Annotated in this window: 36 protein-coding genes and 1 pseudogene; 15 read left to right on the top strand and 22 right to left on the bottom strand. The window is 64.0% G+C overall.

The features are described from left to right. Positions 1-20 precede the first annotated feature (20 nt). The 5 genes from AC0L3A_RS17980 to AC0L3A_RS17960 all read right to left on the bottom strand — a co-directional run bounded on the left by AC0L3A_RS17980 (position 21) and on the right by AC0L3A_RS17960 (position 6,732). A complete protein-coding gene (locus AC0L3A_RS17980) occupies positions 21-2,942 on the bottom strand; it encodes a bifunctional cytochrome P450/NADPH--P450 reductase (RefSeq protein ID WP_473254862.1) in 2,922 nt (973 codons plus the stop codon). A gap of 129 nt (positions 2,943-3,071) precedes the next feature. Next, positions 3,072-4,067: an alpha/beta fold hydrolase gene (locus tag AC0L3A_RS17975; RefSeq protein ID WP_473254861.1), complete on the bottom strand. Its 996-nt coding sequence runs from the start codon at positions 4,065-4,067 to the stop codon at positions 3,072-3,074. A 10-nt stretch (positions 4,068-4,077) separates the two neighbouring features. Then, positions 4,078-5,628, bottom strand: a complete 1,551-nt coding sequence (locus tag AC0L3A_RS17970) for a WS/DGAT/MGAT family O-acyltransferase (protein WP_007593834.1) — start codon at positions 5,626-5,628, stop codon at positions 4,078-4,080. A gap of 46 nt (positions 5,629-5,674) precedes the next feature. Beyond that, positions 5,675-6,475 (bottom strand): esterase/lipase family protein, encoded by an 801-nt coding sequence (locus AC0L3A_RS17965; protein ID WP_007593835.1) that lies wholly within the window; start codon positions 6,473-6,475, stop codon positions 5,675-5,677. Next, on the bottom strand, positions 6,475-6,732 hold the full coding sequence (locus tag AC0L3A_RS17960; protein ID WP_007593837.1) for a DUF6489 family protein: 258 nt from the start codon (positions 6,730-6,732) through the stop codon (positions 6,475-6,477). Before AC0L3A_RS17960 ends, AC0L3A_RS17965 begins: the two co-directional genes overlap by 1 nt. Before the next feature lie 304 nt (positions 6,733-7,036). Here AC0L3A_RS17960 and AC0L3A_RS17955 point away from each other — a divergent pair, with 304 nt between their 5' ends. The 12 genes from AC0L3A_RS17955 (at position 7,037) to AC0L3A_RS17900 (ending at position 20,780) form a co-directional block, all read left to right on the top strand. Continuing rightward, the gene (locus tag AC0L3A_RS17955) at positions 7,037-8,638 is read left to right on the top strand and encodes an ABC transporter substrate-binding protein (RefSeq protein ID WP_219682695.1); all 1,602 of its coding nucleotides are present in this window, start codon (positions 7,037-7,039) and stop codon (positions 8,636-8,638) included. A gap of 101 nt (positions 8,639-8,739) precedes the next feature. After that, positions 8,740-9,720, top strand: coding sequence for an ABC transporter permease (locus tag AC0L3A_RS17950; RefSeq protein ID WP_007593842.1), 981 nt, complete (start codon positions 8,740-8,742; stop codon positions 9,718-9,720). Further along, positions 9,721-10,689, top strand: coding sequence for an ABC transporter permease (locus tag AC0L3A_RS17945; RefSeq protein WP_473254858.1), 969 nt, complete (start codon positions 9,721-9,723; stop codon positions 10,687-10,689). A 13-nt stretch (positions 10,690-10,702) separates the two neighbouring features. Then, the gene (locus AC0L3A_RS17940; protein ID WP_007593847.1) at positions 10,703-11,689 is read left to right on the top strand and encodes an ABC transporter ATP-binding protein; all 987 of its coding nucleotides are present in this window, start codon (positions 10,703-10,705) and stop codon (positions 11,687-11,689) included. Next, complete coding sequence (locus AC0L3A_RS17935; RefSeq protein WP_007593849.1) at positions 11,686-12,675, top strand: ABC transporter ATP-binding protein; 990 nt, start codon at positions 11,686-11,688, stop codon at positions 12,673-12,675. The genes AC0L3A_RS17940 and AC0L3A_RS17935 overlap by 4 nt, the downstream gene beginning before the upstream one ends. An 81-nt stretch (positions 12,676-12,756) precedes the next feature. Continuing rightward, positions 12,757-14,559 (top strand): gamma-glutamyltransferase family protein, encoded by a 1,803-nt coding sequence (locus AC0L3A_RS17930; RefSeq protein WP_007593857.1) that lies wholly within the window; start codon positions 12,757-12,759, stop codon positions 14,557-14,559. Positions 14,560-14,568: 9 nt separating this feature from the next. Further along, positions 14,569-15,279, top strand: coding sequence for a DUF1028 domain-containing protein (locus tag AC0L3A_RS17925; protein WP_007593858.1), 711 nt, complete (start codon positions 14,569-14,571; stop codon positions 15,277-15,279). After that, positions 15,276-16,265, top strand: a complete 990-nt coding sequence (locus tag AC0L3A_RS17920) for an ABC transporter ATP-binding protein (protein ID WP_007593859.1) — start codon at positions 15,276-15,278, stop codon at positions 16,263-16,265. Before AC0L3A_RS17925 ends, AC0L3A_RS17920 begins: the two co-directional genes overlap by 4 nt. After that, on the top strand, positions 16,265-17,365 hold the full coding sequence (locus AC0L3A_RS17915; RefSeq protein WP_007593860.1) for an ABC transporter ATP-binding protein: 1,101 nt from the start codon (positions 16,265-16,267) through the stop codon (positions 17,363-17,365). Before AC0L3A_RS17920 ends, AC0L3A_RS17915 begins: the two co-directional genes overlap by 1 nt. A 23-nt stretch (positions 17,366-17,388) precedes the next feature. Continuing rightward, positions 17,389-18,912, top strand: coding sequence for an ABC transporter substrate-binding protein (locus tag AC0L3A_RS17910; RefSeq protein WP_007593861.1), 1,524 nt, complete (start codon positions 17,389-17,391; stop codon positions 18,910-18,912). Positions 18,913-18,943: 31 nt separating this feature from the next. Then, on the top strand, positions 18,944-19,885 hold the full coding sequence (locus AC0L3A_RS17905; RefSeq protein WP_007593862.1) for an ABC transporter permease: 942 nt from the start codon (positions 18,944-18,946) through the stop codon (positions 19,883-19,885). A 4-nt stretch (positions 19,886-19,889) separates the two neighbouring features. Continuing rightward, on the top strand, positions 19,890-20,780 hold the full coding sequence (locus AC0L3A_RS17900; RefSeq protein WP_007593864.1) for an ABC transporter permease: 891 nt from the start codon (positions 19,890-19,892) through the stop codon (positions 20,778-20,780). A gap of 221 nt (positions 20,781-21,001) precedes the next feature. Here AC0L3A_RS17900 and cnbZ read toward each other — a convergent pair whose 3' ends face one another. The 9 genes and pseudogenes from cnbZ to AC0L3A_RS17855 all read right to left on the bottom strand — a co-directional run bounded on the left by cnbZ (position 21,002) and on the right by AC0L3A_RS17855 (position 32,445). After that, positions 21,002-21,748: a 2-amino-5-chloromuconate deaminase CnbZ gene (gene cnbZ, locus AC0L3A_RS17895; RefSeq protein WP_007593874.1), complete on the bottom strand. Its 747-nt coding sequence runs from the start codon at positions 21,746-21,748 to the stop codon at positions 21,002-21,004. A 9-nt stretch (positions 21,749-21,757) separates the two neighbouring features. After that, a complete protein-coding gene (locus AC0L3A_RS17890; protein WP_007593875.1) occupies positions 21,758-23,008 on the bottom strand; it encodes an adenylate/guanylate cyclase domain-containing protein in 1,251 nt (416 codons plus the stop codon). After that, positions 23,005-23,394 (bottom strand): response regulator, encoded by a 390-nt coding sequence (locus tag AC0L3A_RS17885; protein ID WP_007593876.1) that lies wholly within the window; start codon positions 23,392-23,394, stop codon positions 23,005-23,007. The genes AC0L3A_RS17890 and AC0L3A_RS17885 overlap by 4 nt, the downstream gene beginning before the upstream one ends. Next, positions 23,391-25,988, bottom strand: a complete 2,598-nt coding sequence (locus tag AC0L3A_RS17880) for an ATP-binding protein (RefSeq protein ID WP_007593877.1) — start codon at positions 25,986-25,988, stop codon at positions 23,391-23,393. Before AC0L3A_RS17880 ends, AC0L3A_RS17885 begins: the two co-directional genes overlap by 4 nt. A 129-nt stretch (positions 25,989-26,117) precedes the next feature. After that, the gene (locus AC0L3A_RS17875) at positions 26,118-29,213 is read right to left on the bottom strand and encodes a MexW/MexI family multidrug efflux RND transporter permease subunit (RefSeq protein ID WP_007593878.1); all 3,096 of its coding nucleotides are present in this window, start codon (positions 29,211-29,213) and stop codon (positions 26,118-26,120) included. 76 nt (positions 29,214-29,289) lie between these two features. Continuing rightward, positions 29,290-30,483: an efflux RND transporter periplasmic adaptor subunit gene (locus tag AC0L3A_RS17870; protein WP_007593881.1), complete on the bottom strand. Its 1,194-nt coding sequence runs from the start codon at positions 30,481-30,483 to the stop codon at positions 29,290-29,292. A gap of 1 nt (position 30,484) precedes the next feature. Further along, positions 30,485-31,186, bottom strand: a complete 702-nt coding sequence (locus AC0L3A_RS17865) for a TetR/AcrR family transcriptional regulator (protein WP_007593882.1) — start codon at positions 31,184-31,186, stop codon at positions 30,485-30,487. A gap of 122 nt (positions 31,187-31,308) precedes the next feature. Further along, entirely contained in the window at positions 31,309-31,899 is a 591-nt protein-coding gene (locus AC0L3A_RS17860; RefSeq protein ID WP_007593884.1) for a thiamine pyrophosphate-dependent enzyme, read from the bottom strand. After that, positions 31,896-32,445 (bottom strand): annotated as a pseudogene (locus tag AC0L3A_RS17855) (phosphonopyruvate decarboxylase). Before AC0L3A_RS17855 ends, AC0L3A_RS17860 begins: the two are co-directional and overlap by 4 nt. A 107-nt stretch (positions 32,446-32,552) precedes the next feature. On the opposite strand from AC0L3A_RS17855, the gene AC0L3A_RS17850 reads away from it, so the two are divergent. The 3 genes from AC0L3A_RS17850 (at position 32,553) to AC0L3A_RS17840 (ending at position 37,103) form a co-directional block, all read left to right on the top strand. Continuing rightward, positions 32,553-33,773, top strand: a complete 1,221-nt coding sequence (locus AC0L3A_RS17850) for a cytochrome P450 (RefSeq protein WP_007593886.1) — start codon at positions 32,553-32,555, stop codon at positions 33,771-33,773. Positions 33,774-33,935: 162 nt separating this feature from the next. Further along, a complete protein-coding gene (gene rocD, locus AC0L3A_RS17845; RefSeq protein WP_007593888.1) occupies positions 33,936-35,150 on the top strand; it encodes an ornithine--oxo-acid transaminase in 1,215 nt (404 codons plus the stop codon). A 486-nt stretch (positions 35,151-35,636) separates the two neighbouring features. Then, positions 35,637-37,103, top strand: coding sequence for a Spy/CpxP family protein refolding chaperone (locus AC0L3A_RS17840; RefSeq protein ID WP_007593890.1), 1,467 nt, complete (start codon positions 35,637-35,639; stop codon positions 37,101-37,103). Positions 37,104-38,300: 1,197 nt separating this feature from the next. Here the strand turns inward: AC0L3A_RS17840 and AC0L3A_RS17835 are convergent. From AC0L3A_RS17835 to AC0L3A_RS17800, 8 genes are all read right to left on the bottom strand, one after another. Next, positions 38,301-39,164, bottom strand: a complete 864-nt coding sequence (locus AC0L3A_RS17835) for a sugar phosphate isomerase/epimerase family protein (RefSeq protein ID WP_007593895.1) — start codon at positions 39,162-39,164, stop codon at positions 38,301-38,303. Continuing rightward, complete coding sequence (locus AC0L3A_RS17830; RefSeq protein WP_473254856.1) at positions 39,164-40,354, bottom strand: dihydrodipicolinate synthase family protein; 1,191 nt, start codon at positions 40,352-40,354, stop codon at positions 39,164-39,166. Before AC0L3A_RS17830 ends, AC0L3A_RS17835 begins: the two co-directional genes overlap by 1 nt. A 135-nt stretch (positions 40,355-40,489) precedes the next feature. Then, positions 40,490-41,641, bottom strand: coding sequence for a Gfo/Idh/MocA family protein (locus AC0L3A_RS17825; protein ID WP_354127733.1), 1,152 nt, complete (start codon positions 41,639-41,641; stop codon positions 40,490-40,492). Then, complete coding sequence (locus tag AC0L3A_RS17820; protein ID WP_007593898.1) at positions 41,638-43,035, bottom strand: enolase-like domain-containing protein; 1,398 nt, start codon at positions 43,033-43,035, stop codon at positions 41,638-41,640. The genes AC0L3A_RS17825 and AC0L3A_RS17820 overlap by 4 nt, the downstream gene beginning before the upstream one ends. Before the next feature lie 220 nt (positions 43,036-43,255). Further along, positions 43,256-44,086, bottom strand: coding sequence for an ABC transporter ATP-binding protein (locus AC0L3A_RS17815; RefSeq protein ID WP_371261368.1), 831 nt, complete (start codon positions 44,084-44,086; stop codon positions 43,256-43,258). 14 nt (positions 44,087-44,100) lie between these two features. Next, positions 44,101-45,093: an ABC transporter substrate-binding protein gene (locus AC0L3A_RS17810; protein ID WP_007593900.1), complete on the bottom strand. Its 993-nt coding sequence runs from the start codon at positions 45,091-45,093 to the stop codon at positions 44,101-44,103. 63 nt (positions 45,094-45,156) lie between these two features. Beyond that, on the bottom strand, positions 45,157-45,966 hold the full coding sequence (locus tag AC0L3A_RS17805) for an ABC transporter permease (protein ID WP_007593901.1): 810 nt from the start codon (positions 45,964-45,966) through the stop codon (positions 45,157-45,159). A 342-nt stretch (positions 45,967-46,308) separates the two neighbouring features. Continuing rightward, positions 46,309-46,968, bottom strand: coding sequence for a TetR/AcrR family transcriptional regulator (locus AC0L3A_RS17800; RefSeq protein ID WP_007593902.1), 660 nt, complete (start codon positions 46,966-46,968; stop codon positions 46,309-46,311). Between the last annotated feature and the right edge of the window lie 304 nt (positions 46,969-47,272).

Below are 47,272 nucleotides of genomic sequence, written 5' to 3'. Positions count from 1 at the left end.
ACCCCCTACACCGCGTCCGCCTACATAAACCCGTGGGCGGGAGGCCGCCCGCCAAAAACCCGCCGGGCGGGCCCGCGGGGGGCCCCCTGGCCGTGGCGCGCGCCGCGCTCCTGGAGGAAGCCGCGGAACGGCGCCAATCCCGTGCCCGGGCCGATCATGACAATCGGCACGGACGGATCGTCCGGGAGCCGGAAGCCGGCCTTGGTCTCACGCACGGTTGCATGGATCACGTCGCCCGCGCGTCGATTGGCGAGGTAGTTCGAGCAGATACCCTTGTAGGTGCCGCGGCCGGAGGCGGCCGGTCCTTCAACCACGCCGACCGTGACGCTGCAACGAACTGGGTCGACCGACGGCGAGGACGAGATCGAATAATAACGCGGCGCCAGTAGTGAGAGCATTTCCAGATAGACGTGGAACGGCAATTCGCAGGCCGGATATTCGAGCAGCAGATCGAACACCGATTTTCGCCTGGCCAGAATCTCGCCGCGATAGTGCTCGAGTGGCTCAGCCTCATCGCCGACAAAGCCCAGCAGCTTCGGCTTGGTCACCGGGCAGCGGGTGTGTTCGGCCATGATCTTGATCTGGTTCCGCGTCGCCACTTGCTGGAGCTCGACGAACTCGCTGAGCAGACGGCCGACCGACACGGCATCGCCGACCGGCAATTGCGCGCGGCGGCCTTCGGCGACCTGAAGCCTGATCTGGTCGGCCGGCAGGAAGCCGAAGCGACGGGCAACCGAATCCACCAGCGTCGGGTCGTTGCGCGGAACCACGCTCAGATGATCGCCGACACGGTAGTTGATGTTGGATGGCAGCTGCACCTCGATGTGGCGCGTCGAACGCTCTGACGGATTGGAACCGGCCTTGTTCTGAAGCTCGTCATTGCCCAGCACCTTCATGGCCACCGCGCCGCCCTGGGCGACGATGGTGTTGACGGCGGTCACCGCGACCGGCTCGATCGCGTAGAGCGGATCGTCCTCCGCGGTCCGGGTGAAATTCCAGTCGATGCCGAATTCCTTGGTCGCGACCTGGGCGGCCGCCGGGAACCATTTCTGGAACTGGCCGTCGAGATCGCTGCGCGCATCGCCCTCGCCGCGCGGATAGACCGCGCGCGCACCATGCGCCGACAATTGCTCGTCGATGAAGCGCGGCACCGACTGATAGGTCGCGGCCCAGTCGCTGTTGCCGCAGCCGAACACGGCGTATCGCACATTGGCAAACGCATCCTTCGGCAGCTCGTCGCCGAGCCATTTGACGAATTGCGTCGCATTGTCTGGCGGCGCGCCGTTATAGGAGGCGCAGATGATCAGCACGCCACCTTCCCGCGGCAGCTTGCCCACGTAATCGTCGAGCGGCCCCAGATGCACGGCAAAGCCGTTGATCTCGGCCAGGTCGGCCATCCGCGTCGCCAGCTCCTCGGCGGTCCCAAGATTGGAGCCGTAGAGTACCAGCATCGGCGTGTTGTGGCCGGGCCGCGCGGTGGGCTGGCGCGGTGCCTTCGGTGCCGACGACACCGCCACAGGTCCGCCATAGGCACCGCGCTCGCGATCGGCGCGCGGACGGACCTTGATCTTGAAGCCTTCCGGCTTCATCGTCAGCGTTTCCTTCAGATGCATCTGGTAGCGCTGGTGGTCGATCAGCTTGAAACGCTGGAGGATCATGCCGAGCGCGAGCGCGGCCTCGTGCATGGCGAAGCCGCGGCCGATGCAGGCGCGCTGGCCATTGCCGAACGGCTTCCAGGCATTGATCGGCCGCTTGGCTTCCGCCTCCCGGCTGAAATTCTCCGGATCGAACGCGTCGGGGTTCGGACCCCAGACCGAGGGATCGCGATGCAGAGCGGTCACCAGGATGGTGGTGAACGTGCCTTTCCGGAGCTTGTACTTCCCGCCGCCGATGGTCTCGTCGTTCAGCGGCGAGATGCCATAGGCCGGCGCCGGCGGCCACAGCCGCAGCGCCTCCTTCAATATCTGGGTGATGTAGGTCAGCTGCGTCACCTGCTGATAAGTCGGCTTCGCGTTGGCGTCGGGACCGAAGACGCGATCGACCTCGTCATAGGCTTTCTTGAGAATGTCGGGGTGCTTGAGCAGCGCATACAGCGTGCAGGACAACAGGCCGCTGGTGGTCTCGTGGCCCGCGATCAGGAACGTGTTGATCTGATAGCGGATGTTGACGTCGTCGAGCTGCTCGCCGGTCGAGCGATCGACCCCGGTCATCATCGCCGCAAGCATATCCTTCTTATCGTCGGTCGCCTCGCCTCCCTTGCGGCGCTCCGCAATGATCTCGTCGACCATCTTGTTCATGAAGTCGACGTCTTCGGCCATGGTCTTGCGCCGCTTCTGCATCCAGAGCTGCTCGAACGGCAGGCCGCGCGTCATCATGATGGTTTCGAGCGAGCGCACCAGCGACTCGACGAAGGGATGGTAGTCGCGCCGGTAGAACGAATTGAAGCGGTAGTCGAAGCCGCACAGGCCGATCGTATCCAGCGTCAGCGCCGTCATGTCATGGACGACGTCGATCTCGTCGTCGGCATTGAGCCGTTCCCACTTGCCCACGAGCTGCTCGGCGATGTCGACCATGCTCGGGTGATAGGATTGCATGGCGCGGTTGCCGAAGGGCTGGAGCAGGATGTTGTGCGCCTTGCTCCAGTTCGGCTCCTTGGTGTCGGCGGTGAACAGGCCGTCGCCGCCGACCGCGCGCACCCGCCGCAATGCACCGCGCACTGTCTTGTCGAAGCGCTTCTCGTCCGAGAGCTCGTCGACGAGATCGTGGCCGGAGACGACCACGATCGGCGAGCCCATCATGTCGAGCCAGAAGATCGGCCCCAGCTCCTTGGCAAGCCGGGTCAGATGCTGCACCGGCGCGGCCGAATCCAGTGACAGCATGTTGCCGACCACCGGCTTGGTCGGCGGCTGCGGGATCGGGTCCAGACGGTTCTTGGATGACATCGAAATGTAGTCCCCCTGCTTCAATGTCGTCATTGCGGGCGAAGCGAAGCAATCCAGAAATATTCCGCGGAGGCAGCCTGGATTGCTTCGTCGTTTCGCTTCTCGCAATGACGAGTTCGCGATGACCAGCTAGCCGAACCGCCTTCTACGCCATTGGATCAGCTTGGCGCTGACTTCCTCCGGCTTCTCCTGCTGCGTCCAATGGCCGCTGTCCTTCACCAGATATTTTTCCAGATCGGGGATCAGCTTGTCCATGCCATCGGCAGAAGACGGCGGCAACACCGCGTCGTTCTCGGCCATGATCATCAGCGACGGCACGCGCACCGTATGATCGAGCCCTTCGGCGCGCGTCCAGTTGCGGGACATATTGCGGTACCAGTTGATGCCGCCGGTGAAGCCTGTCCTGGTGAAATTGTCGACGAACACCTTTTTCTCTTCCGGCGACAGGATCGGCGTGCGCGGATCGTGCTTCGCATCGTAGCCTGCGATCATCTGCGGGAATGCCAGGTTCAGTCGCGGCGAAGCACCGACACCCGCGACGACTTCCTCCGCCGGAGCATCTGCCGGGCGCGGTACGGGCTTGCGCATGAAGGCATCGAAGGTCTGCTCGACGCGGCTGCCAAAGATCCTGTCAGGCTCACGCGCCGGGTCCTGGAACTGCACGATATACATCCTTTCGCCGAAGCGCGCGCGCAGGAGCTCGATCGGATCAGCCCAGGCGCGGTTGGTATGAGGCGTATTGATGCCGACCACGCCGGCGACCCGGTCGATGTGCCGGAGCGGCATCTGCCAGACGATGAAGCCACCCCAGTCATGGCCGACGAAGATCGCCTTGTCGATCTGAAGATGGTCGAGCAACCCGATCAGATCGCCGGTCAGGTGCTCGATGTCGTAGTCCTCGACCGGCTCTGGCCGGTCGGTCGCGCCGTAGCCGCGCTGGTCCGGCGCGATCACGCGGATGCCGGCCTCGCTCAGCGCCTTGATCTGGTGGCGCCAGGAAAATGCGAGTTCGGGCCAGCCATGGCACAGCACGATCGGCGGCTTGTCTGTGACCGGGCCCGCCTCGTAATAGCCCATGCGGATTCCGTTCGTCTGCACGAACTTGAGCGGTGGCATTTCAATCATCGGAACATTCCTACTCGGCGGCGCCCTTGATGTCCGCCGCGGGCAAGGCATAGGCAGCCTCCAGCGCGGCAAACTCCTCCGGCAGCATGTCGCACATCACCTGCACGTGCGGAATGATGTTGGCGCCGACGATGAAGCCGAAATCGAGCTGGTCGCGATAGCTCTGCACGGTGATGTTGAGCGCCTGCCCGTGCGTCGAGATCGACACCGGAAAGATGTGCAACAGCTCCGCGCCCGCGGCGTAGAGCGTCTGCCGCGGCCCCGGCACGTTGGACACCGTGATGTTCGCAGCCGGCGGCAGCACATTCGACAAATCGGAGCGGCTGTAGAGCAGCGCCATGATCTGAACGATGATCGGCGCACCCAGCATCGAGATGTTGGAGACCTGTGGCATCAGTGCCCGCAGCGGATGCGACATCTCCTTGGACTTGGTCGATTGCGCGATGATAGCTTCCAGGCGTGCCTTGGGATCGTCGATGTTGGTCGCGATCGAGCAGATCATGCCGAACACCTGGTTGTTGGCCTCGGTGTTGCCCTCCTCGCGCAGCGAGATCGGCACGGCAGCGGTCAAGGACTTCGCCGGCAGCGTTCCGTGTTGCTGCAGGTAGCGCCGGACCACGCCGGAGGCGAGGGCCAGCACGACATCGTTGAGCTTGCCGCCGGCCTGCTTGGCCAGCGCCTTGGATCGCGACAGCGAGATCGAGACGCCGGCGAAGCTGCGCTCGGACGAGATCGATTTGTTGAGCATGGTCGGTGGCGACACCATGCTGGCGAGGCTCTCGCGCGATTTTGGATCGGATATCTTGCCGAGCACGTCCGAGACGCTCTTGACCATGGTCGGGATGTTGCCGGCGAAGCGTACCGCACTCTCGATCTGGTACATCGCATTGTCGAACAGGATTGAACCGATGTCACTCTTGCCGGTGCGCGGCAGTTGCAGGTTCTTCGCGGCCGCAGATGCATCGAGCGGCTGGGTGAAGAGCTGCTGGTAGGAATCGACCAGGTTCGCCGCGATGTCGCGCGGCTCTTGCCCGGGCTTCGCTCCCGCGGTCGGCGGATCGACCTTCCGCGGGATCGGCGAGATATCGTAGATCATGTTGGTCAGCGCCGCACCGGCGCCGCCGTCGATGGCAGCATGATGCATCTTCGAATAAAGTCCGACCTCGTTGTCCTTCATGCCCTCGAACACGTAGAACTCCCAGAGCGGGCGGGCGCGGTTCAAGAGCTTGGCGTGCATCCAGCCCACGATGCGCTCAAGCGTGGCGCGGTCGCGCGGCTGCGGCAGGCTGGCGCGAAAGATGTGACGATCGATGTCGAACTGTTCGTCCTCGACCCAGGAGGGATGATCGATGTCGAGCGGCGCCTTCTCCAGGCGCGCCTTGAGGATCGGCGCGACGTGCAGGCGCGAGACGATCATCGCCTTGAAATCTTCGAAGAAGTCGCCCTTGTAGTCGTCCGGCAGGCGAAAGATCGCCATGCTCCCGACATGCATCGGCATTTCCGGCGTTTCCAGATAGAGAAACGACGCGTCCAGCGACGACAGTTTCTTACCGTCAGCCATGGTTCCCTCCCGAGTATTTGACGGGCGCCTTAGGCGGCGCTTCTCGTCAGGCCGATACTGCCTGTTCCGGCGGGGCATATGCAACGGCAAACGGCCCTGCCCTGTCAAATGGCCAGAACTCTCCCTCCGGTTGCGCAAGGCGGTCTGCCACTGCCCACAGCGCCGCGGGGTTCACCCCAAGCCCGATATGGCTCGCCAGATGCACCTCGATGTTCTCGGCGCGGTCGGAGGGACGCAGCAGGCAGGTCCGCCAGTTCACGATGCCGTCGGCGCGCGAATAGATCGACGTCGCCGGCACCGGAAGATCGCCCGCGATCGCCTCCCGCAGCTCGGCGAAATCCTCGACACGCTCGCCGGACATCATCTCGTAGAGCCGCGTCGCATTGGTCGCTCGTATGTCATTGGCAAAAGGGCTGCCGAGCGTGATGACATTGCGGACCATGTCGGGCGCCTGCAGCGCGAGATCGCGCGCATGGACGCCGCCCAGACTCCATCCGACCAGGCTGACCTTGCGTCCGCTCGCAGCATGGATTTCGGCGAGACGGGCGCGCAACGAATCCCGCATCCGTCCGAACCCGCCGAAATTACGGCCCATCTGCCAGGCACGTGCCTCATAGCCGAGCTCGCTGAGATAGCGCCGCATCGGCGCCATCGAGAGGTCGCTGGCGAGGAAGCCCGGCAGCGCTAGCACCGGATGGCCATCGCCTTTGGGCGCCCGCATCAGGACCGGCGACAGCAGCAGGCTGGCGTTGAGTTCGAGCAACCCACGGGCTTCGGCGAGCAGCAAAGCAAGGCCGGGCGGACGAAGCCGGCCCAAGGTCTGCGGCCCGTCCGGACCGGGCGGCATTATTTCTTCTTGTCGCCGCTGCGGGTGCCGCCGAGGCCGGCCATGGTGACGAACATGTCCTGAAACCGCTCGGCGAGCTTTGGATCGAAGGTGAACCAGCTCTGGATCAGCGACTCCGGCGAGACCTTGTCGATGTTGCTCAGAACCTGCTGCTGCAGCTTGTCCATCACCGCCGTCTGCATCGGTGCCAGATCCGGCAATCCGATGAACTGGCGGGCCTCGAGGGGGGTGCAATCGATTTCGATGTTAACTTTCATGTCCCCTCCAGATGAGATTCGAGCGGCCGTCCGCAGTATCGCCGCGAGACGGTGTGCAACGCAAGCGACCTGAGGGCGGTGGCAGCCACCGGCTTCCCCGATCGGCGGATATGGTCAATCAAAATCAGCCGCGTCCGCGCCCATCCACCCGTCAATGCCGGTCAGCATTGCTGCACAGCGGTGCAACTTGGCGCGTTCCTTGCTGGAATGGCGCTTGCACGGGTCGAGAACTCTGGGCAACATGGTTCGATCAGCCCCGCCGAACAATCAAAAATGACGGTGCGGGCGAGTGGAGAGGTCAAGAATGTCAGTCGGACGAAGTCTGTTTGCGGCGACGCTCGCCAGTATGCTTGCGTGGGCGGTCTCGCCGGCGTCGAGCCAGACGCTGCGCTACGCCAACCAGGGTGAGCTCAAGTCGCTCGACCCGTACACGCTGAACGAGTCGACCACCAGTGCGCATCTCGGTCATGTCTATGAGGGCCTGGTTGCCCGCGGCAAGGACCTGAAGATCGTCCCGGCACTCGCCGAAAGCTGGGAGACGCCGGAGCCGACACGCTGGCGCTTTCACCTCCGCAAGGACGTCAAATTCCACAACGGCGACCCGTTCACCGCGGACGACGTGGTGTTCTCGGCCGAGCGCGTGCGGGCGAAAGGTTCGAATTTCCAGAGCCGCGTTCCCGCCGATGCCAAGGTGGTCAAGATCGACGATTACACCGTCGATTTCGTCCTGACCTCGCCCAATCCCATCCTGACGGCGCTGTGGGCGACCTGGTACATCATGGACAAGAAATGGGCAGAGGCGAACGATGCGACGGCACCGACGCCTGCCGCCGCGACGACCCCGAGCTACGCCTCGCTCCATGAGAACGGCACCGGCGCCTTCACGATCGAAAGCCATCAGCCGGGCGTGAAGACCGTCTTCAAGGCCAATCCGAACTGGTGGCGCAAGCCGGAACATAATCTGAAGGAGATCGTCTTCACGCCGATCGCCAACCCGGCCACGCGTGTCGCAGCGCTGTTGTCCGGCGAGGTCGACGTGATCGAGCCGGTTCCGGTCCAGGATATCGAGCGCGTGAAAGCGAGTCCGAACGCCACCGTGCTGACGGGGCCCGAGCTCCGCACCATCTTCGTTGGCATGGATCAGGCGCGCGACGAGCTGTTGTACTCCAACGTCAAGGGCAAGAACCCGTTCAAGGACGTTCGCGTCCGCGAAGCTGTCTACCGGGCAATCGATATCGATTTGATCAAGAATCGCGTCATGCGCGGGCTCTCCACACCGTCCGCGCTGATGGTTGCGCCGGAGATCTTTTCGCTGTCGAAGGACTTCACCCGGCCGAAGCTCGATCCTGACGCCGCCAAGAAGCTCCTGGCGGATGCCGGCTATCCTGATGGTTTCGAGGTGACGATGGACTGCCCGAACGATCGCTACGTCAATGACGCCGCGATATGTCAGGCGGTCGTCGGCATGCTCGCCCGCATCAACATCAAGGTAGACCTGCTGGCGCAGCCGAAGGCCCAGTATTTCGCCAAGGTGCTGAAGCCCGGCGGCTACAAGACTTCGCTGTTCATGCTGGGCTGGACCCCGGATACGCTCGACTCCCATAACGTACTGCACGACATCATGGGCTGCCGGGACGATCCCAAGGATCCGAACCGCGGCGAAGCCAATCTCGCCGGCTATTGCAACAAGCAGTTCGACGAGCTCGCCGACAAGGTTCTCGTGGAACCCGATACGGGCAAGCGCGATCTCCTGATCAAGCAGGCCTTCGAGGTCTCGATGAAGGACTGGGCCTATGTCCCGCTGCACCAGCAGGCGCTCGCCTGGGGCGTCTCGAAGAAGGTGAAGTTGACCCAGCGTGCGGACAACATGGTCATGCTCTACTGGGCGACCAAGCAGGACGAGTAGGTGTCGACAAGTTGTGAAGTCCCGGAAGCCCTGGCTTCCGGGACTTGCTATTTCGGGCTAACGCAATGATGCGTGCCACTGAAGAAATGTGAAAGGAACAGATGCTCGCTTTCACACTGCGCCGGGCCATTCAGGCCATTGGTGTCATGATCGCCGTCGGGATCATCTCCTTCTCGATGTTTCGTTTCGCCGGCGATCCCGTGAACCAGATGGTCGGGATGGACACGTCGGGCGCCGAACGTGCCGCGATCCGCAAATCGCTCGGCCTCGACGATCCCGTGATCGTGCAGTTCGGCCGCTATATCGGCAACGCTGCGCAGTTCAAGTTCGGCGTCTCCTACCAATTCCGCCTGCCTGTCAGCAATCTTCTGATGGAGCGGATGCCCGCGACCCTGGAGCTCGCGATCTGCGCCACCATCTTCGCGATGCTCTGTGGCATCCTGATGGGCGTCTATTCGGCGCTTCGCCGCGACAGCTGGCTCACACACGCGTTCCAGGCGATCTCGCTGATCGGCATCTCGCTGCCGACCTTCCTGATCGGCATTCTCATGATTTACCTGTTCTCGGTGACGCTCGGCTGGCTGCCCTCGTTCGGGCGCGGCGACGTCGTGCATATCGGCTGGTGGACGACGGGTCTGCTGACGCTGTCCGGACTGAAGGCGCTGATCATGCCCTCGATCACGCTGGGCTTGTTCCAGATGACGCTGATCATGCGCCTGGTCCGCACCGAGATGCTCGAAGTCATGCGCACCGACTACATCCGCTTCGCCCGTGCCCGCGGCCTCACCACCCGCGCCATCCATTACGGACATGCGCTGCGCAACACGCTGATCCCCGTCATCACGGTGGCCGGCCTGCAATTTGGCTCGGTAATTGCATTTGCGATCATCACCGAGACCGTGTTCCAGTGGCCCGGCATGGGGTTGCTGTTCGTGCAGGCCGTGCAGAATGTCGATATCCCGATCATGGCCGCCTATCTGATGATGGTGTCCCTGATCTTCGTCACCATCAATCTCGTGGTTGATATCCTCTACACCATCGTCGATCCGCGGCTGCGCTCGACGATCAGCCGGGCACATTGAATGAGCGAAGCCGTCGTCCCGCACAAGGTCGAAGAAAGCGGCCCGCGCGCCGACGCGCCGGGTTGGTTCAAACGCGCGCTCGACAGCGACCTGTTCTATTCATTTCGCCGCTCCAAGATCACCATGGTCGCAGCGGCGGTGACGCTGCTGTTCTTCCTGGTCGCGATCCTCGCCTCGGTGCTGTCGGTCCAGAATCCCTTCGACCCGGCGCAGCTCCAGCTGATGAACTCGCGCATTTCGCCATTATGGACCTCCGACGGCCAGAGCCCGTTCCTGCTCGGCACCGACGAACAAGGCCGGGACGTATTGTCCGCGATCCTTTACGGCATGCGCATCTCGCTTCTCGTCGGCGTGCTCGGCGTCGTCTTCTCCGGCGCGATCGGCATCCTGCTCGGGCTGACGGCCGGCTATTTCGGCGGTGCCGTCGACGGGCTGATCATGCGCATCGCCGACGTGCAGCTTTCATTTCCGGCGATCCTGATCGCGCTGCTGATCAACGGCATCGCCAAATCGGTCTTCGGCAACAAGCTCGACGAGATGAGCATGCTGGCTGTCCTGGTCTTCGCGATCGGGTTGAGCTTTTGGGTGCAATATGCCCGCACCGTGCGCGGCTCCGTCATGGTCGAGAAGAACAAGGACTATGTCGCCGCCGCCCAGCTCATTGGCCTGCCCGCCCCGGTGATCATGTTGCGCCACGTGCTGCCGAACACGATGGGGCCGATTCTCGTCATCGCCACCATCAATCTCGCGCTCGCTATCATCACCGAGGCGACGCTGTCGTTCCTCGGCTCGGGGATGCCCGAGACCATGCCATCGCTGGGCACGCTGATCCGCATCGGCAACAACTATCTGTTCGCGGGCGAATGGTGGATCGTCGCCTTCCCTGGAATCGCACTCGCGGCGCTGATCCTGTCGATCAACCTGCTCGGCGACTGGCTGCGTGACGCGCTTAACCCGAAACTCCGATGAGTATGCAGCGTTCATGACCGAGCCCGTTCTCTCCGTTCGTAATCTTCAGGTCGAGTTCGCCTCCCGCCGGGGCACGCTGCGCGCGATCGACAGTGTCTCCTTCGATATCGCCAAAGGCGAGGTGCTCGGTGTTGTCGGCGAGTCCGGCGCCGGCAAATCGGTCACCGGACTCGCGGTCATTGGCCTGATCGATTCCCCGGGCCGCATCTCGGGCGGCGAGATCCGCCTCTCCGGCCTGCGCATCGACAATCTGCCGCCGGAAGAGATGCGCCGCGTGCGCGGAAAACGTATCGGCATGATCTTCCAGGACCCCCTCACCTCGCTCAATCCGCTGTACAAGATCGGCGACCAGCTCATCGAGACGATCAGAACCCATCTGAACCTGTCCGAGACCGCCGCCCGCCGGCGAGCCATCGACCTGCTCGCCGAAGTCGGCATTCCGGCTCCGGAAAAGCGCATCGACGGCTATCCGCACGAATTCTCCGGCGGCATGCGCCAGCGCGTTGTGATTGCGCTCGCGATCTGCGCCGAACCGGAGCTGATCATCGCCGACGAGCCGACCACCGCGCTCGACGTCTCCGTACAGGCGCAGATCATTTCTCTGATCAAGCGGCTCGGCCGCGACCACGGCACCGCGGTGATGCTGGTGACCCACGACATGGGCGTGATCGCCGAGACCTCCGACCGGGTCGCGGTGATGTATGCCGGCCGCGTCGCCGAGATCGGTCCGGTGCAGGACGTGGTCAGGGACCCGCTGCACCCCTACGCCAAGGGCCTGATGGGCGCGATCCCGACCCTTGCCGGCGACGACAAGCGTCTGGTGCAGATCCCCGGCTCCATGCCGCGCCTGTCGGCGATCCCGCGCGGCTGTTCGTTCAATCCGCGCTGCGCATTCGCATTCGACCGATGTCGCGTGGAGAGGCCGGAGCCGCTGCCGCGCGGCGCGCAATCGGTCGCCTGCCACCTCTATGACAGCGTGCCGGCGGAGAGCGCGGCATGAGCACTCCCTTCGTCCAGGCCTCGAATCTGCGCCGCGTCTTCGACGTCTCGAAGCCCTGGCTCAACCGCATGCTCGAAGGCGGGCAGCTCGAATATCTCAAGGCCGTCGACGGCGTCACCTTCGACATCAGGAAGGGCGAGACCTTTGCACTGGTCGGCGAATCCGGCTCGGGCAAGACTACGGTAGCGCGGATGGTCGTCGGCTTGCTGCCGCCAAGCTCCGGCAACGTCTTGATCGACGGCATCTCGATGACCGATCCGCGGCAGGCCCAGGCGCGGCGGAAATTGCGCCGCCGCATCCAGATGATCTTTCAGGATCCCTATGCGAGCCTGAACCCACGCTTCCGGGTCGACGCCATCATCTCCGAGCCGATACGCGCTTTCGACCTGATCGAGGGCGAGCGCGACATCCAGGCACGTGTCGGAGAGCTCCTCACCCTCGTCGGCCTGCATCCCGACGACAGGTTGAAATTTCCGCACGAATTCTCGGGCGGCCAGCGTCAGCGCATCGCGATCGCTCGCGCGCTCGCCTCCGACGCGGAGTTCATCGTCTGCGACGAGCCGACCTCCGCGCTCGACGTCTCCGTGCAGGCGCAGATCCTGAACCTGATGCGCGACCTCCAGGACAAGTTCGGCCTGACCTACATGTTCATCAGCCACAACCTCGCCGTGGTCCGCCACATGGCGAGCCGCGTCGGCGTGATGTATCTCGGCCGCATCGTCGAGATCGCGGAAGGGCGCGAGCTGTTTGCCCGTCCGCGCATGCCCTACACCAAGATGCTGCTCGGCGCCGTGCCCGATCTTGCCATGAGCGGCCGCCAGCGCATTCCCGTGAAGGGCGAGATCCCGAACCCGATCAATCCGCCGTCCGGGTGCGCCTTCAATCCGCGCTGCCCGCTGGCGTTCGATCTCTGCCGCAAGGAGGCGCCGAGCCTGATCAACGGCGTCGCCTGCCATGCGGTCAACACCGCGCCGATACCGGCGTGACGCGCGCGTGCCATGCAGCCTGCGCATTTGGCGACGGCCTGGCCCTGTGATCAATTGCGCGCGCCGCAAATGAGGTAGTCCATGGCCAGCATCGTCAATCCCGATCCGTTCACGACACGCCCCGAGATCGAAGGCACCTTCGGGGTCGTCGCGACCACGCACTGGATCGCGACCGCTATCGGCATGGCCATCCTGGAAAAGGGCGGCAATGCCTTTGACGCCGGCGTCGCCACCGCTTTCACGCTCCAGGTGGTCGAGCCGCATCTGAACGGCCCCGGCGGCGACGTTCCGATCATCGTGCACGACGTGAAACGCGGTCGCACCGAGGTGATCTGCGGCCAAGGTCCGGCACCGGCCCGCGCCACCATCGCGCATTACAAGAGCGAAGGCCTCGACATGGTGCCCGGCACCGGCCTGCTCGCGGCCTGCGTCCCCGGCACCTTCGAATCCTGGATGATGCTGCTGCGTGACTACGGCACGATGCGCGTGCGCGACGTGCTGGAGCCCGCGATCTCCTATGCGCGCGACGGCTATCCGCTGGTTGAGCGCGCCTGCGCCACGATCCAGACCGTCGAGCAATTATTCCGCACGCACTGGCCGACATCAGCCGCCGTCTATCTCCCGAACGGCGAAGTGCCAACACCGGGAACGCTCTTCACCAACAAGACACTTGCGGCGACCTACGCACGGATCCTGAGCGAAGCCGAAAGCGGCGGCGGTCGGGACGCCGAGATCGAGCGTGCACGCAAGGCCTGGTCGCAAGGCTTTGTCGCGGAAGCCATCGACAAATTCTGCCGGACGCAGGAGGTGATGGACGTCAGCGGCTCGCCGCATCGCGGTGTGCTGTCGGCCGATGATATGGCGCGGTGGCAGCCGACGGTCGAGGCCCCGCTCACCTACGATTATGGCCGCTACACCGTCTGCAAGGCCGGAGTCTGGAGCCAGGGGCCGGTGACGCTGCAGCAGCTCGCGCTGCTGAAGGGCTTTGCGCTCGATGGGCTCGACCCGACCGGGCCGGAATTCATCCATCTCCAGATCGAATGCGCCAAGCTCGCCTTCGCCGACCGCGAAAAATTCTACGGCGATCCCAAGTTCAGCGAGATCCCGATCGGAACGCTGCTGTCGGATGCCTACAACAACGAGCGCCGCAAGCTCGTCACCGACGAGGCCTCGCTCGATCTCCGGCCCGGTGCGATCGAGGGCTTTGGCGGCGTGGTCAAGCTGCGCCGCGCCGAAGGCCAACGCGAGGCCGTCGGCGCGCTCGGCGCCGGTGAACCGACGGTGGGCCGCTTCGGCGAGGTGCGCGGCGACACCGTGCATTTCGACATTATCGACAAGGCCGGCAACATGGTGTCGTCGACGCCGTCGGGAGGCTGGCTGCAATCCTCACCTGTCATTCCCGAGCTGGGTTTCTGTCTCGGCAGCCGCGCACAAATGTTCGATTTGGAGGAGAACCAACCGAGCTCGCTCGCGCCGGGCAAGCGGCCGCGCACCACGCTGTCGCCGAGCATGGCGCTGCGCGATGGCGAGCCGTATCTCGCCTGGGGCTCGCCGGGCGGCGACCAGCAGGATCAATGGATCACGCAGTTTTTCCTGCGGCACGTCCATTGCAACCTCAATCTCCAGGAGGCGATCGACGCCCCGGCCTGGCATTCCGAACATTTCCCGATCTCGTTCTGGCCCCGCACCGCGCGCCCCGGCGTGCTCGTGGTCGAGAACCGCGTGCCGAAGGCGACGATCGAGAATCTTCGCGAACGCGGACATATCGTCGAGGTCGGTCCCGACTGGTCGGAAGGCCGCCTCACCGCGGCTTCGCGCGTCGGTCCGCGCCGCCGGGCTGCCGCCAATCCGCGCGGCATGCAGGGCTACGCCGCAGGGCGCTAGAGGCAGCACATGACCTGGTCGATCATCGCGCGCGATTCTGCTACCGGCCAGTTCGGCATCGCCGTTGCCACGCGCTTCTTCGCCGTCGGCGCGCGCGTGCCTTATATCGCCGCCGGCCTCGGCGCCATCGCGACGCAGGCCTTCGTCAATCCCTATTACGGCATCGACGGCGTCAAGCTTTTGCGCGAAGGCCTCAACGCACATGATGTTCTCGCCAGCCTGCTCGCAACCGATGACGGCCGCGAGAGCCGCCAGATCCACATCATGGACGCCAGCGGCGCGATCGCCGCGCATACCGGGCGCGATTGCGTCGACTGGTGCGGCCACATAGCCGGCAGCGGCTTCTCCATCGCCGGCAACATGCTTGCCGGCGCCGACGTGCTCGACGAGACCGCAAAAACCTATATCGCCAATGACAGCCTGCCCTTCCCGCGCCGCCTGCTCGCCGCGATGCGCGCGGGCGAGGCCGCCGGCGGCGACAAGCGCGGCAAGCAATCCGCTGCGCTCCTGATCCACGGCGAGGAGGAATGGCCGGCATTGGACCTGCGCGCCGACGATCATCCCGATCCGCTCGGTGAGCTCGAGCGGCTCGAACGGGTCAGCCACGAGCTCTGGGTACACTTCCGCGCCTCCATGCCGACGCGGCAAAACCCAGCCGGCAACACCGATCGCAGTGTCATCGACGCGAGCATCGCCGCAGCGCGCGCAAAACGATCATGAACCCGAGCCCGCTCATCGAGATCAGCGATCTGCGCATTCGTTTTCACGGCGACGACGGCCGCGTCACCCATGCGGTCGACAGTGTCGATCTCAGCGTCGCCAATGGCGCGACACTCGGCCTCGTCGGCGAATCCGGCTGCGGCAAGAGCGTGACGTCGCTGGCGATCATGGGCCTGCTGCCGAAGCAGAGCGCAGAAATCTCCGGCGCGATCCGCTTCGACGGTTTCGACCTGCTTAAGACGTCGGACCAGACGCTGCGCGACCTTCGCGGCAACCGGCTCGCCATGATCTTTCAGGAGCCGATGACCTCGCTCAATCCGAGCTTCACGATTGGCGACCAGATCGTCGAGACGATTTTGCGCCACCGCGGCGGCTCGCGCAGGAGTGCGCGCGAGCGGGCGATCGATCTGTTGCGTCGCGTCCACATCCCCTCGCCCGAGCGGCGGATCGACGAATATCCGCACAAGCTCTCCGGCGGCATGCGCCAGCGCGTCATGATCGCGATGGCGCTGGCCTGCGACCCGCGGCTGCTGATCGCGGACGAGCCGACTACCGCGCTCGATGTCACCCTGCAGGCGCAGATCCTGGAGCTGATGCGCGAGTTGAAGGCGGCGAGCGGCGCCGCCATCATCCTGATCACCCACGATCTCGGCGTCGTCGCCGAAGTCTGCGACGAGGTCGCGGTAATGTATGCCGGTGAGATCGTCGAGCGCGCGGCGGTGGACGAGCTGTTCTCGGCGCCGCAACATCCCTACACCGTCGGCCTGCTAGGCTCGATCCCGCGGCTCGATCATCGCGCCGAACAGCTTGCCACGATCGAGGGCATGGTTCCGAACATGGCGCAGCCGCCCGCCGGCTGCCGTTTCGCCGCGCGCTGCCCCTTCGTGCTGGACGCCTGCACCAAGGCGCCGCCGCGGCTGGTCGAAATCAGTCCCGGCCACCTCTCGCGCTGCATCCGCGCGCCGCTCGAACGTCTGGTGTCGTGATGGCGCTGCTCAAGGTCGATGGCCTGGTCAAGCATTTCGTCGCCGAGCGTTCGCTGTTTGGAAGGGCGCTGGCGCATGTCAACGCCGTTGATGGCGTTTCCTTCTCGCTCGATGCCGGCAAGACGCTGGCGCTGGTGGGTGAGTCCGGCTGCGGCAAATCCACCGTCAGCCGCCTGGTGCTGCGGCTGATCGAGCCGGATGCAGGCACGATCCATTTCGAAGGCCGCGATCTGCTCTCGCTCGACGCCGGCGCGCTGCGCGCCTTTCGCCGCGAGGCGCAGATCATCTTCCAGGATCCCTACGCCTCGCTCAATCCGCGCATGACCGTCGGCCAGATCCTGACCGAGCCGCTGGCGCTGCACAACCTGGTGCCGCCCGCCCGGCGCCGCGAACGCGTCGAGGAGATCCTGCGGCTGGTCGGGCTGGAGCCGCGGCTGGCGCGGCGTTACCCGCACGAATTCTCCGGCGGCCAGCGCCAGCGCATCGCCATCGCCCGCGCGCTCGCGGTCGAGCCGAAACTGATCATCTGCGATGAGCCGGTTTCGGCGCTCGACGTCTCGATCCGCTCGCAGATCCTCAATCTGCTGCGCGAACTCCAGGATCGGCTTGGGCTGGCCTACATTTTCGTCTCGCACGACCTCGCCGTGGTCAAGCACATCGCCGACCACGTGGCGGTGATGAATCTCGGCCAGATCGTCGAGACGGCGGCAGCGGACGCGCTGTTCGCCGCACCGCGTCATCCCTATAGCCGGGCCCTAATGTCCGCGATTCCCGTGCCTAAACCGCGGGCAAAGCGCAGCCGGATTGTGCTGCAGGGAGAGATCCCCAGCGCGCTCAATCCGCCGCCGGGATGCCGCTTCCACACCCGCTGCCCCTACGTGGTCGACCGTTGCCGCAGCGAAATGCCTCAGCTCGTGCCGGATGGCATCGGACATGCAACGGCATGCCACCGAACGTCGGAACTGCCGTCGTCCGAGGCAATCGTCCCAACGGACGGCGGCTTCTCCCCGGTTCTCGAAAAATTGGTCGCCGCTTTCAGCGGCGGCCCGGAAGCAGTCCGCGGCAGCGGGGTTAGTTCATTGGGGACGAACCCGGCATAGCCGTAAAACAGAGGTTGAGAGCGATGAGTCCTATGCGTTTGGCACTCCTGGCGTCGGCATTGCTGACGTCGCTCGTAGGCGCGGCCCAACTCCAGGCCCAGGCCCAGACCACGCTTCGCATCGGCATCGGCGAAGACCCTGATATCCTCGACCCCAGCATCGGCCGTACCTATGTCGGGCGCATCGTATTCTCCGCCTTCTGCGACAAGCTGTTCGACATCGACGAGAAGCTCAACATCGTGCCGCAGCTCGCGTTGTCCCATGAGACCTCGGCCGACGGCAAGGAGATGACCATCAAGCTCCGGCCGAACGTGAAATTCCACGACGGCGAACCGCTCGACGCGGAAGCGGCAAAATTCTCGATCGAGCGTCACATGACGCTGCCGGGTTCGTTCCGCAAGTCCGAGCTCGCCAGCGTCGACCATGTCGAGGTGGTCGATCCCCTGACCATCAAGCTGGTGCTCAAGACGCCTTACTCCCCGTTGATCGCCCAGCTGACCGACCGCTCCGGCATGATGGTGTCGCCGAAGGCCGCCAAGGAGGCCGGCGACAAGTTCGGCCTGCATCCGGTCTGCGCCGGTCCCTACAAATTCGTCGAGCGCGTGCAGCAGGACCGCATGGTGTTCGAGAGATTCGCCGATTACTGGAACAAGGACAACATCCATATCGACCGCGTGGTGTTCCTGCCGATCGTGGATGCCACGGTGCGCCTTGCCAACCTGAAGTCCGGCGGGCTCGATCTGATCGAGCGCGTGCTCGCCACCGACATCAAGGACGTCCGCGCCGACCCCAAGCTCGTGCTGTCAACGGCGCCTGAGCTGGGCTATCTCGGCCTGACCATCAATATTGGCAATGACAAGGCCAAGGGGCCGCTGAGCCAATCGGCGAAAGTCCGTCAGGCGCTCGATCTGTCGATCGATCGCGAGGCGATCAACCAGGTCGTGTTCAACGGCGAGTTCACCCCCGGCAATCAATGGGTCAGCCCGACGCATCCCTATTACCAGAAGGCATTCCCCCTTCATGGTCGCGACATCGCTAAAGCGAAGGCGCTGTTGAAGGAGGCTGGCGTCAGCCTGCCCGTCACGGTCGACTACATGGTGCCGAAGGGGACCGAGTACGAGGCCGTCGCTCAGGTCGTGCAGTCCATGGCGGCCGAAGCAGGTTTCGACATCAAGGTCCGCGTCGTCGAATTCGCGACCACCTTCAAGCAGGCCCAGGCCGGCGAGTTCCAGATCTTCCAGATCAACTGGAGCGGTCGCATCGATCCCGACGGCAACTCCTATATCTTCATGCGCAGCAAGGCACCGCAGAACGATGGCGTCTATTCGAATCCGGAGGCCGACAAGCTGATGGAAGAAGGAAGGCTGACCGCCAATGTCGCGGAGCGCAAAGCGATCTACGAGAAGATGACCAAGATCCTGCTCGACGATTTGCCGATCATCTACATCTACCACCGCACGCTTCTGATTGCGCACACGACCAAGCTCCAGGGATACAGGCAGATGCCCGACGGGCTGGTGCGCGTGGTCGGGCTGAAGTTCAAGTGAGCGTGGCATCGCCCGACAACCGGCCGGCGCCATGCTGAACTTCCTCGCCCGCCGCATTGTGCAGATCGTGCCGACACTGTTCTTCGTGTCGCTGCTGATCTTCTCGCTCCAGCAATTGCTGCCGGGGGATCCCGCGCTGGTGATGGCCGGCGAGGAGCGCGATCCCGCGGCAATCGAACAGATCCGCCATCAATACCGGCTCGATCAGCCGATCCCCGTACAGTACGTCTATTGGCTTAAGGGCGTTCTATCAGGCAATTTCGGTGAATCGCTGCGCAACAAGATGCCGGTACGCGAGCTGATCGCGCAGAAGCTGCCGGTGACGCTCCAGCTCGGCTCGATGGCAATGTTGATCGCGCTCCTGATCGGCATTCCCGCCGGCATCGTCTCCGCCGTGAAAAGGGGCACCGTCTGGGACTATGGCGCCAATTTGTTCGCGCTGTGGGGCATCTCGACGCCGAATTTCTGGCTCGGCATCATGCTGATCTTCCTGTTCTCGATCGAGCTCGGCTGGCTGCCGGCGTCCGGCTACGTGCCGCTGACCGAGAACTGGCGCGCGAGCCTCGCCGCCACCATCATGCCGGCCTTCGTGCTCGGCAACGCGATTTCCGCGGTCCTGATGCGGCACACCCGGAGCGCCATGCTGCAGGTGCTGGAAAGCGACTATGTCCGCACCGCGCGCGCCAAGGGATTGTCCGAACGCTCGGTCATCCTCAAGCACGCCATGCGCAACGCACTCACGCCGATCATCACACTCGGCGCGCTCGAGCTCGGCACGCTGTTGTCGGGGGCGGTTCTGACCGAGCAGATCTTCTCCATTCCCGGCTTCGGCAAACTGATCGTGGACGCCGTATTCAACCGCGACTACGCGGTCGTACAGGGCGTCGTGCTGGTGACGGCGACGGTCTACATTACCCTCAATCTCGTTGCCGATGTCGCCTACATCCTCGTCAATCCGCGGCTGCGGGGCTAGACTCATGACCGATGCCGCCCTGCCCGCCGCCGCTCCTATCGCGCAAGCTGACGAGCTGGACAGCCCGGCGCGTCGCGCCCGGCGGCGCTTGTTCAAACGCAAGGCCGCAGTATTCGGACTTGTCATGATCACCTTGTTCGTCGGCTTCGCGCTGCTCGCGCCGTTCGTCGTGCCCTACGATCCGATCGCGACGAGCTGGGGCCTCGTCCGCAAGCCGCCCACCGCGGCACACTGGTTCGGCACCGACGAGCTCGGTCGCGACATCCTGAGCCGCGTCGTCTACGGCGCGCGCGCGTCCCTGCTCGCGGGCCTCATCTCGGTCGCGATCGCGCTGGGCGTCGGCGTTCCGCTCGGCCTGCTCGCCGGCTATCGCGGCGGCTTCGTCGATGCGCTGATCAGCCGGATGACCGACGCGATGCTGGCCTGCCCATTCCTGATCCTGGCGATCGCGCTCGCCGCATTCCTCGGTCCGAGCCTCGGCAATGCCATGATCGCGATCGGCATCTCGGCAACCCCGATCTTCATCCGCCTGACCCGCGGCCAGGTGTTGAACGTCAAGGCCGAGGACTATGTCGAGGCGGCGCGCGCGCTCGGCAACCCGCCGTGGCGGATCGCGTTTTCGCACATCCTGCCGAACATCCTGCCGGCGCTGCTGGTGCAGGCGACGCTATCGATTGCCGCCGCCATCATCGCCGAAGCCGCGCTGTCCTTCCTTGGCCTCGGCCAGCAGCCGCCGGCGCCGTCCTGGGGCAGCATGCTCAACGCAGCGCAGCGTTTCCTGACCCAGGCGCCCTGGATGGCGATCTGGCCGGGGCTTGCGATCTTCCTCGTGGTGCTGTCGCTGAACCTGCTCGGCGACGGCCTACGTGACGCGCTCGATCCAAGGCAGCGTTAGAGCGGAATGAGAATAGGTTGAATTAAGCGGCCCCGGGCTTGGTGCACCTCTCCCGCTTGCAAGCGGGAGAGGCCGGCGCAATGCGCCGGGTGAGGGCTCTCTCCTCTTGGGGGTTCTCGATTGCGGAAATACCCTCTCCCCAACCCTCCCCCGCAAGCGGGGAGGGAGCACACCTCCCCCGTTGCAGCAAACGAGCCTGATCTCACCGGTCCTTAGTCTAGCTAGATCACGACCTCGCGCATCACACGGCGGCAATCCATCTCGTATTCGAGATCGACCACCGGCGGCCGGGCATAGTGCCAGGTCAGGCCGGACCGCAACGCCCCGCGGCGGACGAGCTCGTCGACCAGCGTGTGGTGGAAGTCGTGCACGGAATAGGCCTGCACGCTGGTCGTGTCCTTCCAACCGAAGCCGAAGGCCGTCATCCTGTTCTCCATCTGGGACGTCGTCGTGAAGCGCACCTTCTCGCGAAGGCCTTCCAAGCTGAGGTCGCGGTAGCGCACGGTGCGCTCGACATAGGTCCCACTGCCCTCGCGCGCCTCGGCGCCGCCGGAAATCACGAAGCTCGGCGTCTTCGAGCCTGTCGGCCGCGTGAAGGAGAACGCATAGAACGACGGCTTGGCCGGTGGATCGATCTCGGGACAGACATTGCTGCGCGCGACCGGATTGGTGGTGCCGTCGAAGATGCCCCATTCGGACAGCGTCTTCACATAGTGCAGGTTGAACGCGCGAAAGCCTTCCTCGCTGAAGGCCGCGGGCGAGCGCAGTTCGCAGGCGCAGAACGCCGTCAGCGGCCGCCCCGCCGCCTGAATATACTTCGCGGCAAGCGCAAACCCTTCCGCGAGCGGCACCAGCCGGTCGAAGCGGACGCGCTCGATCTCATAGCCATCGTCAGCGGCCGCACCGGCCGAGTACTGGAATACGGACGGAATGAAACGGTAGTTTCCGGCGCTAAATTCACCAACCATGTCGGACTACTATTCCAGTTGCATGCGAATGCCCTTGTCGCCGTTAAGCAGGCGCTTCAGGTGAAAGCCGGCCAGGGAATCGTCGGCATGCATGCCGACGAGTGCGGCGAAGGCCGGCATGGCGGCGGCATCACCGGCCTCCATCTTGGCAAAAGCCTTGGAATACAGCGCCGTTTCCGGCGCAGCGAATTGGGCCGGAGCCAGCGGCTCGAACGCGCGCAACGGTTCGCTGCGTCCACGCAGCATCAGCTCGCCGACGGGACGACCTCGAAAATTCTCAGCCGTCTCGGCGATGCCGTCACTGACGCAAATCCGCGTGCCCAGATGCTTGTTCGCGGCTTCCAGCCGTGCCGCGATGTTGATGGAATCTCCATACGCGGTGTAGTCGAAAAACCGGTTGCCGCCAAAATTTCCGACCAGTGCCGGCCCGGCGTGGATGCCGATACGGGTGGTGCCGAAATTCACGCCTCTCACCTTCCAGCGCGCGGAAAAATCCTCGGCCCAGGCGTCGAGATCATGTGCGCAGGCGACCGCGCGGGTCGCATAATCGGGCTGATCGCCGGGTGCGTTGAAGAGCACCTGGATCGCATCGCCGATGATCTTGGCGACAGTCCCCTCGTGCGCGAAGACGACCTCGGTCATGCCGCCGACATACTCGTTGAGAAGCGCGCCCAGCGTCTCCGGAGGCGCACTCTCGACCAGCGAGGTGAAGCCGGTAATGTCCGTGAAGATGGTCGCGACATCGCGCCACTGCACTTCGATTCCCTCGCTCTCACCGCTGGCCGCCAGACGCTTGGCGAGCTCGGGCGAGAAATGACGCGAGAGCGCGGCATGGGCGCGCTCCGCCTCCGCCTGGCGGCCTCGCACCTCACGCAGCATTTCGATGTGGCGGATGGTCTTCTGGATCGTCATCTCGAGGTCGGCGAAGTCGATCGGTTTGGTCAGGAAGTCGAACGCACCGCGGTTCATCGCAGTGCGGATATTGCTCATGTCGCCATAGGCCGACACGATGATGGTGGACTTCTTGTCTTCGGCTTCCTGGAGTTTCGCCAGCAGCGACAGCCCGTCCATCCTGGGCATGTTGATGTCGGAGACCACCATGTCGACATGGGGGTTCTGCTCGAGCGACTGCAGCGCTTCGAGGCCGTCGCGCGCGAACATGATGGTCACCGACCCATCGCGAATCTGCCTGCGGAATTTTTGCAGGACCAACGCCTCGAGATCCGGCTCGTCGTCGACGAAGAGGATGGTCGCGGTCATGCGGCTTGCCCGAGCCTCGTGTCGATTTCCTGCCGCAGCAGCGCGAAATCGATCGGCTTGGTGAGAAGTCCGACTGCGCCGCGCTCGATAGCCTTCCGGCGCGTCTCGGCGTCGCCATAGGCGGTGATCATGATGACGGGAACGTCCGGATGCGCAAGACGCACCTTCGGCAGCATGTCGAGTCCGCTCATGCCGGGCATGTTGATGTCGGACAGGATCAGGATCAACGACGGATCGCGAACCTCGGCAGCGAGCTTCAGCGCATCGGGCGCGGACGGCGCGAATTCCATCTGGAAGCGGCCGGCGCGCAAATCGCGCCGGAACTGCTGCCGGAACAGCGCCTCGACGTCGGGCTCGTCATCGACGACCAGGATGTAAACGTTCAAGTCTTGCCTCCGGAAGTGTCGCCCGCCGCCATCATGCGCGGCAGGGTGATGATGAACTCGGTGAATACGCCGGGCTCGGTGTTCACGTCGATCGTGCCGCCGTGCTGATTCACGACGATGTCATGGCTCATGGAAAGGCCAAGGCCGGTGCCCTCGCCGGCCGGCTTGGTGGTGAAGAAGGGATTGAACATCTTCTCCTTCACATCGGAAGGGATCCCGGTGCCGTTGTCGCGAATGCGGATCTCGACCCTCTCGCCGAGAGTTTTGGTAGCCGCGCGTAGCGTGGGCTCGAAGGCGCCTGCGTCGCTCTCCTTGCGCTTGGCGGTGGCGTAGAAGCCGTTCGAGATCAGATTGAGGAAGACGCGCGTGATTTCCTGCGGATAGATATCGACCATGCCTGCGGCGGGGTCGAAGCCGCGCTCGATCGTGACATTGAAGCCGGGCCGTTCGGCACGTGCGCCGTGATAGGCGAGATTAAGGCTCTCCTCCAGGATCGCATTGATATCGCTGGGGCGATGCTCGCCGGAGCCCTCGCGCGAATGCAGCAGCATGTTCCTGACGATGGAATCGGCGCGCTTGCCATGCTGCACCACTTTTTCGAGGTTGCTCTTGAGCATGCCGGTCAGCTCCTCGACCTCCTCCTTCGTCTTGCCGTCGAGCGAGGCCGCTTGCAAGGCCTCGTTGAGCTCGTCGATCAGCTCGGTCGACACCGCCGAGAAATTGTTGACGAAATTGAGCGGATTCTTGATCTCGTGCGCGATCCCCGCCGTGAGCTGGCCGAGGGACGCGAGCTTCTCGGTCTGGATCAGGCGGTCCTGCGCGGTACGAAGATCGTCGAGGGATTGCGACAGCTCCGTCGTACGCTTGCGCAACTCGTTCAGAAGCCGCGTATTCTCGATTGCGATGACGGCTTGCTTCGTGAAGTTCTCAACCAACGCGATTTGCTTGTCGGTGAACGGCCGGACCTCTTTGCGATAGACCGCGACGGTTCCGATCAGCTCGCTGTCCCTCATCATGGGCACGATGACGATCGTGCGGGCGCCGGCGACGTCGGAGATTCCACGAATGGTCGGCCCCCCGGCAAGATACGCCGGAGTTTGTTGCACATCGTGCACGTGAACAACCTGACGTGTCCTGACGACCTCAGCAAGCGCGCTCTCCGGATGCGGACGGATTGCCATATCTTTCCGCGAAGCCGCGAACGCGGGCGGCACATTGTAATCCGCAGCAATCGTGAAACTCTCGCTGTCCCACAAATTCATCACGCCGAAACTCGCGCCACAGACGCGTGTGGCATTCTCGAGCATCTTGTGGAACACCGGCGCGAGTTCGCCCGGAGACGAGCTGATGACCTGCAACACTTCCGACGTAGCCGTTTGTTGCTCGAGCGACTCGGTCAACTCGGCCGTTCTCACCTCGACCTTCTTCTCCAGGTCCGCATAGGATTCCTGCAGACGCTCGCCCATGTCGTTGAACTGGTCCGCGAGCCCCTCCAGCTCGTCTCCGGTTCGGATCGAGATGCGCTGGGAGAAATCGCCGCTGCCGATGCGCTCGGCGCCGCGCCGCAGCGCCTGGATCGGCCCGACCATGCGGCGCGCCAGGAATATCCCGGCAAGCACCGCGAAGATCGACGCCGCGAGCAGCACGAATGCAAGCCGTTCCAACGCGGCATAGAGCGCCGCATAGGCTTCCTCGACCGGGAGCTCGACGAACATGGTCCAGTGCAGCGGCGCAATCGGCGCCGACGCGGTCAGCACCTTCTGTCCTTGGAGATTGCGCGCTTCGGAAAGCGCGTCGAATGCGGCGCTGCCTCCGAGAAGCGCGGCACGCACCTGGGTGAGACCTGACATGTCGGTGTTGCGCAGGACCAGGCTGATATCGGGGTGCGCGATCAGGCGTCCCTCCGGACCGACCACGTAGGCGTGTCCGTGCTCGCCGACCTTGATCTGGGATACCACGTCCCAGATCAGCTTGAGATTGACCTCCGCGATACTGACGCCGGCATCCTTGCGCGACCCGGCCTGCGCCAGGGTCATGTACGGCTCGGATTCCCTGCGGAAATAGACCGGACCGTAAAAAACCTTGTGCGCGACCGCCTCGGTAAACTTCGGATCGTCCGACAGGTCGATGCCGCTGTCGATCGCGTCCATGGCGAGCCGCGAGACCCGCAGCCGCTCCCTGCCGGTCGCATCGACCTGGGCGAGCTCGGTAACCGCGGGGACCTGGCGCAGCAGCCGCAGCGCATCGAAGCGGCGCTGCTCGATCGAACCCGCCGACCAGGGCAGCTGCGTGGTCCAGCCGAGCTGGCTCTCGATCTCCTTGACGAACTGACCAATCTTGGCCGCGGCTGCCTCGGCCTGTTCATGCTGGACCCGGATCAGCGCGGCCTTGTGCTCGCGATAATAGAAGAGGACCTCGAACAGTCCGTTGGCCAGCAGCGCGATCGCGACGACAGCCACGAACAGCGCCACATATTTCGTGAAGAGCCGGCTCCTGATCCCCTGCCCTGGCGTCGTGCCCGACGCGACGGCAACCGGCGCCGCGCTTGGCAGCGTCCTGGCTTGCGGGGTGTCAGGGTGGAGGGAAAGGCTCATCCCGCCGAACCTAGCAAGAAGACGGGACCTTGTCTCTCGCGAGCGGGGAAAAGCTAGCCGACCGGGGCAATAGAAAAAGGGCGGCAACGGATTAGCCGCTGCCGCCCTCGGGTTGGCTTACCTGCGGCCTCAGGTCGGCCGTAGCGCCTTGGAGCCAAGGTCGAGATCGTTGACTTGTTTGTTCCGCTCGGAATCGGCCGCCGCGCGATGGTCGGTCGCCAGCACCACGTAGACCGCCGGCAGCACGAACAGCGTGAACAGCGTGCCGATCGACATTCCGGCGACGACCACCAGACCGATCGAGAAGCGGCTCGCCGCGCCTGCGCCGGTCGCGGTCAGGAGCGGGATAAGGCCCGTCACCATCGCGGCCGTGGTCATCAGGATCGGCCTCAGACGAATGCGGGCCGACATTTCGATGGCGGAGCGGCGATCGAGCCGTTCGTTGATCTGGAGCTCGTTGGCGAACTCCACCATCAGGATGCCGTGCTTGGTGATCAGGCCCACCAAGGTCAGAAGGCCGACTTGGGTGTAGATGTTCATGGTCGCCACGCCGAAGAACAGCGGGATCAGCGCGCCAACGATCGCCATTGGCACCGAAATCATGATGACCAGCGGATCGCGCAAGCTCTCGAACTGCGCCGCCAGCACCAGGAAGATGATGATCAGCGCGAAGCCGAAGGTGATCGCGAGCTGGTTGCCTTCCTGCACATATTGCCTGCTGTCCGCGAGATAATCATGGCTGAAACCTTGCGGCAGGTTTTTGGCCTCGCTCTCGAGGAAGTCCACCGCCGCACCGACGGTCACGCCGGGCATCGGTACCGCTGAGAAGGTCGCCGAATTGAGCTGATTGTAATGTGTCAGCGAATTCGGCTCGGTCTTGGTCTCGATCGACACCACCGTCGACAGCGGAAGCTGCTGGCCGGTGTTGGTCGTCACGTAGTAGCCGGCGAGCGATTCCGGCGAGAGCCGCTGACCGCGCGGCACCTGCGGGATGACTTGATAGGAACGGCCCTCGAGGTTGAAGCGATTGATGTAGTTGCCGCCGAGCAGCACGGCGAGCGTGCTGCCGAGGTTCTGCATGTTGACGCCGAGATCCTGCGCCTTGGTGCGGTTGATCGTCACCTTCACGTTCGGCTGGTTGTAGGCAAGATCGCTGTCGGAAACGATGAACATTCCGCTCTTGCGGGCGGCAGCCTTCAGCTTCTCCATCTGTTCGTAGACAGTCTGGAAGCTGGCGGTGGAGTTGATCACCATCTGCACCGGCAGGCCGCCGGGGCCGCCCGGCAGCGGCGGCAGGTTGAACGCGAACGCCTGCACGCCCTCAATCTTGGAAAGCTCGGCCTGCACCAGCGACTTCAGCTGGATCGACGAACGCTTGCGGTCCTCCCACGGCTTCAGCAGCATGCCGGCGATACCGCCCTGCGGGCCGTTGATGCCGTTCAGCACGAAGCGCAGATCGGTCTCGGGGAATTTCTGGAATTCCTTGTCGAGCTTCTCGCCGTAAAAGTCGACGTAGTCGATGTTGGCGTATTTCGGCGCCTTGGTCACCGCGAACACGATGCCCTGGTCTTCTTCGGGCGCCAGCTCCTTCGACGTGTGCATGTAGAGGAAGCCGACGAGCCCGAGGATGGTCACCGCAAACAGGCCGGTGATGGCCTTGTAGTCGAGCGAGCGGTCGAGCCTGCGCCCATACCACCGCGTCAGCGCGCCAAACACCTTGTTGACCGCCTTGGCGAAGCGACCCTCTTCGGTGTTCTTCAGCAGCACCGAGCACATCATCGGCGACAGCGTCAGCGCGATCACGCCGGATACGATCACCGAGCCCGCAAGCGTGAAGGCGAATTCGCGGAATAGCGAGCCGGTCAGGCCGCCGAGGAAACCGATCGGCGCGTACACGGCGGCGAGCGTGATGGTCATCGAGACGACGGGACCCACGATTTCGCGCGCGCCTTCCAGCGATGCCTGGACTGGCGTTTTCCCTTCCTCCAGATGGCGATGGATGTTTTCGACCACGACGATGGCGTCGTCGACCACGAGTCCGATCGCGAGCACCATCGCAAGCAGGGTCAACAGGTTGAAGCTGAAGCCCAGCGCCAGCATCAGCGTGCAGACGCCGATCATCGACAGCGGGATGGTGACGACTGGAATGATCACCGAACGGAACGACGCCAGGAACAGGAAGATCACCACGATCACGATGATCACGGCTTCACCCAGCGTCTTCTCGACCTCGTCAATCGAGGATTGGATGAACTTGGTCGAATCGTAGGCGACCTTCATCTTCATCGAGGGCGGCAGATTGCGCTCCAGCTCGGGGAACAGCGCCCGCACGCCTTTGACCAGCGTCAACGGGTTGCCCTGCGGCGTTGCCTGCACACCGATGAAGATGGCGTGCTCGCCGTTGAAGGCGACGCTCGCGTCCGTGCTCTGGGCCGCAAGTTCGACGGTGGCGATGTCCTCCATCCGCACGAAGCCGCCGTCCTTGGCCTTGACGATCATCTTCTTGAACTGGTTGACGTCGGTCAGGCCCGTATTCGTCGATACGTTCGAGACGATGAGATAGCCCTTGGTTTGCCCCGCCGCTGACTGGAAGTTGTTGGCGGTGATCGCGGTCGCGACATCTGCGGGCGACACGTTGCGGCCCGCCATCTTCAGGGGATCAAGCCACAGCCGCATCGCAAAGGTCTGGCCGCCGAGAATGTCGGCGGAGGCCACGCCATCGACGGTCGACAGCACCGGTTGCACAACGCGCGTCAGATAGTCCGAGATCGCCGAGCCCGACAGCTCTTCGGAGGAGAACCCGAGATACATCACGGCCGTGGTCTGGCCCGTGGTCTTGGTGACGATCGGGTCGTTGGATTCCTTCGGGATCAAATATTTGACCGAGTTCGTCTTGGCCAGAACCTCGGTCAGCGCCTGGTTCGGATCGAAGTTCAGCTTGATGTAGACTTGGATCGTCGAGGTGCCGAGCACCGAGGACGAGGTGATGTAGTCGACACCTTCGGCGGAAGCGACCGCCTGCTCGATCGGCGTGGTGATGAAGCCCTGGATCAGGTCCGCGGACGCGCCCGGATAGACGGTCGTGATGTTGATGACCGTGTTCGACAGCTTCGGATATTGCCGGATCGGCAGCGTCGTCGCCGCGCGCAAACCGATCAGCAGGATCAGCAGGCTGACGACGACCGACAGGACCGGGCGTTTGATGAAAATATCAGTAAAGCGCATCGCGGCGATCTCGATTTCTTTGACTTGCAAAACGCATGACCCGGCCGTGCCGGATCATGCTGCAACGTGTACGATGTCAGTAGCGCGGTGGCTGCGCCGGGATCTGCGGAGCCGGGTCGGTCGAAATCGACACCGCCGCGCCCGATTGCAGCTTGAGTTGGCCGACGGCGACGACCTTGTCGCCCGGCTTCACGCCCTTGACGATTTCGACGCGGCCTTCGACCCGGCTGCCGGTCTGCACGAAAGTGCGCACCGCGCTCAGGCTGGTCTTGCCGTCGGCTTCCTTCTTCTCGGTGATCACGAACACCGAGTCACCGTACAGCGTGTAGTCGACCGCCGTCTCCGGCACGGTGACCACGGCCGGCTTGTCCGGCAGCACCACGGTGGTGGTCACGAACATGCCGGGCTTCAGGATCTTCTCCGGATTGGAGATGGTCGCCTGCACGCGGATGTTGCGGGTGTCACTCGATATCTGCGGTTCGATCGTCGTGATCTTGGCGTCGAAGGTGCGGCCCGGATAGGCGTCGACCTTCAGCCGAACCGGCTGACCGACCTTGAGATTGCCCGAGTCCTTTTCCGTCACCGTGAAGTTGGCCCACAGCTCCGACAGATCCGTCAGCGAAACGATGGCCGTGCCGGCGGTCAGATACTGGCCGACCTCGACCTTGCGAACGCCGAGATCGCCGGCGAACGGCGCGCGGACCAGCTTCTGCGAGATCAACGCTTCGGTCTTGGCAATACCCGCCAGCGCCTGATCGTACGCGGCCTGCGCGGTGTCGACGGTTGCCTGCGGGCCGAACTGGCGCGACGCCAGTTGCTTGGCGCGGTCGAGCGACAGCTGCGCGACGGTGGACTGCGCCTTGTAGTTGGCGAGGTCGCCCTGCTCCGGCGCGTCGAACATCTGCACCAGCGGCGTGCCGGCCTCGACATGCGTGCCTGGCTCGAACTTGATCTCGGTGACGCGGCCGTTGACGTCGGCGCTGACGTCGACCTGGTGCACGGCGGACAACCCACCGACCGCGGTCAGCAGGTTCGGCACCACCTCGGACTTCGCCTCGGCGGCGCTGACCGCGACCGGCGGCGGCTTGTTGTTGGCGAAGAACTGCTTGATCATCTGGCCGCGGAAATAATTGAACCAGACGAGGCCACCGACGAGCACCGCCAGAAGCGCGCCGACGATGATGAACCAGAGCACCGGCCGGACCGGACGCTTGGGAGCCTTGTTGTCGATCGGTTCGCCCGAAATCTTGTGTTCGGTGACGATGTTCATGTCATGCACTCTCTGCAATCGCCGTCTTGCCCACACAACCGGCCTGATCGCGGCCCAAATGCGAAACAATTGCGGCGTCGTTAAGTCCGATACCCCTCAGGAGAAACTCACACAGCTGCCGCTCGAGGTCGTTCGCCTTGCCGTAAGCGAGACACGGCGTGGCCGGCAGCCTGGTCAGCGCAGCCGTCATCACGGTGTGATGCGCAAACCAGAACAGGTTGAGCGGTTCGCCGTTGTATGGCCGCGCGTCCCTCGCGGCAACCGCACGCTTGAGCGAGGCGACGAAGGCCGCCCCGATCAGCGTCTCGATCTTGGCATATAGCAAACGAGCGAATTCGCCATCATCCAAATGACTCGTGGCCATCAATCGCAGGCGCTGGGCCTCTTCCTGGTCGGGCCCATCGGCGATGTGCATGAAATGCCCGACCATGCCGCGGATCACTTCGACCAACGTGGCCGTCGACGGCTCACGTTCGAGCAGCTCCATGAGCGCCGGGTCCGCCTCGCATTCGTCGCTGAGGATTTCGGCGTAAAGCGCGGCCTTGGACGGGAAATGCTTGAACAGCAGCGCCTCGGAAATGGCAGCGGCGGCCGCCACGCTCTTGGTCGTGGTGCCGGTATAGCCGTGTCGGGCAAAGCAACGCTTTGCGGCGCCGAGGATCAATTGACGCCTCAGGTCGCTCGTCATACGCAATGAGCTCATGCTAGTGAGTAAGCACTCACCCACGCAAAAGTCAAGCACTATGCTGCATCGCAACCTGAGTGCGTTGTAATTCCAGTGGAAATTGACCTCGCCCACACGGTCCCCGTGCAGGACGGGAGCGCCTAGATTGGCTGGAAACCGAGGTCGCCGCGAATCCGGTTGAGAATGTAAGTCCCATCCCGGCTCGGCAAAATCCGCTCCAGATTGGCGCTGTCGATCTTCACGTTGGCAAAGCGCGGCCCGGCGGTGACGTCGTGGACGGCTTTGGCGAAGGCCTCGACCCCGACCATGGTCGTCACGGACCGGCTATCCCCGATGCCGCAGGCCTTGGCGACGCCGACGAGGTCGGCGGCCGCGGCGGTGTGGCTGGTCTGACCGCCGGTCTCGCCATAGGCTTCATTGTCGAGCACCGCGATCGAGAGGTTGGACGGCTTCTGGAGGCCGATGGTGGCAAGGCTGCCCATGCCCATCAGCATCTCGCCGTCGCCCGTGATGACCAGCACCGGCAACTTTGGCTGCGCCAGAGCGAGGCCCAACCCGATCATCGCCGCCCCGCCCATGCCGCCCCAGAGGTAGAAATTCCGGGCATGGTCGCCGGCCGCGAACATGTCGTTGGTGGAGGCGCCGAGGCCGCCGATCGCAACCACATCCTTGCGGTCCGCGAGAAGCGCGGACACCACTTGACGGCGGTCGAGGAGATTGGCCTTGCTCATTTGGTGAAAACCTTGGCGCCGATCAGGCGCTGCGACAGCAGGACGGCGGTGGGCGTGAGGGCGTTATAGGCCTGCGCGGCCGCCGCCTCGAGCACGGCCGGCACCTCGGCTGCGGTCGAAGCCCGCAGCACCTTGACACCCGAGAGCTCGAACACGCCCTGCGTGGTCGATCCCATCGGCACCACGGATTGAACTCGCCCCACTCGCCACGCATGGTCACCAGGGTGAGGAAGGGAAAGCGCAGGATCGGGATCAGCGACAGCATGTTGATGCAATTACCGACCCCGCTCGACTGCATCAGCAGCACGCCGCGCTGTCCGCCGGTCCAGGCGCCGGCGAGAAGACCACGCCCTCCTCCTCCGTCGTCAGCGGAATGCCACGCATCGTGGACGATGCCAGCACGCGCTGGATCAGCTTTGAATGGCCGGCGTCGGGTACGTAAGGCACCTGCCGAACGTCGAAGCGTTGCAAGGTCGCGAAAATATCGTCGGGCCAATGAGTGCCGGACTCGGCGGCGGTGTCGGCAGCGTCAGCACGGGCGTGCATTTTCCTGTCTGGTCGGCTTGCAAATCGCGGTTCGACTGTAGACGGTGAACCGAGCCTCTCAAAAGAGCGAATACAGCATATCGGACTCAACCGGCGAGTATGGCGGCATGAACGCAAGTGCGAACGAACTGGCGGCCAGTTTCGATCTGGAGAAGCTGACGGCGGAATTCTACGACAATCCCTACCCGACCTATCGTGCACTGCGGGAGAACGAGCCGGTCAAGCGCCTGCGCAACGGCACCGTGTTCCTGACCCGCTATGACGATCTCGTCACGACCTACAAGAACACAAAATCGTTCAGCTCGGACAAGAAGCGCGAGTTCGCGCCGAAATACGGCGACACCCCGCTCTACGAGCACCACACCACGAGCCTCGTCTTCAACGATCCGCCGGCGCATACCCGCGTGCGGCGCCTGATCATGGGCGCGCTGTCGCCGCGCGCAATCGCCGGGATGGAGCCTGATATCATCAAGCTGGTCGACGGTCTGCTCGATGCCATCGCCACCAAGGGCAGCTGCGAGCTGATCGAGGACTTCGCCGCCTCGATCCCCATCGAGGTGATCGGCAATCTGCTCGACGTGCCCCATGACGAGCGCGCGCCGCTGCGCGACTGGTCGCTGGCAATCCTCGGTGCCCTCGAACCAGTGGTGTCACCTGAAGTCGCTGCCCGCGGCAACAAGGCGGTGACGGATTTCCTCGGCTACCTCCGAACGCTGGTCGCACGCCGACGAGCGAAGCCTGGCAACCCCGAACGCGACGTGCTGACGCGCCTGATACAGGGCGAGGAGAACGGCGAGCGGCTGACCGAGAAGGAGCTGCTGCACAACTGCATCTTCCTGCTCAATGCCGGCCACGAGACCACCACCAATTTGATCGGCAACGGCCTCGTGGCGCTCGACCGCAATCCGGATCAGAAGCGGCGGCTGATCGACCACCCCGACCTCATCAAAACTGCGGTCGAAGAGACGCTGCGCTACGAGAGCTCGAACCAGCTCGGCAACCGCATGACCACGGAGCGGGTCGAGCTCGGCGGCGTCATGCTCGATGCCGGCACGTCGATCACGCTGTGCATCGGAGCTGCCAACCGCGATCCGGCGCAGTTTCCCGACCCCGAGAGATTCGACATCGCGCGCACGCCGAACCGGCATCTCGCCTTCGCCACCGGTGCGCATCAATGCGCCGGCATGGCGCTGGCGCGGCTGGAAGGCGCCATCGCGGTCTCACGCTTCTTGGCGCGCTTCCCGAACTATGCCGTGAGCGGACAGCCGGTCAGGGGTGGACGGGTGCGGTTCCGCGGGTTCTTGAGCGTGCCTTGCGCAATCGGCTGAGGCCGGAAACAAAGATGTCGAAAACAACCCCATGCACAGTAGAGGGCCCTCGGCGGAAGATTGCCTTATGGATCCGCATAACCATTTGACAAGGGGAGGCAAATCGACGGGAGCGCGCGCCTCGCCAACGGCCAATGCCGAAGCAGCAATGGAGTGACGAAGATGAGCTCCTCGGTCATCGATTTCCTCGCAACCGAAGCACGCTTTGGCGCTCGCAACTACGAGCCGATCGGGGTCGTCCTGTCGCGCGGCGAAGGTGTCTGGGTGTGGGATACCGAGGGCAACCGTTATCTCGATTGCCTCTCGGCTTATTCGGCTCTCAACCAGGGCCACTGCCACCCGAAAATCCTGGCCGCGATGGTCGAACAGGCGAGCCGGCTTACATTGACCTCGCGCGCCTTTCACAACGACCAGCTCGCCCCGTTCTACGAAGAGATCGCGGCGTTGACCGGCTCGCACAAGGTGCTGCCGATGAACAGCGGCGCCGAGGCGGTCGAAAGCGCGATCAAGTCGGTGCGGAAATGGGGCTACGAGGTGAAAGGCGTGCCGGACGGCCAGGCCGAGATCATCGTCTGCACCAACAATTTCCACGGGCGCACGCTGGGCATCGTCGGTTTTTCAACCGAGCCCGAGACCCGCGCCCATTTTGGGCCGTTCGCGCCGGGCTTCAAGATTATCCCGTTCGGCGACGCCGCGGCGCTGGAAGAAGCGATCACGCAAAACACCGTCGCCTTTCTGGTCGAGCCGATCCAGGGCGAAGCCGGTGTCATCATTCCTCCACCCGGCTATTTCACGGGGGTGCGCAAGCTCTGCACGGCCAACAACGTCATGCTGGTGCTCGACGAGATCCAGACCGGGCTCGGCCGCACTGGCAAGCTGCTTGCCGAACAGCACGAAGGCGTCGAGGCTGACGTGACGCTGCTCGGCAAGGCCTTGTCCGGCGGCTTCTATCCGGTGTCGGCTGTGCTCTCGAACAACGACGTGCTCGGGACTTTGCGACCCGGGCAACACGGCTCAACCTTCGGCGGCAACCCGCTCGCCTGCGCGGTCGCGCGCGCGGCACTGCGCGTGCTGGTGGAAGAAGGCATGATCGAGAACGCAGCCACGCAAGGCGCGCGCTTTCTCGAAGGCTTGAAAGCCATCCGCGCCAACACGATCCGCGACGTGCGCGGCCGCGGCCTGATGCTGGCGGTCGAGCTGCATCCCGAAGCCGGCCGCGCGCGCCGCTACTGCGAGGCGCTCCAGGGCAAGGGCATCCTCGCCAAGGACACCCATGAGCACACCATCCGCATCGCCCCGCCGCTGGTGATCACCAGCGCTCAGGTCGACGGGGCACTGGAGCAGTTCGCGACGATCCTGACGCAGGATTTCTCCTAGAGCCTGCCTGCGTCGGAAGATCGCAATTGCCGGCTGCGACCAACGACGAACGATTCCGCCACCTGTGCGTTGAGAATTGTGGGTGATATCGAGCTGGGAGCGACGAGCATGCTTCCGCATGGCGTTTGCCTGACGGCCTTTTTGGTTGGTGCCTCGATGCTGGCGGCGAGCGTCAGCGCGTCCGCTCAGGGACACGGAAGGGGTGGACCACCCGGGCCGGCCGCAGCGCCGGCAGTTCGGCCAGCCGCACCACCTGCCATGGCCCGTCCGCCGGCGCCGCCGGCCATGGTGCGCCCCGCCGCCCCCGCATTCCATCCACCTTCCATGCCGCAGCGACCGGCCATGGCGCCGCATCCGGCGCCGCACCTCGCCTCACCGCCCCAGCGTCCGGCCCCCCACTTCGCTGCACCGCCGCGGGCTGCCCCGCACGTGGCGGCGCCGCGACCTGAATTCCATCGGGCGCCGCCTGCACCGCAACGTCCGGCCATGGGGCCGCGGCCGACGCCGCACATCGCCGCCCCCTTGCGCCCCAGCGGACCGCCAGCCGCGCGCGAGCGGCTGTCGCGACGGGAGCAGATCGATCAACGCGCGCAACAGCATCACCTGCAGATCCAGCAGCGCCAGCAGGTGGTGCAGCAGCGGCAGCGCGAGGTGCTGTCGCGCCAGACCGCGGAGCGCCAGACCCGCATCGATCGGCTGCAGCAGCGCGTGCAGCAATTGCAGTCGCAAAAGCCTGAAGGTGCGCGGGCGCAACGCCAGCAACAACGAATGTTCCAGACGCAAAACCGCTTGCTCCAGCGTGAGCAGCGTGTGCAGCAAACCGATCTGGCGCGCCAGCAGCGGCTGGGACAGGCTCCCGCGGCAACTGCTGCAGCGGCTGCCGCAGGGCGAGCCGCCGGGCGCGGGCGATTTGCCGAGCGTTTCCGCGAGCAGGCCACTTCGCAAACCCAGGCGGCTCTCATCACCCGCCAGAGCGGCTGGGCGCCCCGGCAGGCCTGGCGCCACCGCCATCCCGCGGCCTTCGTGGCATGGCTTGGGCCGGTGTTCTGGCCCTACGCCTATTCCGACATTTTTGACTACACCTTCTGGTCCTATGCCTACGAGCCCGGCTATTGGGCGTACGCGTACGACGACTTCGTCGACACCGTGTTCTGGGGTGGTGACAGCCCCTATTCCGCCTATGCCAGCACCAACCCGTATGACTATCCGCAAGCCGGCGGAGGCTCCCGCGCTCCTCGAGGCGCCAGCGTGAGCCCCCAGACGCTGCGGCAATTGTGCGGCACACCGGACAAGGGCGTCACCGCCTGGCCGCTTGCCGATATCGCGCGGGCGGTACGGCCGACACCGGAGCAACGCACGCTGCTCGACGAGCTGAAGACCGCGGCGGCCAACGCTGCCGGTGTGTTCAAGGATTCCTGCGCAGAGACGTATGCACTGACTCCACCCGGCCGCCTGCGCGCAATGATGAACCGCATCAGCGCGACGCTGGAAGCCGTCAAGATCGTGCGGCCGGCACTGGAGAATTTTTACAGCTCACTCAGTGACGAGCAGCAGGCGCGCTTCAACGCGCTCGGCCCCAATGTCGGCGAGCGCTCCCTGCCGCAGCAAGCCAGTGCCCAAACCACTGCCGACGGCTGCGGCGATCCGAAGTCCGGCTTGACCCAGTTACCGATCCAAAGGATCGAGGCAGTGCTGCACCCCGCAGGCAAGCAGAAGGAAGCGCTCGACCGCCTCAGCGAAGCGACGGCCAAGGGCGTCGATCACCTGCAGGCGGCCTGCCCGAACGATGTACCGCTGACGCCGGTCGGACGGCTGGAAGCGATGCAGCACCGGCTCGAAGCCATGCTGACGGCCGCCAAGCTGGTCGAACCGACTCTTGACGAGTTCTATGCCACGCTGAGCAGCGAGCAGAAGGCACGCTTCAACGCGCTGGAACAGGTCGCAAGCCCGTGAGGACGAGGTCGCGTTCTCTCGGCATTCTCTCGTGGCCATTTGCGCAGCAGCCGAACGACGTGGTGTGACCGCAATCGCCCTGCCCTGCTTCACAGCTCGACGAGAGCATGCGTGTCCAGGCCACTTCTCTCTGTGAGACGTGCGGTGGCGGAATGCAAACGACAGCCTTGCTCCGTCCTCACGTGGCCGAAATCGCCTTCGGTCCAGCGTCATTCGTGTTTGTGATTGATCGAGGCCGCTCTATCTCATTCGAGCTAATGGCGTTGCATTGTTGGAAGTAGGAAGACAGCTCAAGATGGGCCAGGTGATCCCAGTACTCTGCTTCTGCGAGCAGCTTCCATTTATGCTGTTGTACGCGGCCTGTTGCCGGCACAGCGAACTTATCGCACGCAAGCGTCGCACCTTCTCCATTGCGAACCCTTCCTTCACGCTTGTTTGCTTACAAGCGCATTTGGGGTGTCACAGCTTCGCAGATTGAATTGACGAGTGACAGCCCGGTGTTTGACGGTCATCGATGATAGCGCAATCGTTTGACTTTTCACCGAATAGCAAGGCGAACGATGCGGGGCAGCAACAAGGGCTGCGCAGAATGACAGCCCTTCGGCCTGCGCTCTAGGCACACGTCAGCAAAGCGCGCATCGGACGATAGGTCGCCGGCGCGTTCCATTTAGGACTGAAATTATTTAGGACTGAAATTTTAATAGTGAGCGGCCCTTCCTGGATGTGGTTAGCTCGTGACCAGACCGGACCGGACAAAAAATTTGATCCCAAAACTATTTGGTCCCGGCCCATTGGACTGCAAGACCGCGTTCGTGCGGTCTTTCCTTACAACCGCAATAAAATCAGCCGCGTCCGACCACGCCGAGGCCTTTGCCAAAAGTGGCCAGCCTTACCACGCACAATGGCCCCGACGATTGCACGTCGGGGCCATTCAAGATCGTCAGGCAGGGTACATCCGTCGTGCCTGCCGATCGTTGATGCCACCAATTACCTCATCCGATCTGGCGCAGACTGTGGCGCGGCTGCGGCATCGGGGTGGTGATATTCTGCCTGAAAGCTGAAGGCTGTCCACCTCTCGTTGGTACTACTCCCAACTAGTTCGCTGCTCTGCAGGAGTTTGTGCGGAGCACCGAGCAGAAGGCACGCTTCAACAGGCTGCAGCAGGTAGCAAGCCCGTGAGACCAGCGTTCGTTAAAGCTACACCACCGTCTTGTGCCGCGCGATGCAGGTTTGCAGCACCTCATCCATCGGTTTCCTCCACCAGTCGTTGGAGAAGATTTCGATCTCCGAATAGCCGGCAAAGCCCTGCGCTTCGACCGCTTCGCGCACCGATTTGATGTCGATCACGCCGTCGCCCATCATGCCGCGGTCGTTGAGAATGTCCCTGGTCGGCACCAGCCAGTCGCAGACATGGAAGGCAAGCAGGCGATCTCGGCCGGCGCGCGCGATCTGCCCCATCAGCTCCGGATCCCACCAGATGTGATAGACGTCGAGCGCGACGCCGAGCATGCCGCTGCGATCAGGGTCGAGCCGGTCGCAGATGTCGAGCGCCTGCTTCGTGGTGTTGACGCAGGCGCGGTCCGCCGCATAGGCCGGATGCAGCGGCTCGATCGCCAGCGGCAGCTTGGCCTGTTTGGCGTAATCGAGCATTTCGGCGAGCGCTTCCTCGACCTGCGTCCGCGCGCCGGCGATGTCCTTCGACGCCTCGCTGCCCGGCCGCGAATATTGCGGCAGGCCGCCGACGACGAGAACGATGCAGGGGGCTCCCAGCGCCTTGGCTTCGTCGACGCAGCGCCGGTTGTCGTCGCGCACCTCGCTCCGGCGCGATGCGTCGGAGGTGAACATGCCGCCACGGCAATAGCCCGACAGGTCGAGACCGGCATCGCGCACCGCACGCGCGGCGCGATCGAGGCCGACGGAAGCGACCTGGTCGCGCCAGGGGTCGATGGCGCGGATGCCGTGCCTGGCACAGGCATCGATGATCTCGACGAGATCAGCCTGCTTGCGGATTGTCGCCGTGTTGAGCGACAGCCAGCGATGGTCGGGCGAAAAATCACGCATCAGGATTCGATTCCGCGCGTTGAGAGCACCGCCTTCATCCGCCGCGTCGCCAACTCCGGATCGGCGAGCAGCCCGGCCTTGTCGGCCAGCCGGAACAACTCGGCCAGATGCAGCGTCGAGCGCGTGCTCTCCTGCCCGCCGACCATGGTGAAGTGGTCCTGGTGGCCGTTGAGATAGGCCATGAAGACGACACCGGTCTTGTAGAACCGGGTCGGCGCCCTGAAGATGTGCCGCGACAGCGGCACGGTCGGACCCAGCACGTCGTGGAAGCCTGCCTCATCACCAGCAGCCAGCCGCGACAAGGCGTAAGACGCCGCCGGCGCGATCGCATCAAAAATGCCGAGCAGCGCGTGCGAGAAGCCCTGCCCGTCTCCGGCGATCAGCTCCGCATAATTGAAATCGTCGCCGGTGTACATCTTGATGCGCTTGTCGAGACGACGGCGCATGTCGATCTCGCGCTGCTTGTCGAGCAGCGAAACCTTGACACCGTCCACCTTGGCGGCGTTGCCGTTGATGATGGCGACCCCAATATCCATTGCCTTGTCGAGATCGTTGGTGCCCCAATATCCCGTCAGCGCCGGATCGAACATGTCGCCGAGCCAGTGGATGATCACGGGCTCGCGAACCTGCGACAGCACACGGTCATAGACCTTGGCATAATCGTCGGCGTTGCGGCCCAGCTTCGCCAGCGCGCGCGACGCCATCAATATGATGCGGCCGCCGACCTTCTCGACTGCCGATATCTGCTCCTCATAGGCGCGGATCACGTCGTCGAGATTCTTGGCGTCCTCGACCGCAAGATGGTCCGTGCCCGCTCCGGAAAACACCAGCGCGTTGCGGCGCTTGGCGGCGGACACCGAGCGCGTGATCAGCTCCAGCGAGGTCGGCCAGTCCAGCCCCATGCCGCGCTGCGCGGTATCCATGGCTTCCGCCACGCCGAGACCGAGATCCCAGACGTGCTCGCGAAAGGCGATGGTCTTGTCCCAGTCGACGGCAGCGGAGAGCCACGGGTCGTTGTCGGCAAAGGGATCGATCACGGTATGGACGGCGGAGAACGCAATGCGGTTCAGCGGACCCTCGAGCTTTGCGGGAAACGTTCGCGAGGCCGCGAGCCGGTAGGTCTCGATCGAGCGATCGGCCTTCGGCAGTTTGAGCGACAACGACAACATCGGCTGGACGGGCTTGTTCATGATTTCAGACCTCTCCCCGTCATTGCGAGGAGCGAAGCGACGAAGCAATCCAGACTGTGTCCGCGGAGGGTTTCTGGATTGCTTCGCTTCGCTCGCAATGACGGCTCAACAACATCGATGATTGTCCGATAGACCTCAGACCTTGATCGGGGCGACGTCGATCCATCGCCGCTCCTTCCAGCTCTTCAGCGCGCATTCGGCGAGCTGCACGCCCTTGACGCCTTCGAGCAGCGTGAACTTGTAGGGCGCATCCTCGTAGACATGGCGGATGAACATCTCCCACTGCTCTTTGAAGCCGTTGTCGTAGGTGACGTTGTCAGGCAGCTTCTGCCAGTCGCTGTAGAAATCGTGCAGCCGCTTCTCGTCGGGATTCCACACCGGTCGGGGCGTCGCCTGCCGCGCCTGGATCATGCAGTCGGAAAGGCCGGCGACGGCCGAGCCGAGCGTGCCGTCGACCTGGAAGGTGACGAGATCATCGCGATAGACGCGCGTCACCCAGGACATGTTGATGTGGGCGATGGCGCCGCCCTTGAGCTGGAACGTGGCATAAGCGGAGTCGTCGGCGGTCGCCTTGTACTTCTTGCCCTGCTCGTCGAAACGCTCGGGAATGTCGGTGTTGCCGATGCAGCTCACGCTCTCGACCTCGCCGAAAAGATTGTCGAGCACGTAGCGCCAGTGGCAAACCATGTCGAGGATGATACCGCCGCCGTCCTCGTCGCGGTAATTCCATGACGGCCGCTGCGCCTCCTGCCAGCCGCCTTCGAACACCCAATAGCCGAACTCGCCGCGCACCGAGAGGATGCGGCCGAAGAAGCCGGAGTCGCGCAGGAAGGCGATCTTCTTCAGGCCGGGCAGGAACAGCTTGTCCTGCACCGTACCGTGCTTGACGCCCTTGGAATTGGCGAGCTTGACGACCTCGAGCGCCTCCTCGAAATTGGTCGCGATCGGCTTCTCGCAATAGACGTGCTTGCCGGCATTGATGGCCTGGGTCAGAAGCCCCGGCCGCGCCTGTGTGGTCGCGGCATCGAAGAACATGGTGTCATTCTTGTCGGCGAGGGCGGCGTCGAGATCGGTGGTCCAGCGCGCGATGTTGTAGCGCTTGGCGAGCCCCTCGACCTTCTCGGCGCTGCGGCCGACCAGGATCGGGTCGGGCATCACGCGGTCGCCGTTCTTCAAGCGGACGCCGCCCTGCTCGCGGATCGCGACGATCGAGCGGATCAGATGCTGGTTGAGTCCCATGCGGCCGGTGACGCCGTTCATGATGAGGCCGAGGCGTTGGGTGGTCATGCCGACTGCTCCTGCAGAGATTTTGGCTGTTCGAGCGGGCGTAGCGCCGACCAGTCCGGATGAACCGACGTCGCAAAGCCCGTTGCATTGAGCGATCCCGTGAGGAGATCGCCGTTGTGAATGGAGAGGCGGATGCCCTGCCCGGCATCCGCGTAGAGATCGGGATGCGCGACGGCGAAAGCCTGGGCCTCCGCGGCGGGCGTATCACCGAAGCCATCGACGTAATGGTGGCCGTTACGTTCGGCATGGGTGATGCCGATGAAGGCCCCGAGCGCAAGGTCCTGCTGCACGGCGAGGCCCGCCTGGCAGGTGAGGTCCTCGCCGGTCACGAAGAATCTTTCGCCGGCCAAGCTCCATTTCGCCGCGCGTGTCGCGTTGACGATGGACTTGTAAAGCCCTTTGCAGGACTTCGAGGAGATGCCGTGATAGCCGAGCGCCCGTGCCGCGGGAAACGCGTCGTAGGAATCGTCGGCTTCGTCGATGATGAAGCCGCGCGCCGCGAGCGAGCCGAGCGGCGACTGCCTCGTGACATCGCGCGGCATCGGCTGCTCGACATAGAGCAGCCTGGATGAAATCGATCGCAGCGCAGTGTCATGGTCGAGCCGGCCGATGAGTTCATGCAAGGCTGCGAGATCGGCATATTGCTCGTTGGCATCGAGCGTCACTTTGTAGTCCCGGTCCAGCGCATCGAGCTCCTTGCCAATGCGCGCCAGCCGCGCTGCATCGCCGACGGGGTCCCCCGACAGCTTCAGCTTGAAGTATCTTGCACCGGAGTTCTCGTGGGGATCTGCAACTCCGCCCTCGCCTTCAACGGTGTCGTCGAGACCGACGGTATGCCTGATGGCAACGCGCGCCAGCGGCTTCCGGCCGGATAGAAAGGCCGTGATATCCGTTTCCTTCAGGTCGGACGAAAGCCGCGCATCGATGCCGGCGATGTTGCCGGCCATGCCGCCGAAGAAATTGGTCTCGGCAGCGCGGAGCAGCGCATCGAGGATCGCTTTGTCGATTTCGGCGGGTCCGCAAGCCGCGGCAAGCGCCGGAATGTTCTTTTTCGCACAGGTCGCGACCTGGGCACCGATGCACGATGCATGCAGATCGAATGCCGTCAAAAATCCGGTTCGCGCGAGATAAAGCCCCCGCGCGATCTCCAGCGAGCGGCGCAAGTCATCGACGGTCTGGGCCGGCGAAAGCTCCGGCCGCTTGTCGAACCATTTTGGCACCAGCAGCTCGGCACTCGCACCGACAGCACTTCCCCTGCCCTCGACCTCGATCCCGACCCGCACGAACAGCTGCGGAGTCGCGTTGATCGTGATCGCGCCAAAGCGGAACGGCCGCGCGAACTGCACGGGACGTTCGAAGAAGGCAATGTCTCGCAGCTTCAGGCGCGGTGACATGGTGTCGCAACGAAATGAGGTGAATTTGGTGCGAGCGGTACAGCCGCGGGCGACTCGCCTCTCCCGCTTGCGGGAGAGGTCGGCACGAAGTGCCGGGTGAGGGCTTTCTCCTCTGGGGGAGTGTCCCGTTGTTGAGACACCCTCTCCCCAGCCCTCCCCCGCAGGCGGGGGAGGGAGCGCACCGTTCGCGCAGCAGAGGCCACGGGAAATCCCATCCGTCCTAATCCAACGTCCCTTGCGAGAAGAAATGCTTGCGGATCCGCTGCACCAGTTCGGTGAAAACAGGATCGGCCATCACGTCCAGCGAACGGGGCCGCGGCAGCGGCACGTCGTAGATCGCGGCGATCGCGCCGGGCCGCTCGGTCATCACCAGCACGCGATCGGCGAGGAACACGGCCTCGGGGATCGAGTGCGTGATCAACAGCACCGTCTTCCTGGTCTCGCGCTGGATCCGCATCAGCTCGACATTCATGCGCTCGCGCGTCAGCGCATCGAGCGCGCCGAACGGCTCGTCCATCAGCATGATCCGGGGATCATGCACCAGGGCGCGGCAGATCGAGGCGCGCTGCTGCATGCCGCCGGAGAGCTGCCACGGCAGCTTTTTCTCGAAGCCTTCGAGCCCGACCAGCTTCAACAGCGCCTTGGCCCGGTCGAGATATGTCTGCCGCGGCAGCCCCTTCATGTCGATCGGCAGCATGACGTTGGACAGGATGTTGCGCCACGGCAGCAGCAGCGCGTTCTGGAACACGATGCCGACATTGCCGTGCGGCGCCGTCACCTTCTCGCCCTCGACCAGGATCTCGCCCGTCGTCGGCGGCAGCAGCCCCGAGATCAGCTTGAGCAGCGTGGACTTTCCGCAGCCGGATGGGCCGACGACGACGAAGAACTCGCCGTCATTGATATGGAAGTCGAGCGGCCGCAACGACGGCACATCGCCGTCGCGCGTCCGGTAGGTCTTCGACACGCCTGAAAGCTTGATGCCCGACGCATCGCCGGCAGCCCGGTCGCTCACCAGTCTCAGATGCGCGGCCGGTTGCAGGGTTTCACTCATGTTCGTCGCAGGTTTCACGAACCGCTCTTCGGCAGATAGTCGTTGGTGTAGAACGCCTTCGGGTTCTCCTTGGCCTTGGCATCGAGCCCGCCATATTCGACCATCAGATTGACCGAGTCCGTCATGTTCTGGTCGGTGACCTGGAACGGGCGCTTGCCCTTGGTCTCAGGCGTCCGGTACAGCGGAATGGTCAGCTCAAAGCCCTGCGTCAGCGTGTCGATCTTGCCGCCCTTGGGGTTGGCATCGAGGATCGATTGCGCCGCGGCCTTCGGCTCCTTCTCGGCGGCTTCGACCGCCTTGGTCGTCGCCGACATGAAGCGGCGGACGAGGTCGGCATTGGCCTTCACATAATCAGTGTTGGCGATGATGCCCGACGAGACCATGTTGATGCCGTAGTCGGCGAACTTGATCGGATAGACGTCCTTGCCGGTGGCGTCCTTGATCTTCATCGACTGGTCCATGACGTAGCCGAGCAAGAGATCGGCCTGGCCGTTGATGACGGCGTTGAGCTTGGTCTGGCCATCGCCCGCCACCGTCTGGAAGTCGCTTTCCTTGAGGCCGGTCTTCTTCAGGAACAGCGGCCAGATCTGGGTCATGGAATCGGCCGGCGTGATCGCGACCGTCTTGCCCTTGATATCCTCGGGCTTCCTGATGTTCTTGTCGACGAAGCCCATCGCGGACATCGGGCTGGTCTGGAGCAGCACGCCGGTCGCAACCACTGGCGCACCCTTGATCGCGGCGCGCATCATGGTGGGCACGTCGACATAGCCGAAATCGGCGGTCTTGGCGGCCACCGCCTGCGTGGTCGCGGCCGAGCCGCGGCCTTCCTGGATCTCGAGGTCGATGCCTTCGGCGGCGTAGATGCCCTTGGCCTTGCCGTAATAGAACGGTGCGTGCTCGCCATAGACGTACCAGTTCAGCATCAGCACGACCTTGTCGGCCGCTTGCGCCGGCATGGCCGCGAACACCATCAGCGCCGCCGAGACAGCTCCTATCCATCGCTTCATCGTCACTCTCCCTTGTCGTTGTTTGCGTCGGCCGTTGGCGGCCGTTCGTTGCTTTGGTTGTCGTCAAGAGGCGAAAATCACGTCCTCGCGCTGGCTGACATGCCAGGGAATGACCAGCTTCTCGATCCGGTCCACGATCCAGAACAGGATGACGCCGAGCAGCGCGAGGATCACGAGCGCTGCGAACATCGTCGGCAGGTCGAAGGTGCCGATCGAGCGCTGCATCACATAGCCGATGCCGGAATTGGAGCCGACGAACTCGCCGACGACGGCGCCGACCACGGCCAGCGTCACCGACACTTTGAGGCCGGAGAAGATCGCCGGTAGCGCATGCGGCAGGTTCACCGCGCAAAACACCTGGAAGCGGCTGCCCTGCATGGCGCGGGCGAGATCGACCATATCTGGATCGACCGATTTGAAGCCCTGCACGGCGGAGACCACCACGGGGAAGAAGCCGAGCAGGAACGCGGAAATGACTTTGGGAATGATGCCGAAGCCGAACCACACCACGAACAGCGGCGCGATCGCGATCTTCGGCACGGACTGAGAAAACACCAGCAGGGGATAGACGTAGCTCTCCACGGTCTTGGATCCCGCGATCAGCATCGCGATGGGGATACCGAACAGCGCCGAGAGCGCGAAGCCGCAGACGGTCGCATAAGTCGTCGGCCAGGACTGGCGCAGCAGTTCCGGCCAATCGGTGCGCAGCACCGCAATGACATCGCCCGGCGACGGGATCTGATAGGCGGGAATCTTGAACAGCCGGATCGCGAGATCCCAGGCCACGACGATGAACACCAGGAACAAAAACGGCCGGATCCAGGCCGCATTCAGCATCTTGGACACCGCACTCTGCGGCTTCAGCTCAGCCACGTCTCACTCCCGGTCGTCTTGTTCGTTGGGCGAGAAATTAACCCGTTGGGTAAATACTGTCCAGCGGTTTTCCTGCGACGTTTTGGGCGGGGGTTCCGCAAGGTTTGGGCGGGGGATCGCGGCGGAACGTGCCGTCCCTCCAAACATTCGGTGTCGTCCTGGCGAAGGCCAGGACCCATAACCACAGGGTGAAGTTTGGCGAAGGCTGGTCGTTCGGGATTGGCACCACGCGCGATCGATGGATCACGCGGTATGGGTCCTGGCCTTCGCCAGGACGACGTTGGGGGTGCAGTCCGACTCCACAATTTCCATTATCGCAAGCAGCGATACGACGAAGTCGCGCTAAACCGTCTGCACCACCGCGGCGCGCGATTTCGGCGTCTTGGTCATAGCTAACAGTGCGGCCGACTGTCCGGTCAGCGCTGCCAGCACGAGGCCGACCATGTGGTCTAGCCGCTCGTCCTTGGCGTCCTTAGCCAGCAGATCGCGACCGAAGATCACGCTGAGCGTCGCCGAGTTCGAGAGATAGAAGAAGCACAGCCCCGCGATCGAGATGTAGAGCTGGACAGGATCGACCGCGACCTTGAAGTCGCCGCCGGACACACCGCGCCGCACCACGGTGCCGATCATTTCGACGAAGGGCGAGTGCATCGACTTGACCTTGGTCGAGCGCTTCAGGTGCTTTGCACGGGCGAGATTTTCGGTCTGGAGCAGCGACAGGAATTCCGGATTGCGCAGGAAATAATTCCAGGTGAACTCGATCAGGCGGCGGATCGCCTCGGGCGGATCGAGATGCTCGAGATCGAGCCCGCGCTCCTCGCTGCGGATCTTGTCGTAGGCGCCTTCGAGCACCGCGAGATAGAGCTCGTCCTTGTTGCCGACGTGATAGTAGAGCATCCGCTTGTTGGCGCCGGCGTTGGCCGCGATGCGGTCGACGCGCGCACCGGCGAGCCCGTGCGCCGAGAATTCCTGCTTGGCGGCTTCGAGAATGCGCAGCCGCATCCCCTCGGGATCGCGCTGCCATTTCAGAGTTCGCTTTGCCGCTGCTTTCGCCAAACCGGGTGCTCGCTGGATGCTTCAAGACGCATGTAACACGCGCGCGGCGGTTTGAGAACGATCTCGTGCCCCGGACGCAGCGCAGCGCTTCTTCAGCGGTGCGCTGCAGAGCCGGGGCCCATATCAATGAGAGGTCGCCGCCTTCTGGGTCCCGGCTCGGGGGGGGCCGGGGCCGGGGGGGGGGGGGGGGGGGGGGGGCCCCCCCCCCCCGGGGGGCCCCCCCCCCCCCCCGCGGGGCGGGGCCCCCCCC

This window comes from Bradyrhizobium sp. MI1.3, assembly GCF_055811695.1.
Note: the sequence above shows the minus strand (reverse complement) of the source record. Positions and strands in the feature narration are given on the sequence as shown.

Coding starts and splice junctions, on each gene's coding strand:
- AC0L3A_RS17810 (WP_007593900.1), bottom strand. CDS start 45,093: ATGAAGCGATGGATAGGAGCTGTCTCGGCGGCGCTGATGGTGTTCGCG.
- AC0L3A_RS17880 (WP_007593877.1), bottom strand. CDS start 25,988: ATGAGCCTTTCCCTCCACCCTGACACCCCGCAAGCCAGGACGCTGCCA.
- AC0L3A_RS17955 (WP_219682695.1), top strand. CDS start 7,037: ATGTCAGTCGGACGAAGTCTGTTTGCGGCGACGCTCGCCAGTATGCTT.
- AC0L3A_RS17850 (WP_007593886.1), top strand. CDS start 32,553: ATGAACGCAAGTGCGAACGAACTGGCGGCCAGTTTCGATCTGGAGAAG.
- AC0L3A_RS17840 (WP_007593890.1), top strand. CDS start 35,637: ATGGGGCCGCGGCCGACGCCGCACATCGCCGCCCCCTTGCGCCCCAGC.
- AC0L3A_RS17905 (WP_007593862.1), top strand. CDS start 18,944: ATGCTGAACTTCCTCGCCCGCCGCATTGTGCAGATCGTGCCGACACTG.
- AC0L3A_RS17940 (WP_007593847.1), top strand. CDS start 10,703: ATGACCGAGCCCGTTCTCTCCGTTCGTAATCTTCAGGTCGAGTTCGCC.
- AC0L3A_RS17870 (WP_007593881.1), bottom strand. CDS start 30,483: ATGAACATCGTCACCGAACACAAGATTTCGGGCGAACCGATCGACAAC.
- AC0L3A_RS17970 (WP_007593834.1), bottom strand. CDS start 5,628: ATGGCTGACGGTAAGAAACTGTCGTCGCTGGACGCGTCGTTTCTCTAT.
- AC0L3A_RS17890 (WP_007593875.1), bottom strand. CDS start 23,008: ATGACCGCGACCATCCTCTTCGTCGACGACGAGCCGGATCTCGAGGCG.
- rocD (WP_007593888.1), top strand. CDS start 33,936: ATGAGCTCCTCGGTCATCGATTTCCTCGCAACCGAAGCACGCTTTGGC.
- AC0L3A_RS17915 (WP_007593860.1), top strand. CDS start 16,265: ATGGCGCTGCTCAAGGTCGATGGCCTGGTCAAGCATTTCGTCGCCGAG.
- AC0L3A_RS17830 (WP_473254856.1), bottom strand. CDS start 40,354: ATGAACAAGCCCGTCCAGCCGATGTTGTCGTTGTCGCTCAAACTGCCG.
- AC0L3A_RS17950 (WP_007593842.1), top strand. CDS start 8,740: ATGCTCGCTTTCACACTGCGCCGGGCCATTCAGGCCATTGGTGTCATG.
- AC0L3A_RS17980 (WP_473254862.1), bottom strand. CDS start 2,942: ATGTCATCCAAGAACCGTCTGGACCCGATCCCGCAGCCGCCGACCAAG.
- AC0L3A_RS17935 (WP_007593849.1), top strand. CDS start 11,686: ATGAGCACTCCCTTCGTCCAGGCCTCGAATCTGCGCCGCGTCTTCGAC.
- AC0L3A_RS17860 (WP_007593884.1), bottom strand. CDS start 31,899: ATGAGCAAGGCCAATCTCCTCGACCGCCGTCAAGTGGTGTCCGCGCTT.
- AC0L3A_RS17815 (WP_371261368.1), bottom strand. CDS start 44,086: ATGAGTGAAACCCTGCAACCGGCCGCGCATCTGAGACTGGTGAGCGAC.
- AC0L3A_RS17945 (WP_473254858.1), top strand. CDS start 9,721: ATGAGCGAAGCCGTCGTCCCGCACAAGGTCGAAGAAAGCGGCCCGCGC.
- AC0L3A_RS17820 (WP_007593898.1), bottom strand. CDS start 43,035: ATGTCACCGCGCCTGAAGCTGCGAGACATTGCCTTCTTCGAACGTCCC.
- AC0L3A_RS17900 (WP_007593864.1), top strand. CDS start 19,890: ATGACCGATGCCGCCCTGCCCGCCGCCGCTCCTATCGCGCAAGCTGAC.
- AC0L3A_RS17825 (WP_354127733.1), bottom strand. CDS start 41,641: ATGACCACCCAACGCCTCGGCCTCATCATGAACGGCGTCACCGGCCGC.
- AC0L3A_RS17800 (WP_007593902.1), bottom strand. CDS start 46,968: ATGCGGCTGCGCATTCTCGAAGCCGCCAAGCAGGAATTCTCGGCGCAC.
- AC0L3A_RS17835 (WP_007593895.1), bottom strand. CDS start 39,164: ATGCGTGATTTTTCGCCCGACCATCGCTGGCTGTCGCTCAACACGGCG.
- AC0L3A_RS17875 (WP_007593878.1), bottom strand. CDS start 29,213: ATGCGCTTTACTGATATTTTCATCAAACGCCCGGTCCTGTCGGTCGTC.
- AC0L3A_RS17865 (WP_007593882.1), bottom strand. CDS start 31,186: ATGAGCTCATTGCGTATGACGAGCGACCTGAGGCGTCAATTGATCCTC.
- AC0L3A_RS17925 (WP_007593858.1), top strand. CDS start 14,569: ATGACCTGGTCGATCATCGCGCGCGATTCTGCTACCGGCCAGTTCGGC.
- AC0L3A_RS17920 (WP_007593859.1), top strand. CDS start 15,276: ATGAACCCGAGCCCGCTCATCGAGATCAGCGATCTGCGCATTCGTTTT.
- AC0L3A_RS17975 (WP_473254861.1), bottom strand. CDS start 4,067: ATGATTGAAATGCCACCGCTCAAGTTCGTGCAGACGAACGGAATCCGC.
- AC0L3A_RS17960 (WP_007593837.1), bottom strand. CDS start 6,732: ATGAAAGTTAACATCGAAATCGATTGCACCCCCCTCGAGGCCCGCCAG.
- AC0L3A_RS17930 (WP_007593857.1), top strand. CDS start 12,757: ATGGCCAGCATCGTCAATCCCGATCCGTTCACGACACGCCCCGAGATC.
- AC0L3A_RS17910 (WP_007593861.1), top strand. CDS start 17,389: ATGAGTCCTATGCGTTTGGCACTCCTGGCGTCGGCATTGCTGACGTCG.
- cnbZ (WP_007593874.1), bottom strand. CDS start 21,748: ATGGTTGGTGAATTTAGCGCCGGAAACTACCGTTTCATTCCGTCCGTA.
- AC0L3A_RS17965 (WP_007593835.1), bottom strand. CDS start 6,475: ATGCCGCCCGGTCCGGACGGGCCGCAGACCTTGGGCCGGCTTCGTCCG.